Raw genomic sequence first — 56100 nt, 5'->3', positions numbered from 1 at the left:
TCAACTAGATACGATAAGTTAGAAAGGAATTATGCCAGTATGGTATCACTGGCATTTATGTTAATGTGGCTGCCAATGTATTGTTAATTGATTTATGTACAGCAAAGATCAACAGCCCCTAGGTTATAACATTGATCAAACTATCCTTGAGAAAGAAAAAAGCAATGATAGAGTCTTAATGCCAACGAATAATGTCATGACTTTTTTAGAAGTGCTTAACAACCAATAATTTGTTACTAGTCTACGTTGAGTAATGAATTAGTAATATCTACTATGGATATTATACAACAAAATCAAAGGGGCTAACTTGCTAATGTTGACAAAAAAGTTAATAGCTTAACAAAGATGCCCCAATTTAGCTATTACATATAGCTGGCTTTTTACTGAACATCGACGCTTTGGGGCTCGCTTTCCGCTAGGGCTACATTCTTTGATTGCACCCTCCCATCAAGGATTAAAGACTAAAAATAAAAACTAAGGCGTGGTGCAAAGTCCTGAGTAATGGTAACTTGGGTTATCGCGATCCACAGCACCGCCCATCAACCACACATAGAATCCAAGGTTTCCTGCCGTATCACTTGTCCAGTACCTGAGTGCGAAATCTATACCAGCGTAATCGTATATTTGATCCCACTCGGTGAAAAATCCAGCACCTATTTGACGCTGATAAAAATTATCGCTGCCTGCTGGCGTAGCGCCGATAGCATCTTGACAATACTCGCCAGAGTTTAAACCAGAACAAACTGCGTTAGTCAGGTCTTTGACTTGTGCAAGACGATAACCGAGGCTACGACACCACGCTACTTGATTAGATGCGGTATCACTTTTATCCCCCCGGTTGATGAACCACTTCTGTAATACAAAACCATATTTTACAACTGCATTACCATCACTATCTCTACCGACTAATTCAAATTCTTTAGGCAAATTTGGCTTACTAATTCGACTTGGATTGACATTGTCCTTTTGTGCTCTTGCTTCAGGACCGGTTAAAGTGACTCGTGTTACTACTTCTGGACGGTTAGGAATCCAACTATCGTTTGCTGTTATCCTTGCCACTGTGGCGGTTATTCCCTCATGTGTGACGGGCTTCCATGTCAATTGACTTGGATCAACGCCCCTTATGTCTAAATCAAAATATAATCCATCAGCCCCTGTGGTCGGGAAGTTACTGCCATATAGTAAGGGATTGATTGATTGCGGGATAAAACCTTTATCTGAATCCCATATGGAATCAGGTCCTTTAAAGCTACCTGTGCCATGTTGCAGATTCGGCCTAGCATAGCAAACTGTAGCTGGTAAATTTGGATTGATATAATATGTTGCCGTGCCATAGTCAAAAATGCTGTGGCTTGGTACTCCGTACTGTGTACTTAAACTGCCAGCCATGTTATTTAGCACCATTTTATAAGGCGCTTTGCAAATATCTAAAGCATCACTGCGATCAATTATTTGGTCATTTTTATCGGTAATGCTAACCGATAAACTACCTGTTGCGATAACCCCATTTGTGCCTAACCCATCGCCATCATCATCGCCCCAATAGTGATAACGCGTTACTAAATCACTTAACAATATGAAATTTGTTGATGCTGGTATCATCATGTTAACATTGGCAAGGGTATCCCCTGCATTAGGTAACTTGATTGGGCTTATAGGAGTTGAGGGATTGTTTGATGGTGTGATTTGAGTACCATCCGATAGCCAGATACTAAGCAAATCTTCCGTTGTTGTCACTCTAGTTCTACCCCCATCAAATGTAAAATACGGCGCTGAGCCTTGAATTGTATCGGTGGTTTTGGCAGATAATGCCTGTAAGTTGAATGAATATGACAATAACAATAACGGTGACAACTGCCCAATGAATTTTAATAATAATTTCGATGATAAAAATGAGGTGAGTACGCCCCTCCGTCTAACTTGTTTATTTGGTAAATTTTGGATATAGGGCAGTTGGTGTTTAACCTGTCTCTCCATAACATTTCACCTATCAATTATTTCTCTGTTTTATTTATCTTTTTTACAATTACTCGCTTTTAAAATAAGCTGAATTAATTTTTCCTTTTTGTAAGTATAGCGTTTTAAAAAAAATTGACCATCATTTTGATTAAAAAATTTGCTAATATTGCTTATGAACAACTTTGAAGAATGCTATTTTTTTAGCAAAAAGCCTGAAATTATTGTTAAAAAAAAATTCCAGTTAACTATGGGGTTTGGGGTAAAATTATTTTGGATTCGTCTATTTTTAGCTATTTGAGAAATTAATATTGCGATTCCATTTCACTTTTTTTGAAATTTCTAGTCATTATAAAGGCTATATTGGAGCGGGAAACGAGGTTCGAACTCGCGACCCCGACCTTGGCAAGGTCGTGCTCTACCAACTGAGCTATTCCCGCTTATTGAGGCTCTTCGAAAGAAGTGGTGAGCATTATACAAAAATTTTTGTATCTAGCAACTCTTTTTATTGTTATTTTTTATCTTTCCAACTAAGTGATTCAAAAACACCAAATAAGAACAAACGTAAGACTTTAAATTTGTCTTGTTGTTTTTCTTGATTTGTCATGGTTGAGTGTAACATCCACGCTTGTAAACCATGGGTAACGATAAATGCAATTAAACCAATATTAGCCACTACATTGGCAGGGTGTGGATAAGGATAGATAAGGTTAAATACTAAAAATAACCATACCAATGAATACAAGACTTTTCCTATAAATATGAACATTAATTGCCTTCTCGGATAAATAAATAACAGTGAACTTGTCCGGCCGTTTTTTCGCGATGCAAATGCCAGTGAGTTGGAATATAAGCTGTTAGATTATGATCTATTTCTGTTTCAATATAAATATAAGCCGACGGCTTTAGCCAGTTATTATTCTCAAGCTCGCTAACCGTTTTTACCACCAATGCTTGATGGAATGGTGGGTCGATAAATACAATATCAAATTGTTTTATAGCAGGCTTGTTTAGCCATTGTAAAGTATCAGTATGATAAATGTCGATTATGTCGCTAGCAATAAGCTGTTTATTTTTGTTGAGTAGTTGCACAACTTGTTTATCTTTTTCAAGTAAGGTAACACTTTGTGCTCCTCGTGATGCGGCTTCAAAACCTAACGAACCACTCCCTGAAAAACAGTCTAAACAATTGCTATCGTGTATAATTGGCATTAACCAGTTATACAGGGTTTCTTTGATACGATCTGTTGTTGGGCGCAATCCTTGTTTGTCAAGTACCGACAATTTACGCCCACGCCATTTTCCACCAATAATTCTTATTGAACCATTCATCTTAAATCCTTATATCAGAATAGCTCAGAAGTATTACCTTCTGAATCTGTCACTTTTGTGCCCACTTCTTGGGTTGCATAAGTTGTTGGCTCGGTACCTTTTATAAAGTACTCTGACATGGTGCTAGAGCCGGATTGAGGTAATAACCCCGTTTTTTGATCGATAGTCACCGAAATCACATTTTCAGGTTTGACATCTTCTCTTACCGGTACATCTTTTAGGGCAATTTTCATATAATCCACCCATACTGGATTTGCAGTGACCGCCCCTGCTTCGGCTCGGAAAGTTCGACCTAAATCACGACGGTGATCATCAAATCCCATCCACACAGTTGTGACAATATTACCACCAAATCCAGAAAACCAAACATCTTTAGATGAGTTAGTAGTCCCTGTTTTTCCTCCGACATCTTTTCTGCCCAATGCTTTTACGCGCCATGCCGTACCCTGCCAATTTGAACCACCAAATACAATTGAACGAAGACCATCTTTCATAATAAACGCAATGCCACTATTTACCGTATGCGGTGCATATTTTGGTGTGACATCAATTGTTTTATTATCAAGATTTATATCAGGTAATACGATATCATCATCAGCTTTAAGATTAGCTTGTTCAGGTTCTTCATTATCGGATTCATTTGATTCATTTTCAACATTATCAAGTGATACCGGTGTTGAACCAGCAATGACATCATCATCAGCACAATTGTGACAAGCAATCAGCGGTTGGTGTTGATAAATGGTACCAGTACCACTATTGTATTCTATCTTTTCAATTAAGTATGGTGTAATTAAGTAACCTCCGTTAGTGATAACAGAATACGCTCTTGCCACTTGCAGGGGAGTAAACGAAGCCGAACCTAACGCTAACGATTCGTTATGTGAAATATTCTCTTTTGGGAATCCAAAACGTTCTAAATAATCTGCCGCATAATCTATACCAACGGCACGCAAAGCTCTTACCATCATTACATTTTTAGACATTCCCAGCCCGATTCTTAAGCGTAGTGGTCCTGCATAGGTCGGTGGTGAGTTTTTAGGACGCCATGTTGCACTCCCTGTAGAACGGACGATGGGTGCATCATTGAGCAGTGTTGCCATCGTTAAGCCTTGTTCTAAGGTTGAAGTATAAATAAATGGTTTAATGTTTGAACCTAATTGGCGCAGCGCTTGCGTTGCTCGGTTAAATTTACTCAAATTAAAATCATAACCGCCTACAATTGCTTTGATTGCCCCATTATCTGAATCAAGTGATACCAGTGCGGCATTTACAGCTGGAATTTGTGCTAATTCCCAATTATTTCCCGTTTTTTTAACCCAAATAAGTTGTCCTGATTTAAGAGTATCAGATACTTTTTTAGGAAACGCGCCTTGTCTTGTATCGCTAATAAATGGACGCGCCCATTTCATGTTTGGGTATGTAATAATAATACTGCTTTTATCAGATAATACCGCTGTTGCTTCTTTGTCTGCTGAAGTCATAACAACAGCTGGGCACATGCCGTTATAACACATATATTTATCAAGGGTTTGCTTGATTTGCTCAAGATCCCATGGGGTTTCATTCGGTTGCCATAATACTTTTTCAGCACCACGATAACCATGCCTGATATCATAATCAATAATATGCTTTTGTACTGTTTCTGTTGCAGCTATTTGATCTGTTTTCGAAATAGTTGTATAGACTTTATAGCCATCTGTATAGGCATTTTCGCCAAATTTATCGTACATAAATTGACGTGCCATTTCGGCGACATAAGGCGCTGAAAACTCGATTTGTGGTGAATGATAGCTGGCGCTAAGCGGCTTTTTAATCGCTTCATTATATTCAGCTTGAGTGATATAGGATTGGTCTAACATACGTCCTAATACCCAATTACGTCTAGTTAATGCACGATCTGGATGAGAAATTGGATTGTAAGCTGATGGTGCATTTGGTAAACCAGCTAATAAAGCGGCTTCATCAATGGTTAACTGATCGGGAGTTTTACCAAAAAAAGTATAAGATGCAGCGGCAACACCGTATGCTCTAGAACCGAAGTTAATCATGTTAAGATATAATGCCATGATTTCTTCTTTCGATAGTTCTTTTTCCATACGGATAGCCAAAATAATTTCTTTGGCTTTACGCGATATGCTTTTTTCAGGTGTTAAGAAAAAGTTCTTAGCGACTTGTTGAGTGATGGTACTACCACCTTGAGAAAATCCTTTCTGTTTTAAACCGATATACATTGCCCGAACAATACCAATAGGGTCAATGCCAAAATGTTCATGAAAACGCGCATCTTCTGTTGCAATGACGGCATTAACAACCATTGGTGGAATTTCGTCATATTTCAATGGGGTTCGACGCCGTTCACCAAAAATGGCAATTAACTCACCATCTTTACTTAATACTTGCATTGGCGTCTGTAATCGAACATCTTTTAATGTAGTAACATCCGGCAGATCTTTAGAATAATGAGCATAACCAGCAATGCCAACAATTAAGCCACAAAGAAATAAACCAATGAATAATGTTAGAAGAATTTTTAACACTCTAATTAATATCACAAATTTTTCCTATCTAAATTTTAAGGCAAAAATAATGGCTTCAGAGTTATCTCTGCGCCAAATTTAGTTAACCTATCTTTTGGTAAGGACTTCACATTGACATTAAAAGACAATGCTAATGATTGATCACTTATCCATTAAATCACACCCAAATTGTGTGTATTATCTCCCATATTTAACTTTATTTTAAGCAATTTTTAACAAAATCATGAAATAATTATATTTTCACTCATTAGAGTAAGCATTATGTGGAGCATAAAACTTAGCATATCGAAGTTGCAATTACTGATTTCAACTCTTTTTTATTCCATGCTAATGATGCTTTGTCTAGTCTTGTTTGCTAACACATCCTTAAATTCTTATACCTTTATTATTATAATATTATTAATAATAGAATGGTGGCGTAGTATCTGTTATTTCAACACCATTAAAAACGAATTTGCGCTATTTCACTATATCAATCAAATATATTGGCACAAACAACGCTGGTACTTAATGTATAAACCGCTGATATTGCGTTATGTTATTATCTTGAATTTAAAATCTCGACATGACGGTAAACGCTGTACGCTTTTGTTAATGGCTGATAATCTACAACCTAATGACTGGCGAACATTACGTTTTTACTTAAAACAAATTGAATTCACTTAACGCAACCACCTACTTTATTGAAAATTTTGTCAAAAAAGTGGTTAAACTAATGCGTTTTTTTAATCCAATACTGATAGGGTTGGAATTCTATTTGCGATGACAGTAATTCGTGATCCATATGGCGGCAAAAGCTAGGGACATCGCGAGTTGTAGCAAAATCATCAGCAATAACATAAAGAACTTGCCCTATGGCAAGTTCTCGAATGGTTTTTCTTATTAGCATAATCGGTTCAGGGCAACGCAATCCAAGCGTATTGAGTTCTTTGTCGATAATTATATTCATTTTTAGATATATTTGATAATTATAAAAATAGTTTACTTAAGTAATGAGGCACGGCGTCTTGTGCATTTGAGCCGATTACCTCTAATTCTGGTAATAATTCCTTTAACTCTGAGCTACCGTTTTGCATTATACAGCCTTTACCAGCCACTTTTAGCATTTCGTAGTCATTCATACCATCACCAAAAGCAATACTCTCTTTTAAACTGTAACCTAATTTTTCAACCACTTTTTTTAATGCACTTCCTTTAGACACATTTTCGGCCATCACTTCTAGGCAATTTAAAGTAGAAAAAGCAACGCTAATTTTATTGCCAAATTTTGCATCTAGTCGATTTTTTAGCTGAACCAAATGCGGATAAAGTGCATTGTCCGTGGTAGTAAAATAAATTTTAGCAATATCGTTAGTATCAAAATCAAGTGGGTTAAATAATTGATAAGTAAACTGGGTGTCTCGATAAAATTCTAATGAATATGTATCTTCTTTGTTAATTAACCACTCATCACCACGATATAAATGAGTATAAACTAAAGGATCTTCCATACTCATTTTAGCTATTTCGCTCGCAAGTGATGGTTCAATACTTTGACTAAAAACTAAATGACCTTGGCTATCATGTACTCTTGCGCCATTTGACGTTATCATAAAAGCATCAATTTCCATATTTTCTCGCATTTGAGCAACATCAATGTGGTGTCTACCCGTTGCAAAAACAAAATGAATGCCCTTGTTACGAAGCGCTTGAAGAACCTGTTTTGTGTAAGGCGATAAGCTATGTTCAGGAGTTAATAAAGTACCGTCTAAATCAGAAGCAACAACATGCATAATATTCTCTACTTTTATAATAAATGGTAATAATGACGACTAAAATAATATACTTTAAAACAAGCATTACTTATCAAAGCAAAGGCTAAAACAAGCTAGGATATGATACAACTCTGTTGACATTTACTCAACCAATTGTGGCGTAATAAAAATAACTAACTCACGTTTTTGTTGTTTTTTGCTGTTGTGTTTAAATAAATTGCCAATAATTGGCACATTGCCTACACTAGGAACGTTTCGTTGACCGTTGGTGGTAACTTGTTGAAATATCCCTCCTAATACAACTGTTTCGCCATTTTTTATTTGAACTTGTGTTTTGATTTCTTGCGTATCAATTGCTAGAGCTTCACCACCATCGCTACGTTTTATTGAACGACCAGCCGTATTTTGCGTAATGTGTAAATCTAAAATCATCTGATTATCAGATAATATTTTAGGTGTAACTTCTAATCCCAACACAGCGGGTTTAAATTCAATAGATGTGGCACCATTACCACCACTTGCAACCTCGTAAGGAATTTCAGTACCTTGTTTTATCGAAGCCATATTCTGATTAGCTGCAAGTAAATTCGGGCTAGCAATAATTTCGAGCTGATTTTCAGATTCAAGCGCAGATAACTCTAAATTGAGTAAACTACCCGATAATTTAGCCAAATTAAAACCAGCAGTTGTAGTCGGATAACGAGTACCAAGCCCTATATCAAACTTATCTAATAATTGCGATGATTTCCCTGAATATCCCCATTTAATCCCCAACTCAGCCATACTTTCATCACTCATGGTAACAATGTGCGCTGAAATATGCACTTGAGGCATAGGTTTATCAAGTGTTTTAACTAATCTTTCGATATGAGTAAATTGTTTAGGTAAATCGGTAATGATCAGTGAATTTGTCCGTTTATCAAGCGCAACTTTACCTCGTTGTGATAATAATCCTTGTTGTTGAATCGTTTCGATTAAGGTCGTTGGATCGGCATGATTAACAGCTATAGATATCAAATTAAGCGGTTGCTTTAGTTCTTTTTCTTTTTGTTCTAATTGTTGTTTATACAATAAAACTTCAGGATCTATCGCTTTAGAAACGAACAAAATATTATCGTCAATTTCCGCTTGTAAATTTGCTGAGTCTAATATGATCTTTAGCGCTTTGTGCCAATCAACATTGTTAAGCTTGATAGTTTGTTTTATTGACAAATCATCTGACATAACTAAATTCATCTGCTGACTATCGGCTAATGCTTGTAAGATAATTGCAATATCCGTTTGATAAAATGTCATTGAGATATTTTTTTGCTGTTCGATATTTGAAGATTGATTTATATTTGCATAAGCAGCATTTATGCCAGTTGTTACAAATACAAAAACTATCACAACTAACAAACTTATTTTGGCACTAATTAATCTGCCAATATTTTGATTGAACCACTGATACGCTTGATTTGTGGAATTTTTATTATTCATTTAATGACATTGTCCATGACACAGTATTATGGCAATAATCAGGTAAATCGGCTTGCCACATAATTTTATCATTTTGTAAAGATTGCACAGACCAAGGAAATAAAACATTCGGCATCACATTATCGGTTATTGCTAGCCACTGATTATTTGATGCTAACCAAATCTGCTGATACTGTTGTTCAATTTGTTTCATAAGTCCCTTAAAATGCCAAACTTGAATTTGTTCAAGCAGTAACGCTGTTTGCTCACTGCAAGAAACTGAATAATTTTGTTGAAAAGGATCTCGATCTAAAAGCATACTAGCCTTTAGCTCAAAACAGATAACACACAATAATCCGAAGTACTTATATATACAACGCATCACTCTATGCCCTTTTTAAACAATAAAGTAAACATGATCTGTAACTGCTGTTCTTGTTTGCTGATTTTTAGATTTTGAAAATCAAGAAAATAAAAATCATTTGTCAATGATGAAATTAAATTAATAAAATCGCCAAATTGCCCCTCTAACTCGATATTCCAATTAATCATATTATCCGCTTGATAATGTTTAAAGGAACGTAATGCAAGATGATTTTTCTCGAAAACCTGTGCCAGCTCTTTTTCCGATATCACGCTATATAAAGTATTTTTACTTGCCTGATAACGATTTACTTTTGCCTGTAGCAACTTAGTTTCAGTAATTTTTTGCTGATATAAATTAGCTTTTAGCATGGCTTGTTGCTGGATATCTTTAATAAAAAAGAGATAAACGATAGCAAAAAACGCCAAGCAACATAAAATACAAACCCCATATTGTTGCCAAATTGGACGATAAAAAAAATCACTGTTCATTAAGTTTTATTTCCATTTCAAAAAATAGATTATTTTTATTGGTTGAGATAGTTTTTACTTGGCTATGACTTATATCCTTTAGCATTAACAAACTTTGATTAAAATTAGTCAGCTCAACATAACTAAAACTTTGCCCCTCGATCCTTACTTTTTGTGGTTCATAATAAAAAGATTCAAGCCAAATTACGGAAGGCAGCTGCTTTGAAAGTAATATTAAAGATTGCTGAATTTGTTTTTGGCTTAATGATGGATTAGGCAAATAATTAGATAATTCTTCGGTTAGCGCTTGTGCTATCCCTTGCTGTTGTAACAATTTTTCATCATAATTTTGTCGATCATTTTGTGCTTGGATCCACAAATAACAGAGTACACAACTGATTATGCCAATAAAACCTACAATCGCACCGATCATTTGTCGTTGCTGCTTGGTGTGTTTTTCTTGCCGCCAAGGTAAAAAGTTAACTTTAGTATTTTCAAATCGGCAACCTGCAAATATTAATAGTAGTGCATACTTTTTAAAAAGGTTAATCCAATTTTCAATATAATGACGTTCAACTATTATCACCGTAACTTGTTTTGTTTGCTCATTTAAAACAAAATCAAAAAACACACTTTTAGCTGGCAATTGAAATAATTTATATATGTTTGCTTCAACATACAAAACCAATTCACTGACATTTAGCTTTACATCTGGCAGGGTTAGTTGTTGTACTTGAATCAAATTGCTATCCAAATTAAGCTCAAACTCAGCACGCCCAGAAATTTTTTTTCGTAACCCATCAATAAAAACATCGACATCAGTGACATTTTGGTAATTGAATGTTATTAAAGATTTGCTAGCTGTTGATGTGTTGTTTTGCTTAGCTGTACTTACTATTTTATAACGTAAAGTTGTCGGTTCTACATACATAATGACGCGTTCTTTATTAAAGATCATGATGGAATATCTTCTTCCTTCTGATAACAATGTCACTTCATCATAATCACCTTATTCTAAATAAAAATAGACAAAAGTTATTTTTGAGAACTAATACCCAAAAAATGTTTAAAATTAAATCGAACGAGGTAATTTTTAGAGAAATTTAAAAAAAAAGGTTGACTGAAATAAGACGTGCCTTATAATGCACATCCACACGGTAAGGGTGATTAGCTCAGTTGGGAGAGCACCTCCCTTACAAGGAGGGGGTCACTGGTTCGAACCCGGTATCACCCACCAATCTTTACCGTGAAGTTTCAGCACTGAAACAGTGGGGTGATTAGCTCAGTTGGGAGAGCACCTCCCTTACAAGGAGGGGGTCACTGGTTCGAACCCGGTATCACCCACCATTTCTAGATGGGTCGTTAGCTCAGTCGGTAGAGCAGCGGACTTTTAATCCGTTGGTCGAGCGTTCGAATCGCTCACGACCCACCACTTTAACAGCACATACCTTAATCAATGTAAATTATTCAACCTAACCCCCAAAAAGCGATGAGAGCGCTAGCGTTCGACAAATTCGTCTGAAACGAATTTGAACAATACGCAGTGTTGGCTCTGAAAGGATGAGGCACACGATGGTCAGATAATCAAGCTCACAACAGTCTATTCTATAACACCAATATTGAATCACTAAACAACGCAATTAATTACGCTATACTAAACAAATAAATGCGATAAAATGATTAAGTTATTTATTTTTTAAGGAAATCGTATGCTAAAGTTTCTTGCAAAACTATCACTAGTTTTATGTTTTAGTATTGCAGCTAATGCTGATCAACAAACATTGTTTGATTTTAATCAGGAATATCAAAAAGCAACCGAACAAAATGATGCTGAAGCACAATATCATTTGGGTCTTATGTATACTGATAGTTCATATACTAAAAAACGTCAATTTAAAGGCATTGAAGATGGCTTTGAACAACAATCAAAAGCACAACCTGATTATATTAAGGCAAAAGAGTGGTTTGAAAAAGCGGCCAATCAAGGCCATATTGCTGCTCAACACAGTTTAGCTTTATTGTACTATAACGGACAAGGAACAAAGCAAAACTATTTAAAAGGCATTGAGTGGGATACAAAAGCGGCTAAAAAAGGAGATGCTGTTGCGCAATATACGTTAGCAACGCTCTATTACCATGGGACTGGCGTCAAACAGAACTATTTTAAAGCCAAACAATGGTTTGCTAAGGCTGCTGAACAAAACTATTCTGATGCAAAAGATCATTTAGCTGTTGTAACAAAAAAGGTTAATGCTATTGTAGCCAAACAACAAGCCAAGAAAAAGCAAGCTAATAATAATGATTGCGGTTGTGATTAATATTAAATAAATGACGGAATGCTATTTTATTCTATTATCATCATTAAAATCACGATAATAAAATAGTTCAATTGATCAAATAAGTTAAAGCATAATCCAATAGATGTAATGATTTCTTATTCTATTGCAAAACAAAAGCCTGCTATTTAACGCTCTTCATCGATATTGGGTAAGGCAATTGGCCGAGTATCAAATAATCTTTTCAATCAAAATCAAAGATAAAATAATATCCACACCCCCCAAGCTTTGCTTTCAGCAAGCTTGTCAAAATAACTGCAAAGAGGCTTGCAAACATGTCAAAAACATTCTTTAATTAAAACATAATGTGTTCACCTCAAACAAAGGCAATGACATGAAAAGATTACTATTATTAATATTTTTGTTTATATCGATAAATACGCCCATTTTTGCAACACAAAATACAAAATATAACTTTGATGCTGAATATAAAAAAGCGACTGAACAAAATAGTGCCGAAGCGCAAAACCACTTAGGTTATATGTACCAGTATGGCCAAAACGTTAAACAAGATTATGCTAAAGCTATTGAGTGGTACCAAAAGTCGGCTAATCAAAATTACGCCGATGCACAAGTGAATTTAGGCTACATGTATAATTATGGTATCGGTGTGAAGAAAGATCTACTTAAAGCAAAGCAACTTTATGAAAAAGCAGCTTCAAGTGGTTATGCTTTAGGCCTATTCAGTCTAGGGGCACTTTACGAATTTGCAGAAAAAAAACATTATCGCAAAGGAATTGAACAAAATTCAGATAATAATACTATTAGTCAAAACTATGTTAAGGCGAAAGATTTTTACGAAAAAGCGGTGCAATTAGGTAACAAAGAAGCTCAAAATAATCTGGGTGGTTTTTATTATAGTGGAATTGTTGTTAAAAAGAGCTATACCAAAGCTAGACAACTATATGAACAAGCAGCCAAGCAAGGAAACATGTATGCACTGCATAATTTAGCAAATATGTATTACAATGGATTAGGCGGATTAAAAAAAGATTTTGCCAAAGGTGTAGAATTAGATACTCAATCTGCACAAAGCGGAAATCCTGAAGCACAATATAGCTTAGGTTGGTTATATTATAATGGTTCGTGGTTTGAAAAAGATTATACCAAAGCTAGGGTATGGTTTCAGCTTGCCGCTGAGCAAAACCATGCCAATTCCCAATACAATCTAGGTATTATCTATCAACAAGGATTAGGGGTCGCAAAAGATATTTATACAGCAAAACATTACTTTCAACAAGCTTGCCAAAATAACTACCAAGAGGCTTGCAAACATGTCAAAAATATTCTTTAGTAAAACAATTAAAGCTGGGAAGTTTTCAAGATGGGGGGATGGATGATGGGCTATAAGCCTTGATAGCCATTACCTCTGTAAAAAACACTATGAGTAAAGTGGTGAACTTACCTTTCAGGAAATAAATCATAAAAAACAATAAAGCAAGATGAGTAGCCCCCATTTTAAACAAGTAGTTTTAAAAAATAACGCTTTGCACATAAATCATGATGAAATAGAAAGTCAATACTCAATTTCCTTATGCGCATAAGATAGCTATCCAAGGCGACTTTAACGGAAGTATACGCCTAAAAAACAGATTAATTGCGCCAGATATGCACACAATAAAAACACTTGGTAAACTGTGTTCGGCGCAAAATGACCAGTCATAGAAAAGCAACTAGAGACTTTATTTTACTCATCGGACACACGTTGCTAACATGAAACCCGATGAATAATGAGTAATTGTCAGGTTAAGTCTGAGCTAAAATATATAATTAATGCGTTAAACCATAACCAAGTGGATAGAGTGCTTTCATTTCGTTTGGTAAATCTGACGCTTGCTGTTGCACGCTATCCATTGAATCGGGTAATGAAAATGGCATTTTAGCTAAATAAGGCTTGTTATCAAGTAATCGATCAAATAGCACCTCATCATTGACCCCAAAATTAGCAATAATCGCACTAGCATATTGTTTTAAAACCGTAAGAACAGCCGGTCTATCTAAATAAACGGTAACTACGACGGGATGCTTTTTACTTGCTTGTGCGATAAATTCAATATTTTTATCATTAGATGGAAATGCTAATGATCCTTCATGATGTTCTAAACCAAAAAAGTAACCTTTATGGTTTTGTTCATAAGGCGCATTTATTCGAACGACAACGACATCAGCTTGATCTAAATCATCAACAATATTAACTTTATTCTTTAAAAGACTTTTAGTACCTGGCAAAAAACCATGTAGATAGATTTTATTAGTAGGATTTAATGGTAACGTTTTTTGTGTATTTTCAAGTAATACCAGCGAATTATATTGAGCTTGATTCGCCACTTTTTGAAAATCTTTATTGCCAACAAAACTTGTTTTGCTTAGATCAACATATGGTGTTTCAAATTGCCCTAAAGAAAACTTTTGCATCAAAATAGCCAATACTGCGTTATCGATGTCTTTTTCCGCAATTTTTTTGTTTTTAACAGCGGTTACAATAATTGAGCTATCACTAACACCACCAAATTGTTGAACTCCTGCTTGAATAGCTTTAATAAAACGTTGCTCTTTGGTCAGATCTTCAACCCCCCATGGCATTCCTTCTACTTTGGGTTTAACACCTAAAGGTGTGCCATTGACACAAACTTCATTACAATCACTCGTAATATTCCAATCACTCATGATAACACCTTTAAATTTATAGGTGTCACGTAATAAATCTTTTAATAAAAACGAATTAAATCCACCACCAACAGCATCAAGTTTATGATTATTTATTTGAGCATTTTTCAATATTGAATAAGTCGGCATGACACCAGCAACATCTGCTTCAAAAGCGCCAGTAAATGGAATAATATGCTCTTTCAAACTATCTTTTTGTGTAAAAAGTGCATATTTACCATAAGCGCTATGACTATCAAAACCATTTTCGGCAGCGCCATATCCCACCCAATGTTTAACAACGGCGGCGATACTTTGTGAATTTAAACCATCTTTACCTTGCATTCCTGAGATATAACCTCTAACCATCTTTTTACTTAGTTCAGGATTTTCACCAAATGTACCTTCAAAGCGAGCCCAACGAGGTTCAGTACCCAAATCTGCCATTGGTGATAATGCTTGTGTTATCCCTAATGATCTATACTCTTGTCGAATTATATTGCCATATTCATTAATATCTTTTTCGTGACCAATAGCCGCCATTCCTAAAGTGCCAGGCCACTGGCTAAAACCACTTTTTATGCCTAATTCATTGCCATAATAAAACGTATTTCTAGGATCAACGCTGATCGTTAATGGGATGGATAAACGAGAGGATTCAGCTATTTGTTGTAATTGATTATTTTGCTCTGCAAAATCCTTAGGATTAACCTCTAATCGGGTAATAAAGCTATTAACCTTATCATTCAAAATTAAAGCGGTCAGTTTTTCAAAATCGTACTTATCACCACGCCCAATATCATTATTTAAACTCGGCGCATTACCATGCATCATTATCCCTGCTTTTTCTTCTAATGACATTCTTGAAAGCAGATCCTGCGCACGTTGTTGTGGTGATAAACGCCAATCCTCATAAGGAGTTAGTTGTCCATCTTTATCCATATCCTTAAATTCAAGGTTATCAACAATAATTTTTTTTAATTGATGACTTTCAAGTTTGACTTGGTCAATAGCAAATAACGGGCTTGTTGTTAGAACAGCACTAATTAATAGCGCTGGTTTTAAAATCTTACTTTTCATCTTTTTATCCTTAAGTCACCTATGACACATTTATTATTAATATTAAATTCTTAAAATAGTTGATTTGTTGCTATAGCGAATTAACGCCTCGCCTTTTTTGCCTTTATACAAAACAAAAAAAAACCTAAACACTTTGTTAACCAAAATGTTTAGGTTTTGCCTGTATCGTCAATTGACGATACAGTAACAATCCAAATTTATTCCATGTAAACTAACATTAATAAGATAAAGAAGATATGCTATCTTTTAATTTGTTGATGTAATTGTGATAAAAGTCACATTCTTAATTGATATGTTATTTAATAACTAATGATAAATTAATGTTTTTTATCGCAATACACTTCAGCGCGAATTAAAAATCAGTCGAAACATACACTATCTTTTATCAGTAACATACATGACTAACTTACAACTTTTTGTTTAATTTTTATAAATCACATAAATAATTAATCGGTAAGCGATATAGAACATTACAGTACCAACAATGCAATCCAATATAATCCACATTCTTTTTTGTCTAAATAACGGTGTGAGTAATCTTGCCCCATAACCAATACTAAAAAACCAGATGAATGAAACGCAAACCGCACCAATCAAAAAAGCGAGTTTTTGTTCACTGGTTAACGTGCCAGCAATTCCTCCCACTATAACAACAGTATCTAAATAGACATGAGGATTGAGCAGTGTGATCGCCAAAGTTGCTAGTACAACTTTTAATAAGTTGTTATTGTTAGGAACTTGTGATTCGATTTGCATACTACTTGTGCCTTTAATTGCACTTTTAAACGCACAAAAACCATACCAAACTAAAAAAACCGCCCCTAATATCGCGAGTATATTAGTAATTAAAGGATTGCTACCAATAAAGGTACCTACCCCAAAAATACCCACGGACATCAAAGCAAAATCACAGATAAAACAAATTGCCGACACACAAAAGATATGATTTTTTAATAACCCTTGCTTGAGCACAAATAAATTTTGAGCACCAATAGCAATAATTAGACTGGCTGAAATTAAAGCGCCACGTAATATTTCTGATAGCATTTTGTTATAATACAAAAATAAAATAGTAAAACATTAATAATTAATCAATGATATCATAAGCTTTCAATAAATTAATTGAATTTATTTCTTTCTAACCATCGTAATTGCGCTCGATCTTTGTTTAAATAGAGCATAATCACACCTATCGCTAACCAAATAATGCCGACCATTTTTGCATCATTATCAATATGAAATAATACAGGTAATAGCACAACAATACCAATAATAGGCATAAAAATATCTAAAATCCATGAAAGCCAGCCTTTGCTGCCTTTTTTGAACTTAAAATAACCGATGACAGATAAATGTAACATAATAAATGCAGTTAATGCGCCAATATCAACAAATGACACTAACGTTGGTAACCCTTTTGCATTATTCGCAGCAATAACTACTAAACATAAATTAAATAAAGCAGCAAATAAAATAGCCATTGTCGGCACACCGTTTTTTTTACCCACTTTAGCAAAAACTGGAGGTAAACGCTTATCACGCCCCATACTAAATAAAAGGCGACTTGCTGCGGCTTGTCCAACCATTGCAGCAAATGATGCACCAATGGCTTTCATTAAACTTAGTGCCCATCCTAACCATAAGTTAATTTGTTGATTAACAATATTATAGTAAGCTTTACCTTGTAGTTCGGGATGACTACGCAAATAGTCTGAGCTATAAGGATTAAGTAAAGCTCCAACATAAATTTGTACCACAAATAAACAACCGGCTAAAATTAAACAGCTCATAATCGCTTTACTGACTAAATTATGGTGGCCGCTATTTTCTTCAGAAAAAGTAGCAATAGCATCAAATCCTAAATAAGATAGTACAGCAATAGACACTGCATTAAATAGATTGCTCCAACTGAATAAATTACCTCCAACAAAAGGTTGCAACCAATCTTTGCTATTCTCACTGGTTATTATTATCCACATACCAGTAGCTAACACAGCAAGCAGGACAATAATTTCAAATATTAGTATGATCAACGTGATTTTGGCCGATTTTTTGGCACCCATTAAATTCAGCGTGGTAGTTAACATAACAGCCACACAAGTCCATACCCATATTGGTACTTCGGGGACCAAGGCATTGAACGATATGCCACTAAATAAGTAAGCAACAGCCGGAATAAACATATAATCAAGTAGTAACAACCAGCCGACTAAAAATCCAGCATTAGGATGGATACCAATAGAGCAATAAGCGTAAACGGCGCCCGCATGCGGCAGTGCATTTGCCATTCTAGCATAAGAAAATGCAGTAAATGCCATCACCAAAGTGGCTACTATATAAACTAAAGCAACCGCACCATCACTTATCGCATCTAAAACGCCAAATAATCCAATAGGTGCTGCTGGACCAATAAAAAGCAATCCCAGTATAACCAAATCTCGGAACCGCATATTTTTACTTAACTGTTGCATAATCGTTTTCGTATCATAATCATCAATAAAGTAGAATGTTAAATGATTCATAAAAAACGTACTAAGATCAGCTTGTTATTAAGTTATAATTATTTGTTATAAGAAGATATTTAGTGATGCTCTCTCACTTCATAGGTATACGACATTTTTGCGGTCTTACCTAACATGATAGAGGCACTACAATATTTTTCTGAAGCAAGTTTCACCGCTTTTTCAACTGCCTCGCTATCGACATTAATACCAGTAATCACTATATGAAAATTAATTGATGTATAAACTTTAGGAGAAGATTCGGCTTGAGTTTTATCAATCTCTATCCAAAGATCTCGAACATCTTTTTTATTATTTTTTAAAATAGCGATAATATCGTAAGCCATACAACCTGCTGCACCATGTAACAAAAGTTCCATAGGACGAGCGCCACGATTGCGACCGCCATGTTCAATACCGCCATCCATCACTAATGAATGCCCACTTGCAGTTTCGCCCAAAAAACCAAAATCATCAATCCACTTTAAACGATCTTTCATTATTCGCTCCTTTCAATTTATCTTTAAACTTTTCATTCATTACAATTTACGCAATAACATAAGCTTTTTTAAGCATTCTGTCATCTTTTGACCTATTACTTTGTGATTAAACTTGATAATAATTTTGATTTATTTGTAAATAGATTCATTAGGTTATTGTAAGTATCTCAGGTAGAATAACCAAATTATTTGCAACAAACATCTTTGTAAATATAATTAGAATCAATTATCTAGCCTTAATTTTCATTTAACGAACAAATAGCCAAGTTGTTCTCTTTACCACTATTTTAAGGATTGAATATGATTTTTGAGTTTGTCATCTTTCTTAGTATTGGCGCAGCTGCAGGATTATTGGCCGGTATGTTTGGTGTTGGTGGTGGCGCATTAATCGTACCTTCTTTAATTTTTACCTTCAATTACTTTAAGCAAGGCGATCCTTGGGTTAACCATATTGCTATTGCAACATCATTAGCCACCATCATTGGCACGAGTTTATCTTCAAGCTACATTTATAATAAAAACAATAATATTCAATGGGATATTCTTAAAAGAATGATTTTAGGTTGCATCATTGGCACTTTGGGTGGTTCGTATATAACACCTTATATTCCGGGTAATTGGTTAAAATGGATATTTATTATTTTTCTTATCTATGTGAGTTTTAAATTTATTTTACAGACAGAGCGAAATTCAAAAAATCAGGTTAGTAAAACAGTTTCCTTAAGTAATACTATTTTTGTATTTGCTGGTATTTTCATTGGCACTTTTTCTGCCCTTGTAGGCGTTGGTGGCGGCGTTTTAGTTGTGCCATTTTTGCAACGATGTGGGATTGATATGCGTAAAGCCATTGGAACCTCTGCCGCTTTCACTGTACCAGTTGCCATTGGTGGTGCCATTGGCTATATCATCGCCGGTTGGAATAATCCACAATTACCAAACTACTGTTTAGGTTTTATTTATTTACCTGCAGCCTTAGTGATTATGCTAGCAAGTATCCCCATGGCCAAAGTGGGCGTGCAAATTGCGCAGAAATTATCAATTAAAAAATTAATCAGATTTTTTGGTCTATTTTTATTATTGCTTGCAATCAAATTAATCATGTCTTAAACATTGTTGGATATAAAAAAGGCCACAAAAGTGACCTCATAAATCTTGATACCAAGTATCAATGACTATCTTGCCTCTTTAACGGCCAGTCCTAATTGCCAAACAGCCATTGCATAATGCGAACTATGGTTATAACGAGTGATAGTATAAAAGTTCGGTAATCCATACCAGAATTGGTAACGATCGCCCACATCCAGACGCAATAGACTCACCTGAGTATGCCCATCTAATGAACTTTGTGGTTTTAACCCAGCGTTAGCTAGTGTTTCAATTGAGTATTTAGTGCTAAAACCAGTATCAAGTGATAGAGCTTGACCATCAGCCATTACTGCCACCTTTTTACCACGTTGCCAACCATATGATTTAAAGTAGTTAGCTACACTACCAATGGCATCAACCGGATCCCATAAATCAATATGCCCATCGTGATTAAAATCAACAGCGTGACGTCTAAATGCCGACGGCATAAATTGACCATATCCCATTGCCCCAGCAAACGATCCATTTAAATCAAATGGATCTACACCTTCATCAAGACACATAACTAAAAAATCTTCTAATTCGTTAGAAAAATATTGCGCCCGTCTTGGATAGTCAAAGGCAAGTGTCGACAGAGCATCAATCACTTTAGTTTTACCCATTACCCTACCCCAGCCTGTTTCAACACCAATAATGCCTACAATAATTTCTGGCGGTACACCATATTCATTATAAGCACGTTGTAATTCTTTTTCGTATTGGTTCCAAAAATCGACCCCACGAGGAAGATTGCTCGGTGTAATAAATTTATTTTTATATCGAATCCAAGCGCCATTCGGCATCGTTGATGAGCCGGCTTTTGGTGCTTGTTTATCCATTAAATTAATAACCCAATCAAGTTTATTGGTTTGCGCAAGCACATTGCGAAGCTGTTGACGATTAAAACCATGTTTACTGGCCATTCTATCGATAAATTTTTCTTTATCTACCGCTAACGGAGGACTGGCGATTTTAGATTGATTGTGATCTTTTTCAAGATAAACACCACCTTTAACATTGGTATGTCCGCGGTGTTCTTTCATGGGTGATGTTGAAGATCTACGACTACTACAAGCTGCAAGCAATAAAATTATGCTAATAAAAATGATAATACGCTGCATAAAAAATCCATATCTTAAGTAATTAAAAAATCGACAACATCATAAGATATTTCTTGTTATTTAACAATATTTGGACATGATTGACCTTCCGCAACCTGCTTAATATTGTTTAAAGTGGTATCAGAAATATTCAATAATGCTTCCTGTGTTAAAAACGCTTGATGACCAGTAAAAATAACATTATGACAAGAAGACAAACGACGGAATACATCATCTAAAATAACATCGTTAGATTTGTCTTCAAAGAATAGATCACGCTCATTTTCATAAACATCCATCCCCAAAGCGCCTATTTTTGATTGTTTTAATGCATCAATAGCCGCTGTTGCGTCAAGTAATGCCCCTCGGCTGGTATTGATAATCATCACACCGTCTTTCATCTTTTGGAAAGACTCTTTATTCAGTAAGTGATAATTTTCAGGCGTCATTGGGCAATGTAACGTAATAACATCTGATTTTGCATATAACTCATCTAGCTCAACATATTGAGCTCCTAACTCAACTGCAATATCTGTAGGATAAGGATCGTAAGCAAGGATATGCATACCAAAACCTTTCAAGATACGAATAACTGCTTGACCAATTTTGCCAGTACCAATAACACCAGCGATACGATTATGCATATTAAATCCAGTTAATCCCTCTAACGAAAAATTAGCATCACGAGTGCGCTGATAGGCCTTATGCGTCCTTCTATTTAGCGTCATCATCAAAGCCACTGCATGTTCAGCAACAGCTTCAGGCGAATAAGCAGGGACACGAACAACAGTAATGCCCAATTTTTCAGCTTCGGCTAAATCAACATTATCAAACCCAGCGCAGCGAAGTGCTAAAATTTTAATGCCATAGCCTGCTAATTTTTGTAGCACTTTTTTATCTACTTCATCATTAACAAATGCACAAACCGCATTATACCCTTGGGCAGTAACAACTGTTTTATGACTTAATTTATGCTCATAATATTCGATATCAAAACCAAATTTTTTATTCGCGATGTCTAAATGTTCTTTGTCGTAATGCTTACTGCTAAAAACAGCAACTTTAATTGAACTTTTCATCCTACTGAACCCCTCTTAATGGTAATTAGTTAATTTTTTAACTGGTTATTGGCGTTAATTTTATACTGAAACACATAGTTTCCTGAAACTTTTTAACAAAGCCTAACTAAAATAATAAATTTTTAGCTTTTAACATATTTGCAATATAACTTTTCTTATGTTGAAAATATGACTGTAGATAAACGGTTTATATTAGCTTGCAGAATTATTTTTAATATGTTGTATGGTATGATAACACTTTGCTAAAAAACTAACCAATAAAGTTAAATAATGAATAATGTGCAAAATTCACTTTTAAAAACGATTTTTACTACTAAAATGCTAATCTGTATTTTTACCGGGTTCGCCTCTGGGCTGCCTTTTTATTTATTATTACAACTATTACCTGCTTGGTTAGAAAGTGATGGTGTAAATATCAAAACGATTGGTGCTTTTTCATTAACACAAACGCCCTATATTTTGAAATTTATCTGGTCTCCCTTTATGGATAACATTTCGCTTTTTAATTTAGGGAGGCGACGTGGTTGGATGTTGGTTTCTCAGGTTATACTCATATTTTCAATTGCGATATTGGGATTTTTTTCTCCCTCGTTAAATATTTGGTTAATCGCTGCCATTTGCTTCATTATTGCGCTATTTTCAGCCACGCAAGATGTCGCTCTTGATGCATTTAGACGGGAATTATTGCTTGATAAAGAATTAGGACTTGGTAATAGCATTCACACTAACGCCTATCGCGTTGCAGGTTTAGTACCGGGATCATTATCACTGATATTATCAAATACCCTACCGTGGAATAGTGTTTTTATAGTGACCGCACTATTTATGTTACCTGCTATTATTATGACTCTACTAGTAAAAGAACCAATTAACCTATCACCCAAAAAGCACCATATTGAAGATATCATCATTAAACCATTTAATGAATTTATTACTCGAAATGGACTTAAAACAGCCATATTAATTTTAGCATTTATTTTTTTATATAAATTAGGCGATAGTATGGCAACCTCTTTAGCCACGCCTTTTTATTTGCAAATGGGTTATAGCCGGCCGGACATTGGTTGGATTGCTAAAAACGCCTCGTTATGGCCAAGCGTATTTGGTGCATTAATGGGGGGGATTTTGATGATCAAAATAGGCATAAACCGCGCACTATGGTATTTTGGCATTGTACAAGTTATTTCAATTTTAGGTTTTGCTTGGCTTTCAATAGAAGGCCCTTTTACTGTCATTGGGACATCCCAAAAAACGTTATTAGCCATAGTAATTGGTTTTGAATCACTTGGCGTTGGTCTTGGCTCAGCCGCTTTTGTTGCGTTTATTGCAAAAACAACCAATCCCCTTTATACCGCAACCCAATTTGCTTTATTTACAAGTATTGCATCTGTCCCAAGAACATTAATTAATGCTACAACAGGTATTATGGTTGAATATTTGGGATGGACAACATTTTTTAGTTTATGTACGATTCTTGCTATTCCAGGTATGCTATTATTATTTAAAGTTGCCCCATGGAATATCAAATCTTAGGAGAAAATATGGATAAGTTAACCCAAGCATTCGACTTTAGACATGCATGTAAAAAATTTGATGATACAAAAAAAATTACAAATGATGATATTCAATACATTTTAGAAGCAGGTCGGCAATCTCCTTCATCATTTGGCATGGAGCCATGGCATTTTGTGGTTGTTGACAGTAGCAAAATAAAAGCAGAATTACGTAATGTTTGCTACAATCAAGAACAAGTTACCAGTTGTTCACATTTTGTGATTGTGCTTTATCGAAAAGCGAATAATTTTGCATTACAGAGCGATTATTTACGACGAGCAATTGCGCGCACTTTACCCGATCCAAATAATCAAACGTCTATTGATATTGCCTGCCAAGCATTTATCAATTTTTGCGAACAGGGGCTTGCTGATGGGTTAACTATCAATCACTGGTCAGAAATGCAAGACTACATCGCTTGTGCCAATATGATGACTGCAGCGGCATTTCGCGGTATTGATTCATGTGCTATTGGTGGATTCGATCACGATAAAGTGATAAAAATACTAGAAAAACATATTCCACAAATTGGTGAAGAATCATTTGGGGTAGGGCTTTGTTTAGCTTTTGGTTATCGAATCAATGAACCAGTAGCGCATATACGTTGGCCACTTGCTGATTTAACGACATATCTCACTGATAATCACTAAACAAATTTAACAATTTGCTACCTTCAATCGCCACATGGCGAATGAAGGTGGATATAAATAAAAAACAGGCCAAGTTATTATTCAATTGATTGATAGAGCGCTTCGGCATCAGCAGAAGCTGAGTCCATAATAAAAGCAATTCCAGATAAAATATTACCAATCTGAGGATCGCTGACATTTTGTTGTACCGAATTTAAAATCTCTTGCGCCCAATTAATTTTTGTAAGTACTGCTTCTACACTTTCTTTTGAAGGATTATTCATAGCATCTCCCCCGCTTTGTTAGGATGTCAAATAAATCGATAAGCAAAAATACATTATCAGATAATAGAAAAAGGAATTTAAGAATAAGAAAGGAACGTATTTTATACGCTACAAAGCAAAAACAAAAACCAATATCGTTTTAAAAAACACAACTAATTTTAAAATAAATGAAAAGGAAAAGATAACCCGATTATTTAACCTTAATAAAGTATATTGCCATTACCTATTGCTACAATAACCAATTTTTTTGCACGATAAAGATTGATAATGTTAGACTTACTGCCATAAATTGCGCTATTTTTGTCTAAAGTTGCCAAAATTTAAAATAAATAAGGATTTAAAATGAAAACCAAACATGCACGTTTATTAATACTCGGTTCTGGTCCAGCAGGTTATACCGCAGCTGTTTATGCCGCACGCGCTAACCTTTCGCCTGTGTTAATTACTGGAATGCAACAAGGTGGACAACTGACAACAACAACGGATCTTGAAAACTGGCCAGCAGGTGCACCTGATTTAACCGGACCAGAATTAATGGTCAAAATGAAAGAACATGCCGAAAGATTTAATACTGAAATTATTTTAGATCAGATCGATCGCGTTGATTTTCGTTCTAAGCCTTATAAACTTTTTGGTAGTGAGACTGAATATAGTTGTGATGCCCTTATTATTGCAACTGGCGCATCAGCACAATACCTTGGTTTACCGTCAGAAGAAGCATTCAAAAGCAAAGGCGTATCTGCGTGTGCAACCTGCGATGGTTTTTTCTATCGCAATCAAAAAGTTGCCGTAGTGGGTGGTGGTAATACTGCGGTTGAAGAAACGCTGTATTTAGCCAATATAGCTAGCGAAGTCCATTTAATTCACCGTCGAGATAGCTTTAGAGCTGAAAAAATATTAATGGATCGCTTGGATCAAAAAATTAAGGAAGGTAAAGTTATTTTACATACGCATCGCATTATCGACGAAGTACTAGGCGATAATATGGGCGTGACTGGCGTTAGGATCCGCAGTACACAAGATCCCAATATAACCGAACAATTATCGGTTTTAGGCGTATTTATCGCAATTGGTCACAAACCAAATACCACCATATTTGAAGGTCAACTTGAACTAAATGGGGGCTATATAAAAGTACAATCAGGCACACAAGGCAACGCCACTCAAACCAGTGTCGAGGGAATTTTTGCTGCTGGTGATGTGATGGATCATATCTATCGTCAAGCAATCACGTCAGCCGGTACGGGCTGTATGGCAGCTTTAGATGCTGAACACTATTTGGATAACTTAAAATAAGCAGTAAAAATCTTTATGTCATTAGATAAAAAACGCCAGACCTATCTACTTGGCTGGTTAAAACAGCATGCCAAAAGGCATAAGGCTAATTTGCGAGCTTCAATTTTAACTGGCTTTATTTTAACGGTATTAATCATTATCCAAGCGGGATTGCTTGCAATAATTTTGCAAAGAATCATTATTGAACAACAACATTTTGTGGATATTTTGCCCTTTTTTGGTGCATTAATTGCGGTACTACTCGGTCGAGCGGGTTTAATCTATCTACGCGAAAAGATCAACTTTGCTATAGGCAAAAAAGTTCGGCAGCAAATTCGGCAGCATGTAATTGATCAACTTGAGCTACATGGGCCTGCTTATCTAAATCAAAGCACGATCGGTGCATGGAGCACGTTGCTCATTGAACAAGTTGATAAATTGCATGACTTTTTTGCCCGTTATCTACCCCAAATGCGCTTGGCAAGCATGGCCCCGATTTTAATCTGTATTGCTATTTTCCCATTTAACTGGGCTGCTGCTGCAATTTTGCTGTGCACAGCACCTCTGATTCCTATCTTTATGATTTTAGTCGGTATGGGGGCTGCTGATATCAACCGCCGTCATTTTAAAGCTCTCGCTTATTTAAGCGGTCACTTTTTAGATCGTTTAAAAGGACTCAATACCATTCGACTATTTAACCAAGGCGAAAAGCAGACCAATGAAATAGTTCGCGCCTCTGAAGAGTTTCGTGTTAAAACCATGCAAGTACTCAAAATAGCTTTTTTATCTTCAGCGGTATTGGAGTTTTTTACTTCTATTTCAATCGCCATTGTGGCCGTTTATTTTGGCTTTTCGTATTTAGGCGAATTTAATTTTGGCGCATACAATGGCACAGTCACCTTATTTGCTGGTTTTTTTGCGCTAATATTAGCCCCTGAGTATTTTCAACCATTACGCGATTTAGGCACTTACTATCATGCCAAAGCCGAAGCAATTGCAGCGGCTGATAATATCGAAACGTTTTTAAGTAAAAAAATACCGCAAGAACAATCCAACGCTAATATTGCAAACACCAAATTGACTGAACCATTACAAACTATTGAAGCCAATAATTTAATTGTTTTATCTAGCGAACAACAACCGATTGTCGGTCCGCTATCGTTTAGCCTGCAAGCACCATTTAAATTGGCTTTAATAGGTACAAGTGGCGAAGGTAAAACCTCGTTAATACAAGTACTACTTGGCTTTTTACCTTATCAAGGCTCACTAAAAATTAATGGTATTGAATTTGCTCAATTAGATATTAATGACTGGCAACAACACGTTAGCTGGATTGGTCAAAATCCTTATCTGTTAAATAGCTCTATTCGCGATAATATTTTACTCGGCAAGCAAAATGCCACTGAAAAAGAACTTGATGAAGTGATAACCAAAACCCAATTAACCGATGTTATTGCAAAATTACCACAGGGTCTTGAAACCCAAGTTGGTGAAGATGCAGTACGTTTGTCGGTTGGGCAAGCACAGCGGATCGCTTTAGCAAGAGCAATGCTTAAACCTTGCCAATTACTAATTCTTGATGAACCAACTGCGAGCTTAGATAAACAAACGGTACAAAATTTGGATAAGCAACATATAGCGCCCAATAGCATCACCATTACTCATCAAACAGATGATATGCAAAATTTTGCACAGATCTGGCAATTGGCTAATGGCAAGCTACATTGTGATATTAAGGAGAATTTATGCTAGCCATATTGCGCCCCTATATAGCCCTTTATAAACACTATTTTTGGCAAATTTTATTTGGCTTATCGCTATCGATCCTAACACTGCTTGCTAGCGTATTTTTATTATCCCTATCAGGTTGGTTTTTAGCCTCTACCGCTTTTGTTGGCGTTGCTGGTTTATATACATTTAATTATATGTTGCCTGCGGCAGGTGTGCGAGCGGCAGCCATTACTCGAACCGCTTCACGTTATATGGAGCGTTTGGTGGATCACAATACCACATTTAAGATTTTAGCTTACTTAAGAACACTTGCTTTTCGTAAAATTTTACCACTAAGTACCCAGCAATTAGCTCATTACCAACGAGCAGACTTGCTTAATCGCTTTATTGTCGATATTGATGCACTTGATCACTTATACCTAAAACTCTTTTCGCCCATTGTAACCGCATTAGTTACCATTGGCTTTTTATTTGTAGGGTTAGCAAGTATAAACTTACCCATTGCGTTAATCATTACCATTATCCTTACAACCACCTTACTTGTGGTACCTGTTATCTTTTATCAAGCTGGAAAACAGCTAGGTAAAACACTGGCTAAACAACAAAGTGAATACCGATTATTATTAATTAATTACCTACAAGGACAAGCTGAACTTATCTTATTTAATGCACAACCACGCTATCGCGCGAAACTTGATGAACTTGAATCAAATTGGCTTTATAATCAACAGAGGCAATCGACATTAATGGCACTATCAAGTGCATTGGTCTTGCTCATTGCAGGCTTTTTAACATTGCTGGTTCTGTGGCTAATTACCCAATACACCCTATCTCCTCTAGTGGCTTTATTTGTATTTGTTAGTCTTGCAAGTGCCGAAATACTCATGCCAATTCCTAGTGCATTTATATTTTTAGGGCAAGTACTCACTTCTGCCACACGCACAACAGCTATTTTTAATCAAACACCCGATATTCAATTTGTTACTAAAGGCAAAGTGATAGATTTAAATTCGGCAAAATTACAATTTGAGCAAATTAATTTCAGCTATCCCAATCAACCTTTTGCAGTATTAACAGATTTTTCGTTGACAATAGAACAAGGTGAACATATTGCTGTGGTTGGTAAAACAGGTTGCGGTAAATCGACCTTATTAAGTCTGGTTAATCGCACATGGGAACCTAACTCAGGTCATATCTATATCAACGGTATTGAACTTAATCAACTTGACGAAAAAACACTACGGCAAGCTATCGCCATGGTGCCTCAAGTGATCACTATCTTTAGTGACACCTTAAGACAAAACTTGCTAATAGGCAATCAACAAGCAACCGAGCAACAGCTAATCGACGTATTACACCAAGTTGAACTCGACAAATTAATCACCACCGAGCAAGGTTTAGACTTGTTAGTTGGACAAGGTGGTCGCGCTTTATCGGGCGGTGAAATTCGCCGAATTGGCATAGCAAGGGCACTACTGCATAATTCACCGTTAATTTTAATGGATGAACCCACAGAAAGCCTTGATCAACAAACAGAACAACAAATTATTCGATTGATCAAACAAACTTGCAAAAATAAAACACTAATCATGGTTACGCATCGTTTGACAGATAATCCGCTGTTCGATCGGATTATTTCACTTTAAGAACATTCAACGTTATTGATGACTTTAACCGAGAAGTATTAGGTATTGATATTACGTTCAGTTCACCTGTGGTTAAAATCACTCTTTATCTGGACTTGCTAGCTGAATATCATGGTTATCCTTTAAAAATACGGGTCGATAATGGACCTGAATTTACTGGAGGCGTTTTTTCCAACTGGGCAAAATCACACAGTATCACCCTTGATTATATTGAGCCCAGTAGTTTTAGCCAAGTATAATAACCTGATGTACTGACTCCAAACAACGGACATATCTTGGTAATGGGATTAGGCTGTTAGAAGATTTTTCATATAGGCGTACTTCACCAACTTGGATTGTTGATGAAGTACACATGCGCCTTTTTAGTATGTCATTAGCCATTTTCAGTTCTTTCATTTCTTTTTCTAACGCCATAATCCGCTGTTGCTCAGCCGTTAACTTGCGACAGCTGGTTTTATTAGGATCTAGTTGCCTAATCCACTTATCTAGGGTTGATTTGCCTACTCCTAGGTGGTTGCAAGTTCGCTGATAGAAAGGGTGCATGAGATAACGCATAATAACTCTCGTAAATTTATTTAGAAATTGATTTAGGAATCCAGCAAATTGCTAAAATGCAGACAATTAAAGTTAATATACTTGCTGCTAGGATTGCAATGTGCATTCCATCAACAAAAGCAAACTTTGCCTGATTGATTAGTTCAATCGATAAATTCGGATAATCAAGAGTTTCATTTAATGTTCCAGCAATATTTGGCCCAGCAATCCTAAAGTAAAATGCAGCTAAAGAACCCAAGATAGTAATTCCCAATGCATTTCCTATTTCGTTACTTGTTTCTGCTAATGAAGCTGCTGCTCCGGCGTTAGCAGGAGGTACTGCTGAAATAGCTATCTCTGCGACTAGGCTAAAAGATAGTCCATATCCAACACCAGCTATAATAGATGAAATTATTACTGCAATAACTCCGTGTTCTGTATTTGCAAACAATAGAATAGCTACTCCCAAGCTAAGGAAAAAATGAGTCATGACTAGAGAACTCTTTTTACCAATACGATCAGCTATTTTATTTGTTACGATACAAGTAATGATTAATACAAACGCACCAGGTAGAGCAAATAATGCAGCTGTAAAAACGTCAAATCCTAGAACAGATTGAAGATAAATACCCGTTAAATAGCCCGAAGCAGACCATACGACCAAGGATAATAATCCTGTAGCAATCGCGATTGAAAAAACACGATCTTTAAATAAAGATACATTCAACAGTGGATATTTAATATGATTTTGTCTTCTGACAAACCAAATTAAACTTATGATACCAATCAAACCAATTGTGATTTGTAAAGTAGATATACCATAGGCTGCGGCGTTTTTTATGGAATAAGTGAATAATAAAATTCCTGCAAATGATAAAACTAAACTTAATATGTCTATCTTTCCATAGTTTACTTGCTTAACTTCTTTTAGAAAAATAGGAGAAAAGATCAAAAATAAAATAATTACTGGGATATTAATAAAAAATACAACTCCCCAGTCAAATTTACTTAGAAGAAGTCCACCTATTATTGGTCCAATGGCAAATCCCCCAGCAAATGTAGCAGCAAATATTCCAATTGCTTGTGCAAGCTGCTTTGGGTTCAAAAATAAGTTACTTAGAATAGCAAGCCCTGATGGCAGTAATGTAGCTCCTCCTAGCCCCATAATCGCTCGACTAATAATTAACATTTCTGGACTTGATGAAAATGCTGCACAAATTGAACCAACACCAAAAGTTATTGAGCCAAATATAATTAATCGTAGTCTTCCATAATGATCTCCTATGTTTCCAAATACGACTAATAAAGAGCCAACAATAAATCCATAAATATCTAATATCCATAATGACTGATCGGCTGTAGGTAAAATTGAAGATGTAATCTTTGGCATAGCCAAATATAGTACAGAACCATCCATTGAAACCAAAAGTACTAACGCTAATATAGTTATTAACCCAAACCATGCTTTTTTATCTGCTTTCGAGTTAACACTTGAACTATCTTGATTTTTTTCTGTCATAATTAATTATCCTAAGCTGATAAAGTATTTTTTGTAAAAGTTAATTCTTGATTATCAATAAGAATATTGAGTAAGCTTTTTTTAAATATAGATAGAGCTTTTTTGATACTATAGTCTTTGATAGTAGCGAAATATGTTCTCTTTAAAACAAAACTAGCTCCGATCTCTTTAATTTGTTTAAATGGGATTAATGCTAATACATCATGTAGTTTATTTTGTTTATAATTGAAAGAATCAAACGAAATATCGTCAAGTGTGTCGTAAGTTGCAAAATTGCCAGTAAATACGTCGACTGTGTTGTTGTCTAATTTCGGTCTATAAACAATAGCAAATGGAGTGCGATGATCTGAAAGAATTGATTCTAAATTCTCGTTCATATTATTTAGTTTCATTTTCAAAAAAATTTAGAAAAAATGTTGCATATCATGAATTAATAATACTGCTCGAGAGCAATCAATTTTCCAATTTGGTATATTTGAGAATAACTCATCTTTTTTGGGGAATGAGTAATTAATTTTAAATGGTATATATTCCATATCAACGGTCCTTTTAATTATGTTAAAAACCCAAATTGTTATACATAAAGCCATACAAGTAAGATAATTACAATTAAAGTGGCATTTTGTGAAATCTATCACTAAGTGACAATTGTCTATTTATGTAATTTGTCATCAAGTGACGCGTTGAGTATATGAAAAGTATTGCTGCTTGACAAGAATAATTAGTAAAATACTTAGATTTTCTTACATATCTAATATAGCTTTATACTGTTAGAGTCTGTAACTAAAAGGTATGACATATAAGAATGAAGTACTCAATTTAAATTTTAGTGGAGCATTAATACGTGATAAAAACAAACGACTCTCTTCGAGAAAGAAAAAAAATAAAAATGCGAGAAGAGCTAGTTGAAGCCGCATTCAAGTTATTTGTACAAAAAGGATTTGATAATACCACCATAAATGATATCGCAGATCTTGCTGATGTATCATCTAGGACGTTTTTTCGTTATTTTTCCTGTAAAGAGGATGTGGTTCTAGATTATCAGCTAGTCGAATATGATGAAATTATCACATCTTTGGAGTTTAGACCCGCAACTGAATCCATATTACTTGCATTACGAAAATCATCGGTAAATGTAACCAAATGCTGTGAAGAGGGAGCTTACGGAATAGATCCAAATAGATTTAAAACACTAAGAGATCTAATTCGGAATCATCCGTCGATTCGTGCAAAAAATAATGAAATATTACAATCCAAAAAACAACTCCTTACCGAATTAATTGCAAAAAAATTAGGGGTAAACCATTTGCATGATATGAGACCGATGATATTATCGACTCTATTAGAGTTTGTATATAGTGCTGCCTATGATATATGGAAAGATAAAAAGGACTCTGCACCATTTTATGATGTATTAGATGAAACCTTTGTTCTTATAGAAAATGGAATGAACTATCCCTGCATATATTAAATAAATAATGAAGGCACTGCCACTACGATTCATGAAAATGAATAGCTCTATACAAATTTTTCTGCATTTGAAGAAACTTTTATTGTAACTATCCCCTAAAATAGTACAGCAAAAAAGTAGAAAATTCTCCATAATATAAGCTAGGTAAATGCTGACCAATGGATTTTATGAGTGACAGCAGTCGCAATCAACGCCGGTTTAGAACTTTCAATGTCATCGATTACTTTAATCGTGAGGCGCTAGGCATTGATATTGCGGTCAGCTTGCCAGCTAGCAGAATTACCCGTTATCTGGATAAACTGCCTGAATATCATGGTTATCCACTCAAAATACGAGTAGATAATGTGTACAATACCCTTACTCAAAAACCCTATGTTTTTAAGGGTTTTTGAGTTGACTTATTAGATTAACTAATTAACTATTTATTCTTAGCTTTATACTCATCATAATATTCTTCTGCCAATTTGCGCATTGATAAACCAATTGCGGCATATTGGTACTCATTTAAATTAGCTAACGAAGCTCGAGCTGATGGATGCTGTACGGCAAAGCCTTTACCTGGTAATAATACAACCCCTGCTTCATCAGCAATTCTAAATAACATTTCAGATGGATTTTTATTTTTTAGGATCCATTTTGCAAAATTATCGTCATATAATTCTCGACAAATATGTTCAAGATCCACTAGCGTATAGTAATCTACACTATTTTCATCGGTTTGATGTTTAAGACCTAAATGTTGATAAAGTGATGCTGCACGGCGTCGGATTAGTGATTTTAATGCAGATTTATAACTTTGATCGCTATCCATCATTTCGCATAATGCAAATAAAACCATTTGTACTTGTTGTGGTGTTGAAAGACCGGCAGTATGATTTAATGCAACCGCACGGCTGTCAGCCACTAGTCGGTCAATAAATTTTAGGTTTTCTGGATCAGTAACAATTGAGCTATAGCGTTTATTTAAGATCTGTTTAGTTTTGTTTGGTAATGCTTTAATTGTTTTGTCGATAACATTATCGCGAGCTGTGGCAATGACACCTAAACGCCAACCAGTCGCACCAAAATATTTAGAAAATGAATAAACTAAAATGGTATTTTGTGGGCATATTGCAAATAAAGATTGAAAATCATCCGCAAATGTACCATAAACGTCATCGGTCAGAATAATCAAATCAGGGCGTTTTTTAACAATATCAGCAATAATTTTTAGACTTTTATCATCAATTTTAACTGATGGCGGGTTAGATGGATTAACAACGAAAAAGGCTTTAATTGATGGATCTTCTAATTTACGCAATTCTGACTCAGGGTACTGCCAATTTGCATTAGGATCAGAATTGATTAACACCTCAACTAGTTGATAGTCATTGAGTTCGGGAATCTCAAGATAAGGCGTAAATATTGGCGCACCAATAGCAATTTTATCGCCTTTTTGGATTAAACCGTTTTCTTTCATTGAATTAAAAATATAAGCCATGGCAGCTGTGCCACCTTCAACGGCAAATAAATCGATGTTATCACGATCCAGATATTGAGCGCCCATTTGTTGTAAAATATAGGCTTTAACCACATCTTCACTAAAATGTAGCATTCTGTCAGGTACTGGGTAATTGCATCCCAAAATACCTTCTACCATCTCTTGTAAAAAAGCATTTTCGTCCAGCCCAAGTTGGTCACGAATATAAGAAAAAGCTTTACCTAAAAAGGCAACCCCAGGAGTGTTATAGTTTTGACAAATAAAATGTTCAAAGCGTCCTGTTAATCCATCTTTGATTGGCATACCCCCAACGCCTTCATTTAAATATGAAAATGACATTTCGGATTCTTGAGTTGCAAACACACCTAATTGAAAAAAGGCTTGTCGAGGCCAAGTCGCAAGGAAGTTAGGATTGCCTCTTCCTGCATTTAACATTACGCGATCAGTATGACTTTGTGCCAGTTTAATTAAGTTATCTTTCAATTCAAAAGGACTTAAATTAGCATATTGACTGTATTGTGTATTGTTTTTCATACATTTGTATCCTTAATTTGATATATCAATTAAACAAAAGCAACAACTAATGGACCTAATAAAGTTAGGAAGACATTAGCTAAAGCATAAGTAATAGCAAAAGAATTAGTTGGTGTTGAGTTGCCAGCTTTATTAAGCACTTCACCAAAAGCAGGATTAGCGCTACGTGCTCCAGCTAACGCACCAGCAAATACTGCTGCATTTTTATAGCCAAGCACATATTTACCAAAATAGATGGCAAGCAGCATCGGTAATAAGGTCACAACCACACCAATTAGAAATAGGGATAAACCTTGTTCTTTAATAGTATTAATCGCTTGAAGACCTGAACTGAGACCCACAACAGCAACAAAACCTGCTAAGCCAAAGTCTTTTAAAAGTTGCACTGCACCAGTTGGAATATTACCAATAGTTTGATGAACAGAGCGATACCAACCAAATAATAAACCAGATAAAAGCGCACCACCGCCTGCACCTAAAGTAATTGGAATATTGCTAACACGAATCACAACTAAGCCAATAATAAGACCGACAACAAGCCCTAACCCATGGAATATCCAGTCAGTTTTTTCACTTTTAGTAATTGGCGCACCGATTTTATCAACCACTCGACGAAGATCACCATCAGCACCATAAATGGTAATAACATCACCTAGTTTTAAATAGATATCATTATTAAGGGGAAGAGATTGACCATCACGATGAATAGCCACAAGATAGATACCATGTTTTAATTTCATGACTTCGTCAGAAGTGAGCACTTGTGTAAGATTTTGTCCTACATACTTGTTGTTACGCATTTCAACATCTAGCTTGTTCATCACAACGTCCATACCTGATGCTGAATTAACTTCGGTACCAAGTAGATCATGCGCTTTAATCATTGCATCACGGTGACCAACAACTAGAATGATATCTTTCGACTTTAATACTGTTTCTGGTGTTGCTTCAATAATGTTATTGCCACGCTTGATACGCTCAATGCTAATACCATTAACAGTTTGCTCCACATGCGCAACGGTTTGATTGATTTTGTTTGAAACACGATATAAACGACCACTAATATCTGATAAAGCTAGATTTTGATCAGCCCCCAATAAAAGTGATCCATGAAGCTGTTCAGCTTGTGCTTTAATTGCATCATCGGCGATATCTTTCCCCATGATTTTTGGCAAAATATTAACGCACACAATAATGGCACCTAGTGAACCAAATATATAAGTTACCGCATAGCCAATGGTGACATTTGCTTGCATTTTTCTTAACTCTTCGACACTTAATCCAAGTTGACTTAAAGCATCAGAAGCCGTACCCATAATAGCAGATTGGGTTAAACCACCTGCCGCTAAACCAGCAGCAAGACCTTTATCTAAATTGAATATTTTAGCTAATACCACAACAGTTATAAAACTAGCAACTGCAATAAATAATGCTAAGAATATTTCGCGTAATGTTTTAACGCCCAGTGAGCGGAAAAACTGAGGACCACTTTCATAACCTACTGCATAAATAAACAGTGCGAAAAGAATCGCTTTAACGCCTGCGTCAATAGTCACACCAAAAACACTTAACGCAACGGCAACGAGTAATGAACCGGCGACACCACCAAGTTGGAATTTTCCCATCCGAATGCCACCAATTAAATACCCTAAACTCAACGATAAAAATAATAAAATTTCAGGGGAGTGTTTAAGTCCATCTAAAATCCAGTTTGAAAGCCATTGAAACATAATAATTGTCCTCAAGCATAGTGATTTATGAATCATAAAAAAGATATGTAATAGAATGGAGCCATATTCATCAATTTGTATGAATATTGCTTTATATTAAATCGCAATTAGATTAATAGATATTCAGTTTTAACAATTAATGCTATCGTTAGAAGATAATATAGGATGATAAGTAATATTCATTAAAAAAATACTAAATTGATTAATAAATTGTTTTGGAAAAAAAATTGAGGCGTCGCCATAATATTGATATAAGATTGCGCGTAAATTATAGATTTAAAAAGGGCTATTACAGCCCATTTCCTTGTCTGAAAAATAATTTTTCGACACTCTTTACGACATTTTTTGAAATTTTTTCTGATAATTTTTGTCTACGTTGATAACTAACAGCGATAATTTTATGCGATTCTAAGTGAGATAAAATAAAATCATCACTGGTACTAATTTCGTCAACTAAGCCTTTATCTTTGGCTTGCGTTGCAAACCAGTGCTCACCAGTGGCAACTTGTTCGATATCCACGTTTGGACGATACTCTTTAACAAAATCTTTAAATAAAATATGAGTTTCTTCTAATTCCTGTTTAAATTTTTGGCGACCTTCTTCAGTGTTTTCTCCAAACATGGTTAACGTACGTTTATACGCACCTGCTGTTTGTAACTCAATATCCACATCATGTTTTTTAAGTAAGCGGTTAAAGTTAGGAATTTGTGCAACCACACCAATTGAGCCCACAATGGCAAATGGTGCAGCGACAATTTTTGAAGCTGTACATGCCATCATATAACCACCACTGGCAGCAACTTTATCAACCACAGCGGTAAAAGGAATATCACGCTGTCTAAACCGTAATAGTTGCGATGCTGCAAGTCCATAACCGTGGACGACACCACCAGGGCTTTCCAGTTTAACGACAACTTTATCTTCTGGTTTAATAACAGCCAATACTGCTGTAATTTCTTGACGTAACTCTTCAACCTCATGCGCATCCATACTGCCGTTAAAAGACAATACAAACAATTTTGGTTTTACTTGCTGGTCTGTATGACTCTCTGCTGGCTTGGTTGTATTTACTGGCGTTGAGTGTTCGTCAGATTTTTCTTGCTTTTTAACTTGTTTCTTTTTTTGTTTAGCCGCTAACTTTGCCTGCTTTTTCTCAAGTTTTTTCTGTTTTTTAAGATCTTTCATAAACAGCTTAGCTTCTAGCTCGTCCATACTTGACATTAACATGTCATCTTTAACTTGCTCATATTCTTGACTAATATCTTTAACCGATAAACGCCCTGCCACCGTTGCTGACTTACGGCGTTGACTTAGCATAAAAATTAACACAGCTAAAATTGCAATAACGACTGTTGCGGTTTCAGCTAAAAAAAGTGAATACTCAGAAAACCAATTCATTTAACTATTATCCTTTGTTTGTATGTATTTAGTAATTATAACAAGATAATTATAAATTGTGCCGAAAATCAATAAAGATAAAATAGTCGCTTTATTCGGCAATTTAAATTATTTATACTGATAGTCCAATTTATTGTTAGATGAGAACTAATATGCCTTTACGCCCAATTACTGAAATCGCTAAACAATGCAACATCCCAGAAGAATTTGTTCTGCCTTATGGCAAACATGTGGCAAAAATCGATCTATCCATTCTTAAAGCCAACCAAAACAAACCTAACGGCAAATTAGTGTTAGTTACCGCTATTACGCCAACCCCACTTGGTGAGGGTAAAACGGTGAATACTATCGGACTAAGTGAAGGCTTAAATTATATTGGGAAAAAAGCCATTGCTTGTATCCGTCAGCCAAGTTTAGGTCCTGTATTTGGTGTAAAAGGTGGTGCTGCTGGCGGTGGTCAGGCTGAAGTATTACCTATGGAAACTTTAAATCTGCATTTAACTGGTGATATTCACGCTATTACTGCCGCCCATGATTTGGCATCAGCCGCATTAGATTCACGGCTTTATCATGAAGAACGCTTGGGCGATGAATTTACCGCACAAACGGGCTTGCCTCGTCTCAATATCGATGTAAATCGCATTGTGTGGAAACGCGTGATAGATCATAACGATCGTGCGCTTCGCAAAATTACTGTTGGTGTCGGTGGTGGCGTTAATGGCATTACACGCCAAGATGGATTTGAAATTACCGCAGCGTCAGAACTTATGGCAATTTTAGCATTAGCCTCAGATTTACACGATATGCGTGCACGCATTGGGCGTATTATTCTTGCTTATAATACTCAAGGTGAAGCGATTACCGCAGAACAACTTGAAGTTGCGGGCGCTATGACAGTGTTACTAAAAAATGCAATTAATCCAAACCTGATGCAAACAGTTGAAAATACGCCGGTACTTATTCATGCGGGACCTTTTGCTAATATTGCCCATGGCAACTCCTCTGTCATTGCAGATCGCATTGCTTTGCAACTTGCCGATTATGTCGTAACTGAAGCTGGTTTTGGATCAGATATGGGCATGGAAAAATTCTTTAATATTAAATATCGCCAAGCAGGAATAAAAGCCTCATGTGTAGTGCTGGTTGCAACGGTTCGTAGCTTAAAATCTAACAGCGGTAAATATAATATCAAACCAGGACAAGCGATTCCAAAAGAAATCTCAGAATCTAATGTGGAGCTGCTTGAAATTGGTGCGGCTAATTTAGCGTGGCATATCAACAATGCTAAAAGTTATGGGCTACAAGTAATTGTTGCCATTAATCGCTTTCCACACGATAGTGAAGAAGAACTCGCATTTTTACAAAAATATGCAGTTGAACATGGGGCATTTGCTTGCGAAGTGAGTGAAGTTTTCACTCAAGGCGGTAAAGGCGCTGAAAAACTGGCAGAGCATGTTATCAAAGCGTGTGATATGCCAAGTGAGATCAAATTACCTTACCCTGACAACATGTCACTTGCTGATAAAATCCAAACTATGGTAAAAAAATACGGCGCCAACAAAGCTAATTTATCAGCACAAGCACTGGAAAATATCAAAGAGATAGAAGCTTTAAAACTCGATCATTTGCCGCTTTGTATCGCTAAAACCCCTATGTCAATTAGCGCTGATGCCAATCTAAAAAATGTACCTACCGATTTTGATGTCGACATTAGTCACTTAGCTATATCTGCTGGTGCTGGTTTTATTCGTGTTTATGCTGGTAATGTAATGACTATGCCAGGGCTAGGCACTAATCCAGCTTATAGACAAATTGATATTGACAAAGATGGTAATATTGTAGGTTTAAGTTAATGCAAGAAGTGATTATGCAAACTCAACAACAATATAAAGCATTTATTGACGAAGAAAACTGTATTGGCTGCGGCAAGTGCATCCGTGTTTGCCCAACCGATGCCATTGTCGGTAGCAAACAAGTATTGCACACAATACTGCCACAATTATGTACCTCATGTAGTAATTGTATCAATACCTGCCCAACAGACTGTATTACATTAAGTACGTTAGGTAGCGTATTGAGCGAATCAGAAGAGTTAATGCTAACTCAGAAAAAGCAACAGCGATTAGGCCATAATCAGTTAGTGCCACCAACGATCTTGTTTCCACGCACCATGCCGACGACAAACAAAATCAGCACTCCCACCGATCGTAAACAGTCAATAGCCGACGCCATTGCAAGAGTAAAAGCCAAAAAAAACCTCGCTAAATAGCGGGGTTCGACAATCTGAGCCAACTTTGTTGACTAGTTTCTAGTTTCTAGTTTCTAGTTTCTAGTTTCAATAATGATAACGACACGATAGAATAATAATGCAATTATTTTCAATTTTATAAACTAACCTATGTTCACTATCAATCCTTCTTGACCAATAGCCAGATAAATTAAACTTTAGGCTTTCGGGCTTACCTAGGCCAGAAAATGGTGTTCTGCTAATATCTTTAAGAAGTTCATTGATGCGTTTAATCATTTTTTTATCAGTTTTCTGCCAATATAGATAATCACTCCAAGACTCATCAGAAAATAATTTATTCATCGTTCAACTCATGCTCTTGCAATTTTCCACTATTAATTTGTTCTAATGAACGCAACAAATGAGCTGCATTTGCAGGCGAACGATATAAGCGTGCTGTTTCTTCTAAAGATGCATACTCTTCATATGACATTAAGACACAATTATTCCCGTTCTGACGAGTAATAATAGTTGGCATTCTGTCATTTACAACTTCATCCATTTTAGCTGATAAATTTGCTCTTGCCGCTGAATAACTAATATGCCTCATAATATTTCCTTATTGAAAACTTAATTAACCTGCTAACATTGTACAAAATACTTGTACAACATCAACTGTTATTTTTCCTTAAATTATAGAAAAATTGATAAAACTAATAAACTAGTCGCAGGGAAAAACGATAGCTTTTCGCGTTCTCATCAAGCACATTGAAAACGATATCGTTTTATTATCACAATAGACAAAAATAAACCCCGAATTGTATCGAGGTTTATTATTAAGTCGAGCTAACTAAATAGCGAGGTTTTCATATTACGGTAGCACTAATACTACATTAGTCTTTATTACCACTTCTAAACGCACGTTTACGATCATTTTCAGTTAAATGACGTTTACGTAAACGGATAGATAATGGTGTAACTTCCACTAATTCGTCATCGTCAATAAACTCTAATGCTTGTTCTAATGACATTTTAATTGGAGGTGAAAGTGTTGTTGCCTCGTCAGTACCTGATGCTCGCATATTTGTTAATTTTTTACCGGTTAAACAGTTAACGGTTAAGTCGTTTGAGCGAGTATGAATACCAATGATTTGACCTTCATAAACTTCAGCACCATGACCTAGGAATAACTTACCACGGTCTTGTAAGCCATATAGCGCATAAGCCAATGCTTTACCAGTACCGTTTGAAATCATTACGCCATTATTACGTTGACCAATTTCGCCTGGGCGAACGTCATCATAATGACTAAAGGTAGAATAAAGCAAACCGGTACCTGAGGTCATGGTCATAAATTCAGTTCTAAAACCAATAAGACCACGACTTGGAATGATATAGTCTAAACGTACGCGACCTTTACCATCTGGTAGCATGTTTGTTAAGTCACCTTTACGTAAACCAAGTGCTTCCATCACTGAACCTTGATGTTGTTCTTCAATATCAAGCGTAACTTGTTCAAATGGCTCTTGTTTTTTACCGTCAATTTCTCTAAAGATAACTTTAGGACGAGAAACCCCTAACTCATAACCTTCACGGCGCATATTTTCGATGAGTACAGACAAATGCAATTCACCACGACCTGAGACTCTAAAAGCATCTGGATCTGGCGTTTCTTCGACACGAAGTGCAACATTATGGACAAGCTCTTTATTTAAACGTTCAAGAATTTGGCGAGAAGTCACATACTTCCCTTCTTTACCTGCAAACGGTGAGCTATTGACATTAAAGAACATAGTTACAGTTGGTTCATCAACGGTTAACGCAGGTAATGCTTCAACGCAGCTATTATCACAAATCGTATCAGAGATGCCTAGTTCACCAAGCCCCGTTAATGCAATAATATCGCCAGCTTCGGCAACTTCAGCCTCATAGCGTTGTAGTCCTAAATGACCAAGAACTTGACCTACTTTGCCAGTCCGTTTATTGCCTTCACTATCAACAATAGTCACTTGTTGATTTGGTTTAACGCGACCGCGTTTAATACGACCAATACCAATAACACCAACATAATTATTATAATCAAGTTGAGAAATTTGCATTTGGAATGGACCGTCTAAATCAACCTTTGGTGGTTCAACATATTTAACGATCGCTTCAAATAATGGCGTCATATCTTCAGCCATATTTTCATGATCTAAACCTGCGATCCCCATTAATGCTGAAGCATAAACGATAGGGAAATCTAACTGTTCATCAGTTGCCCCTAAATTAACGAACAGATCAAATACTTGATCAACAACCCAGTCAGGACGTGCACCGGGACGATCGACTTTATTGATAACCACAATTGGTTTTAAACCATAAGCAAATGCTTTTTGCGTTACAAAACGTGTTTGTGGCATTGGTCCATCCATTGCATCAACGAGCAATAGTACAGAATCAACCATCGACATAACACGTTCAACTTCACCACCAAAATCAGCATGTCCTGGGGTGTCAACGATATTAATTCGGTAACCATTCCAATCAATAGCGGTATTTTTAGCTAAAATGGTAATACCACGCTCTTTTTCAAGCGCATTAGAGTCCATGATACGTTCGTTATCGTCACCACGTAGATTATCTAACGTACCCGACTGTTTTAATAACTTGTCAACCAAAGTCGTTTTACCATGGTCAACGTGGGCAATAATGGCAATATTTCTTAAATTTTCAATCACAATTAAAATTCCAATTAGGAGACACATTCTATAGGCGCGGTATTGTACACCTTTTTAATATAAATGTTGATCTATATCACAAAGTTTATTTAAAAGAACTTGAAAAGTTGATAAGTTTAGAAAAATATCGATTTGTTTGTGAAAAAGTTTCAGGAAACTATGCGTTTAAGTATAAAACTGATCGGCAAACTCATCTACCTTTGCCCAATCCGTATATTCAATCATCGGTTTTGTCACATCAGTATCGCCCTTTCCTAACCACATAATCAAACGGATCATATTGCGATCAAACCAATTATATTGTGGATAATAAAGCGCACCGGCAAAAACCGCAGTAATGGTTGGTTTCCATGCTATTTTGGCTAAGAATTTTTTGGTGTATAAATTTGTTTCTGGCGTATTTTTATTGGGTTTTCTCGCCACCATATTTACCCCAAAAAATCCAGACTTCATATTATTTAATTGGTTATAATGCTTATCAATAAATGCTTTCATCACTTTGCTATAAAATCCATAACGAATTGAACAACCTAATAATGCAGCTTGGTATTGAGTTAGATCAATTTTAGTATCGGGTAGCAGTTCAATAACATCGCAATCACATTTACCATTAAGTTGTGTTTTTATGCGTTGCATAATCTTCAGTGTCTGCTTTTCATGTGTGGTATAGAGTAATAAAACTTTCATCACGGAATTCATAACATTGCCTCCTTTTTTGTTAAACCCATTGGTAAATATCAACATTACTTTTTTTATGATAAAAATTAAAAGATTGGGGATGATTTCGTTAAAAACTTTGATTATAGTATTAGGCTAATTTAACCAGACTGGAACTGATTATGGTCATTTCACCTCCAAAACTGAGTGCTATTATTTTGGCGGCAGGAAAAGGTACACGGATGTATTCCAACCTACCTAAAGTTTTACATAAAATCGGCGCCAAGCCGATGTTACAACATGTTATTGATACAGTTCAACAACTTAATACTAATCGCATCAATATTGTTTATGGTCATGGCAAAGAACAACTTGAAAACACGCTCAAAGATCAACATGTGCAACTGGTTTATCAAGCTGAACAGCTCGGCACTGGTCATGCTGTTCAACAAGCTATCCCTTATATTCAAGATGATGAAGATATCTTAATTTTATATGGTGATACCCCCCTTATATCGGTTCAAACGCTGCAAACTTTAATTGCTAACAAACCAAAGCAAGGCATCGCATTATTGACCGTAATACTTGATAACCCAACTGGATATGGACGTATTGAACGCCACAATGGCAAAGTCGTTGCCATTGTGGAACAAAAAGATGCCACACCTGAGCAACAAAAAATCGATGAAATTAACACGGGTATCATGCTTGTTACTGGCAAATTGTTGAAAAATTGGCTAGCTCGTTTAACCAACAATAATGCGCAACAAGAGTTTTACTTAACCGACATTATTGCTTTTGCGCACCAAGATGGTTATGAAATATTAACCTCGCACCCAGTGCAACCATTTGAAGTTGAAGGTGTCAATAATCGTCTGCAATTAGCTACATTAGAACGACAATATCAACACCAACAAGCTCAACATTTATTACTTGCTGGCGTCACACTGCTTGATCCAAAGCGCTTTGACTTACGCGGCACACTCACACATGGTAAAGATGTTACCATTGACTGTAACGTGATTATTGAAGGCAATGTAAAATTAGGCAATAACGTTTTTATAGGTGCAGGCTGCATCTTAAAAAACTGTACAATTGATGATAATTCAAATATCAGCCCGTATAGCATTATTGAAGATTCAACTATCGCTAAACAGTGTACTATCGGTCCGTTTGCTCGCCTACGACCAGGCTCACAGCTTGACGAACAAGCCCATGTCGGCAATTTTGTCGAATTAAAAAAAGCACATCTAGGTAAAGCAACCAAAGCTGGACACTTAAGCTACCTTGGCGACAGCGAAATCGGCAGTAATGTCAACATCGGTGCTGGCACTATCACCTGTAATTATGATGGCGCTAATAAATTTAAAACCATTATTGAAGACGATGTATTTGTCGGCTCTGACACACAATTGATTGCACCAGTAAAAGTGGGTAAAGGCGCTACCATTGCAGCAGGTACAACCGTTACAAACAATGTGAACGACAACGAATTGGTCGTAAGTCGAGTTAAACAAAAACAACTTGCTGGTTGGAAACGACCTACAAAGTTAACTAACGAGGAATAAATTATGTGTGGTATTGTGGGTGCTATCGCCAAACGTGATGTTGCTGAAATATTATTAGAAGGTCTAAAACGATTAGAATACCGTGGTTATGACTCAGCAGGACTGGCAATTATCTCACCACACGGCGAACTACAACGCGTTCGCCGTGTTGGCAAAGTGCAAGCCCTAACAGACGCCATTGCAAAACATCCACTTAAAGGAGTTACCGGCATTGCACATACTCGATGGGCAACCCATGGTGAACCCGTTGAACATAACGCCCACCCACATATATCTGGCTTTATTGCTGTCGTGCATAATGGAATTATTGAAAATTTTGAACCATTGCGTGAAAAGCTGATCGCCAAAGGCTACCAATTCCGTTCAGAAACCGACACTGAAGTTATTGCCCACTTAATTCATGACATTATATCAACCGAAGATTGTTCCTTATTTGACGCCGTGCAAAAAGCTATCCCACAGCTACGAGGCGCTTATGGCACAGTCATTATGGACACGCGCAACCCAGATATATTAGTTGCAACGCGCTCTGGCAGCCCTTTAGTTATTGGTTGTGGCGTAGGCGAAAACTTTATTGCATCAGATCAGTTAGCACTATTACCTGTCACCCGCCAATTTATCTATTTGGAAGAAGGCGATACCGCGCTTATCACTCACCACACAGTGACTATCATAGACAAAAATCATCATGAAGTAATGCGCCCATGTATAGAATCTGATGCAAAATACGATGCGGGTAGCAAAGCAGGCTATAGCCACTACATGCAAAAAGAGATCTACGAACAACCTAATGCGATCAAAAATACCCTTGAAGGGCGTATGGCACATGGTAAGGTGGATTTATCGGAACTTGGTGAGAATGCAGAAAATATACTAAAGCAGGTTGAGCATGTGCAAATTGTTGCCTGTGGCACCGCTTATAATGCCGGTATGGTGGCACGCTACTGGTTTGAAGCCTTAGCGGGTATACCGTGCGATGTCGAAATTGCTTCAGAATTTCGTTACCGTAATCCCGCTCGTCGCAAAAACAGTCTATTTATAACCCTTTCACAATCAGGCGAAACAGCTGACACACTCGCAGCCTTGCGATTGGCGAAAGAAAACCACTACTTAAGCACCCTTGCTGTCTGTAATGTGGCTGCATCCACACTCGTACGTGAAGCCGATTTAGTTTTATTAACCAGAGCAGGAGTTGAAATTGGTGTTGCATCAACTAAAGCCTTTACCACACAATTGACCGTATTATTGCTACTAGTTGCAAAATTAGGGCGTTTAAATAATATGGCACAAAGTACCGAGCAAGCGATTGTCCACGCCCTACAAACCTTGCCAAACCGCATTGAACAAGTGCTTATCTCTGAACCACAAATTAAAAAATTAGCTGAGCAATTTGTTGATAAACATCATGCGTTATTTTTAGGGCGGGGCAATGAATACCCAATTGCGATGGAAGCCTCACTAAAACTCAAAGAAATCTCTTACATTCATGCTGAAGCCTATGCCGCTGGCGAACTCAAACATGGTCCATTAGCATTAATTGATGCAGACATGCCAGTAATTGTGATGGCTCCCACCAACGAAATGCTAGAAAAACTAAAAGCCAATATAGAAGAAGTGCGAGCGCGTGGCGGTCAACTGTATGTTTTTGCCGAGCAAGATGCGGGGTTTGTCAGTGATGACACCATGCACATCATTAATCTACCCCATATAGAAGAACTTACCGCACCAATTTATTACACCGTACCCACACAACTACTCGCGTATCATGTTGCTTTAATCAAAGGCACTGATGTCGATCAACCTCGTAATTTAGCAAAATCGGTTACCGTGGAATAAATTTCACTACATTAAATGTGAGGACTGACATCGTAATCAAAACTCGTAATCAAAAGTAAAGTTCTCACATAACATCTACAAAAAACTAAATTTTTACGGTGATATGTTTTTCAGTGATTTTTTATCATGGCGCAAGTATTTGTTAACGCGTTTGGCGAAGATCACTTATTTTGTAAAAAAGTTTCAGGAAAATATGTGTTTTAGTCTATTGGACTTAATGCTGCGCTTTTTAAACCTAAAAATGTGATCTTAATCACAAAAATAAAAAATGGATTGCTTTTAACAATGTGATGTTCATCACACTTATCAATTTTTTTTGATGAATCGAATAACAAAATCCCTCTACAATAACTGCATAATGATAATACCAATCAATAAGGAAAGATGAATATTATGACAACCTCAAACATCAAATTAAAAGTCCAAAATTTTGGACGATTCTTAAGTAATATGGTTATGCCAAATATTGGTGCGTTTATTGCTTGGGGATTTATTACCGCTATTTTTATTCCAACAGGCTGGTTCCCTAATGAAACTATTGCCAAGCTAGTTGGACCTATGATTACTTATCTATTACCACTCTTGATTGGTTATACTGGCGGTAAATTAGTTCACGGTGAACGTGGTGCCGTGGTTGGTGCAATCACAACAATGGGCGTCATTGTTGGTTCAGATATTCCGATGTTCTTAGGAGCGATGATCGTCGGTCCACTTGCTGGCTGGGTAATAAAGCAGTTTGATAAAGCCATAGACGGTAAAGTCAAAAGCGGTTTTGAAATGTTAGTCAATAATTTCTCAGCAGGCATTATCGGTATGCTACTTGCATTGCTTGCTTTTTTCGCAATTGGTCCAGCTGTCGTTATTACATCCGGTAAATTAACTATTGCCGTTAATTTCTTAGTTGAGAATAATTTATTACCTTTAACGTCGATCATTATTGAACCCGCTAAGATTCTTTTTTTAAATAATGCCATTAACCACGGTATATTCTCACCATTAGGCATTCAACAAGCAGCTGAATATTCTCAATCTATTTTCTTTTTAATCGAAGCCAACCCTGGTCCTGGCTTAGGTTTATTACTCGCTTATATGTTCTTTGGTAAAGGATCGGCAAAAAGCTCAGCCAGCGGTGCTGCGATCATTCACTTCTTTGGTGGGATCCATGAAATTTACTTCCCTTACGTATTAATGAATCCACGTCTTATTATTGCCGTTATTTTAGGGGGAATGACAGGTGTATTTACTTTAACACTATTTGGAGCAGGGTTAAGCTCACCTGCATCACCAGGTTCAATCATTGCAGTTCTTGCCGTCACACCAAAATCATCCATGCTTGGCGTAATTTTTTCTGTTATTGCTGCAACCATGGTTACTTTTATCGTTTCCGCTATTTTATTAAAAATAACCAAAGAGACAGACAAAAGTCTTGAAGATGCAAAATCAAATATTTCTGCAATGAAAAATGAATCAAAAGGTATTGCAAATAGTATGTTTGATCTGGCTAAAGTAAAAAAAATTATTGTGGCTTGTGATGCAGGAATGGGATCAAGTGCGATGGGAGCAGGTGTATTACGCAAAAAAATACAAGATACAGATTTAGATATTTTGGTCACTAATTTAGCAATTAATAATCTACCCAATGATGTTGACATAGTTATCACGCATAAAGACTTAACCGATCAAGCCAAGCAACATGCCCCAGATGCATATCATATTTCATTAACCAATTTTTTAGACAGTCAATTATATAGCCAACTGGTGGCGGATCTTTTAAGTTCTCAAGCGAATAGTCAGGCAGCTGAAACGACACCTGTCAGTAATCAATCCACTGATAATACGCCTCTATTTAAATTATCAGAACAAAACATCTTTTTAGGGCTAACCGCTAAAAACAAAGAAGAAGCAATTCGTTTTGCTGGGCAAAAATTGGTCGATAATGGTTATGTTACACCGGCCTACATTGAAGCAATGCTAGATCGTGAAAAATTAACGTCAACTTATTTAGGAGAATCGATAGCCGTTCCACATGGTACGATTGAATCAAAAGACAAAGTTATTAAAACTGGCATCGTATTTTGCCAATACCCAGCTGGTGTTCAATTTGGCGAAGACGAAGACGACCAAGCGAAAATTGTAATAGGTATTGCTGCACGTAACAATGAACACCTTGATGTCATTGCAAAACTGACTAATGCCCTTGATGATCAAGACATTATTGCCAAACTTGTTAACACAACAAGTATTGAAGAGGTACTCGCTATTTTAAGTTAGTATCACCTTTATCGTTCCCACTTAACAAGTGGGAAACCATTACCATTTTTAAAAATAAATTTAATTAAGGATTATTATAATGCAAGCATTACATTTTGGCGCAGGTAATATTGGGCGTGGTTTTATTGGAAAATTACTATCAGACGCAGGCATTCATGTCACATTCGCCGATGTCAACCAACAAATCATTGATGCAATCGCCACTCGTCACCAATACCCAGTAAATGTTGTTGGTGAACAATCGACTACCGAAATAGTCAAAAATGTCGATGGAATTAACAGCACATCTAATGAAGTTATTGATTATATTGCTAAGGTTGATTTAGTCACCACCGCTGTTGGTCCTCAAGTTTTAGCACGTATTGCCCCAAGTATTGCACAAGGTATTGTTGAGCGTCATAAACAAGGCAATACCAAACCACTTAATATTATCGCTTGTGAAAATATGGTTCGTGGTACCAGCCAATTTAAACAAGAAATATTCAATGCATTGCCACAACAACTTCATCATTGGGTGAATAACCATATTGGTTTTGTTGATTCAGCAGTGGATCGTATTGTACCGCCTGCAACGTCAAAAACAGGTGATATTTTAGAAGTCACTGTAGAAACTTTTTCAGAATGGATTGTCGATGAGACACAATTTGTTGGTATTATTCCGACAATTAAAGGTATGCAACCTGTTGATAACTTAATGGCTTTTGTTGAACGTAAGCTATTTACCTTAAATACGGGGCATGCAATTACGGCTTATTTAGGTTTCTATTATGGTTTTGAGACCATTCGTGATGCAATTTTAAACGAAAAAATTCGTTTAATTGTTCGTGGGGCTATGGAAGAAAGTGGTTTAGTACTTATCAAACGTTACAATTTTGATGAACAAAAACATATGGCCTATATCGAAAAAATCTTAAACCGTTTTGAAAATCCTTATTTGCATGATGATACTTCACGTGTTGGTCGTCAACCAATGCGTAAATTAGGCGCTGGTGATCGTTTAATTAAGCCATTGCTAGGTACTTTTGAGTATCAATTTAAAAATACTAACTTACTAATCGGTATCGCAGCTGCTCTCAACTATCGTAATAGTGATGATGAGCAAGCGGTTGAACTGGCAAAACTCATTACTGAAAAAGGTGTTATACAAGCTTTTTGTCAAATCGCAGGTATTGATGTTAACAATTCTATTGTTAAGCAAATTGAAGAAATTTATACTACAATGCAAAATCATCAATTTACCCATAACACCTAATGCCAGAATCGATATTACAAGAAGATACGATATTAGAAAAACTTAACCAGCAAGCTGACATTCACAGCTTGCTAAATGTTGCAATAAAATTAATCAATGATAATGTCAACAAATTAATTCTTAAAGTCTTTCGAAAAGAACCACACGCTATTAAATTTGTCATTCCGTCATTAGTCGGTAAAAATGGACCACTCAATGATACATCTGTTTGCTTAAAACTACTTTATGCGTTGGGAATTATTTCTCGTGAGGATTACGAAGATATAGAGCTACTGATTGCTATTTTAGACGAGCTAGAGCAAGATGACAGGCAATATACTTATTTAGATGATGAAATTTTAGGGCCTATTAGCTTATTACATGATATGGTGTTTCCACCAAGCTGGGAATCACAACACGAAAAAGCCAAACAATCTGGCATTGTCGACACTTTAAAATCCTCTATGTACCAAAACCGCTATCAACAAATGATACGCTCAGCATTAATTATTGCTATTACCGAACTGACGTTGCGCATCATAAACAAAGAACATATCAACTACTTTCCATAATGACCAACTCTTTTGCTAAATGTTCAGTTATTTCGACTCAAAATAAATTAAACATAGCTATTGCTGCATCCGATATACAAAACACATATAGTTTTTTGTTACTGATCTTTGGTTAATACCTTTTATTATTTCTTGTTTTTTCTTGCTTTTTTATTAAAGATATATTTGAGCTGGTTGCTAGCATACGCGATATCTCAACTTAAATCATTAATTTTTTTTATTTTATAACCTTCACTGCAAATAACAATCGTGTCTTCTGATACCACACATGTAAAAATAATTCAGGATTCTATACTGTTAAAAGAAAAAAATTTGTTTTTAAATGATTTATTGGTTGGATATGCAAAAGAAAAAGCAACAAAAATGGAGTTTGTAAAAGGTCAAAGTTTCAACTCAACAACGGAGTTACAACGCGTTTTTTCGGCTTATACCTACTGGTATAATAATAAATGATTACATTCTTCGTTAAGCTACTTACCTCCCGTCGAATTAAAAAAACATTTACCCCTTAATTTTTTTGTTTGAAAATGTGTTGCCATTCCAGGTTTAGGTTGTAATATAATTAGGTTTATTAATGAAACACAACAAATTATCAGGGATATGTATTTGTGTTTTCATTCCATCAGAATTAGTCGGTTAATTCTATTGAATTATTGCAGTTGACATATGAGGAAAAAACATTTTATTTAGTTTCAATATAATTTCCTACTTCACCTGTAATAGGATCTACACTAAATCGATAAGTAATTAATGATTTATCAAATAAAAAGTAAATAATGTTGTCATAAAAATAAAGACTGTGAATATAGTTGATTTTATCTCCTTTTTGTTCATAAACTAATTTTTTCACATCCCATTTTATTGTTCCAATATTTTCTATAATATAAGCATTATTTGTTTTTTCATCATAAATAGATTCAATAACAGCAATACAACAAAAAGGCTCTAATATGATGCTTCTTATGCCATATTTATTTACAATTTTATGGGATTTTCCTTCATATATCCATCCAATTGTTGTTGGTACAATATCAGATTCATGCCAAATTTCATCGGGCTTTATATCATTGACATTTTTTTTAGCTATTTCATAAAATTGTTGTATTTTTTTCATATCAATATTCCTTTATTAGTTAATTACTTTGGGTTTTCCTACAGAAGTAATTAATTTATTAATTTCATCACGGGTTAGTAATATTTGTAACTGAGAACCTCCTCCCGGATAAATAAGTTGCCCGATCGGGTCATATTGATAGCGGTTAACTCGTCCATTGTCTTGAAAATGCTCACATTCACGCCCCGAGTTATCATAAAGCATGCCGATTAACGACTGCGTTATGCCTCGTAATTGCCCGTCTTGATTATATTTATAGCTCGTTTTTTTGCCTTCGGGGCTAATGGTTTGTTTGCGGTCGCCATACTCGTTATAGTAGTATTGCCAGCGGCGGTTGCCCTGAATCACTTCACTAACACACTCGCCCCATTAGCTATCTTACGCTAAATAATCAGGGGGCTATCATTATAAACATAGTGCTCGGTATGGTTTAAAGCAGTGATATTTGTTCAAGATCTTTTAATATCCGTGGAGCTATATTTTCTTTTAATGCGTGTGACGGTAACTTTCCATTATATTTATAGCTGTCATCAACGGTAAATGAAGCAATATCCATTTTGGATAAAATATTTTTGCAATAATCTTTTATAGTACTATCAGAAAAATTTGTATATTTTATAAAATCAATTATAGTTTCTATCATCAATAACCTAGAAAAATCATCTAATTTTTCATTGTTACGCAAGAAATTAAAGGCAAATGTGATATCATCAGTCGAAAAATAATTTTTATTACATCTGATTAAATCTAAATATAAAAAAAAGTCTCCTATCATTTTTTCATTATTTGATGTAGATAATAACTTTTCTTTATTTTTTAATAGTAATTCTTTATACCAATCAGTTAATATATTCTGAGGAACATTATAATTTTTAAATGTTTTATATAAATAATCTTGCTCCATAAAAAAAGGATTTCCCTGATATTTAAAAAATATTTCTTTTGCTTGCTGATATATATCGTCTTTCATTATATTAATTTCCTGTGCTTTTAATGGCTCGCCAATACTTTTCTTCTTTTACAAAATAGTAATTAAGTTTTATCAAAAAGTTTACTTCTTGCGAAAAATAGCCGGTGGCAGTATAAGGATTATGGGATAGTAATATTGTTTTATTTAAAGCAACTTGCTGCTCAAGAAAAGCTTCATTAATTTTCCACATGTTTTCTTCACCAAGTTTTGCTGCTATTTCTGACCAATTATTTAATTCAAAATATGTAGCATCCTCTCGTATAGCTTCTTTAACATATTAAATACCCTTTTCATTATATTTACCTAACATAATTTGATCAAATTCACCATTTTTTGTGGCTTGTATTGCTAAATCGGAATAAATATCTGGAACTGAGCTTTCAATTGCTATGGATTTTGTTTTTTCTAGTAGTTTTTCGTTGGCTTTTGAAGCCGTATTAACCAACCCTAACGGATCAACCCAATTTATCGGATCACTACCGGCATATTGGTAACTATTTAAGCCACCCAGTATACCAAGCGGATCTTGGGTAATATACCTGCCCGTAAATGGATCATAATAGCGGTTTAGGTTGTAGTTAAGTCCTATTAACCACAGGCAAAGCACCTGCACCACAACCCAGCGAACGGTTTTATACCATTGGCTGGATCGGCTACACTAATTAGTACCAGTTTTATAAGGTCATTGTTATGATAAACTAAAAATAAGAGAAGGTAACAACAATGGCAATCGATTCATCACGAAGAGCAAAACGTAGCTTTACTAACGAGTTCAAAAAACAAATGGTCATGCTATATCAAAATGGTAAAAAACGTGCGGATATCGTCGCAGAGTATGACCTCACCAAATCAGCATTAGATAACTGGATAATGCAGTACCAAACTACCGGCTCATTCATCGCAAAAGATAATCGTCGAACTGAAGAGAACGAACTTATCGCGCTACGCAAAGAGAATAAACGCTTGTTAATGGAGAATGATATTGTAACTATCCCCTAAAATAGTACAGCAAAAAAGTAGAAAATTCTCTATGATAAAAGTAAAGGGGGATTTAATTATGAAAAAAATGACTGAACATCAAATCGTCGCTATTTTAAAAGAAGCTGAAGCGGGTATTCCTGTCAAGGAGCTCTGTCGTAAATATGGCATGGGTAATTCAACTTTCTATAAATGGCGGGAAAAATACGGCGGAATGGAAACTTCGGATATCAAACGCTTAAAGGAGCTTGAGGCTGAAAACCGTAAGCTTAAACAGATTTTTGCCGAACTGAGCTTAAAATCCCAGCTTCAGGAAGAAATCATAAAAAAGCTTTAGTGCCCACAAAGGCACGTAAAACGTGGGCACAGCAACTACAACAAAATCATTTAGTTACTATTGCTATGAGTTGTGCCATTGTTGGCTTAAGCCGTTGTGCTTACTATTATCAACCTAAGTTAATGGATGATTCGGTGATTATATCGGTACTCAGTGCGATAACTGACAAGCATTTACGCTGGGGCTTTCCCAAATGTTTTCATCGTATCAGAAAGCTCGGCTATAAATGGAATCATAAACGGGTGTATCGGGTGTATTGCCAATTAAAGCTTACTCAGGGTAAAGCGTAAACAGCGCATTCCTCCGCGAAGCCCAGAAAAACTATCAGCACCCAGTACACAAGGTGAATGTTGGTCAATGGATTTTATGAGTGATAGTAGCCGTAATCAACGTCGCTTTAGGACCTTCAATGTCATCGATGACTTTAATCGTGAGGCGTTAGGTATTGATATTGCGGTCAGTTTGCCGGCAGGCAGGATCACTCGTTATCTGGATAAACTGACTGAATATCATGGTTATCCATTCAAAATACGAGTAGATAATGAACCAGAATTTACTGGAAATACGTTCACTTATTGAGCAAAATCACATGGTATAACCATAGATTATATTGAGCCCGGTAGCCCATATCAAAATGGCTATATTGAACGATTTAATCGCACCTATCGCACAGAGGTATTAGATTTATATTTATTTAATAATCTGGAACAAGTAAGAAAGGTAACCGAAGAATGGCTAACCAGTTATAACACCGAAAGACCTCATGAAGCACTAAATAATATGACGCCGATTGAGTATAAAACACTAAAACAGGCAGCTTAATTTTCTACGTGAGTTGTGTACTAAGTTTGGGGTATTTACATTAGCAATGCATTTCTTACAATACCAACGAGGAATATAAAATGAATCATAATTTAACATGGTTAAATACAATAGAAAAAGAAATAGAAGAACAAGGTGGAAGTGATTTATATTACTTAATCGAAACGATGTACAAAGAACATAAAATGAATCTTTTACAATTTATTTACGATGCATCACGAGGTATTGGATGTGATGTACACGAAGGTTTAGGATATGCGTTAGATGAAGATTATGAAGACCCACAAGATTTCAAAAGTGTTGATTTTTATGTTGGAGAAATGGATAGTTCAGAGCTTTCCGCACAAAAATTTGTTGAACTTATGCAGATAATATCTGATAGCTATATTAAAGCGCATCCTAAAGACAAAGATTCAATCGAATTTTATATGAATAAATTAAGAGAACGTTATTCAAAGTAAATAGTGAAATCTCCATATTACTAGTGGGGAGCATATTTTATTTATTAAATTAACAAGAGAAATTTAGCAATTAACTTATCTTGTTTGACTTTCGTCGCATTAAATCTGGCAATATTAGTATCATTATAACCCTGATGCACAACTTGCTGAAATCACTAGGCATCAGCCACGCTGTTACTGGTATTATAATGCTGATCAGCTACATACGGTGACTTATCCTGAGGCCAAACCGGCAATAAACGCACTGAAACCCAAGCGCTGGCACCCGCGCCTTTTCACGCCAATATTGCCAAAGGCAACCGCCTGACC

Annotated in this window: 53 protein-coding genes, 4 tRNA genes and 3 pseudogenes; 27 read left to right on the top strand and 33 right to left on the bottom strand. The window is 35.8% G+C overall.

Going from position 1 to position 56100, the window contains the following annotated elements; genetic code table 11:
* Window positions 1-87 (top strand): annotated as a pseudogene (locus tag GQ593_RS09470) (IS5/IS1182 family transposase); the annotation flags it as partial.
* Window positions 88-474: 387 nt separating this feature from the next.
* Here the strand turns inward: GQ593_RS09470 and GQ593_RS09465 are convergent.
* The 5 genes from GQ593_RS09465 to GQ593_RS09445 all read right to left on the bottom strand — a co-directional run bounded on the left by GQ593_RS09465 (window position 475) and on the right by GQ593_RS09445 (window position 5834).
* Window positions 475-1977, bottom strand: a complete 1503-nt coding sequence (locus GQ593_RS09465; RefSeq protein WP_160431798.1) for a hypothetical protein — start codon at window positions 1975-1977, stop codon at window positions 475-477.
* Between the two features lie 343 nt (window positions 1978-2320).
* Window positions 2321-2396, bottom strand: a tRNA-Gly gene (locus GQ593_RS09460).
* Between the two features lie 71 nt (window positions 2397-2467).
* Window positions 2468-2725 carry a DUF1145 domain-containing protein gene (locus GQ593_RS09455; protein WP_160431797.1) on the bottom strand — a complete coding sequence of 86 codons (258 nt, stop codon included), beginning with the start codon at window positions 2723-2725 and terminating at the stop codon, window positions 2468-2470.
* Window positions 2725-3288 carry a 16S rRNA (guanine(966)-N(2))-methyltransferase RsmD gene (rsmD, locus tag GQ593_RS09450; RefSeq protein ID WP_160431796.1) on the bottom strand — a complete coding sequence of 188 codons (564 nt, stop codon included), beginning with the start codon at window positions 3286-3288 and terminating at the stop codon, window positions 2725-2727. Before rsmD ends, GQ593_RS09455 begins: the two co-directional genes overlap by 1 nt.
* A 14-nt stretch (window positions 3289-3302) precedes the next feature.
* Window positions 3303-5834: a PBP1A family penicillin-binding protein gene (locus tag GQ593_RS09445; protein WP_442903605.1), complete on the bottom strand. Its 2532-nt coding sequence runs from the start codon at window positions 5832-5834 to the stop codon at window positions 3303-3305.
* A gap of 255 nt (window positions 5835-6089) precedes the next feature.
* Between GQ593_RS09445 and GQ593_RS14265 the strand changes: the two genes are divergently transcribed.
* Window positions 6090-6494 (top strand): protein YgfX, encoded by a 405-nt coding sequence (locus GQ593_RS14265; protein WP_160431795.1) that lies wholly within the window; start codon window positions 6090-6092, stop codon window positions 6492-6494.
* A 46-nt stretch (window positions 6495-6540) separates the two neighbouring features.
* Here the strand turns inward: GQ593_RS14265 and tusA are convergent, their stop codons facing one another.
* The 6 genes from tusA to GQ593_RS09410 all read right to left on the bottom strand — a co-directional run bounded on the left by tusA (window position 6541) and on the right by GQ593_RS09410 (window position 10868).
* A complete protein-coding gene (gene tusA / locus GQ593_RS09435; RefSeq protein ID WP_160431794.1) occupies window positions 6541-6777 on the bottom strand; it encodes a sulfurtransferase TusA in 237 nt (78 codons plus the stop codon).
* Window positions 6778-6796: 19 nt separating this feature from the next.
* Complete coding sequence (locus tag GQ593_RS09430; RefSeq protein ID WP_065638731.1) at window positions 6797-7603, bottom strand: Cof-type HAD-IIB family hydrolase; 807 nt, start codon at window positions 7601-7603, stop codon at window positions 6797-6799.
* A 120-nt stretch (window positions 7604-7723) separates the two neighbouring features.
* Window positions 7724-9061: a type IV pilus secretin PilQ gene (gene pilQ, locus GQ593_RS09425; RefSeq protein ID WP_160431793.1), complete on the bottom strand. Its 1338-nt coding sequence runs from the start codon at window positions 9059-9061 to the stop codon at window positions 7724-7726.
* Window positions 9054-9359 carry a hypothetical protein gene (locus tag GQ593_RS09420; protein ID WP_160431792.1) on the bottom strand — a complete coding sequence of 102 codons (306 nt, stop codon included), beginning with the start codon at window positions 9357-9359 and terminating at the stop codon, window positions 9054-9056. The genes pilQ and GQ593_RS09420 overlap by 8 nt, the downstream gene beginning before the upstream one ends.
* Before the next feature lie 62 nt (window positions 9360-9421).
* Complete coding sequence (locus GQ593_RS09415) at window positions 9422-9895, bottom strand: hypothetical protein (protein WP_160431791.1); 474 nt, start codon at window positions 9893-9895, stop codon at window positions 9422-9424.
* A complete protein-coding gene (locus GQ593_RS09410; protein WP_160431790.1) occupies window positions 9885-10868 on the bottom strand; it encodes a PilN domain-containing protein in 984 nt (327 codons plus the stop codon). The genes GQ593_RS09415 and GQ593_RS09410 overlap by 11 nt, the downstream gene beginning before the upstream one ends.
* Before the next feature lie 167 nt (window positions 10869-11035).
* Here GQ593_RS09410 and GQ593_RS09405 point away from each other — a divergent pair.
* The 5 genes from GQ593_RS09405 (at window position 11036) to GQ593_RS09385 (ending at window position 13504) form a co-directional block, all read left to right on the top strand.
* A tRNA-Val gene (locus GQ593_RS09405) sits at window positions 11036-11111 on the top strand.
* Window positions 11112-11145: 34 nt separating this feature from the next.
* Window positions 11146-11221 (top strand) — tRNA-Val (locus GQ593_RS09400).
* 9 nt (window positions 11222-11230) lie between these two features.
* Window positions 11231-11306, top strand: a tRNA-Lys gene (locus GQ593_RS09395).
* Between the two features lie 277 nt (window positions 11307-11583).
* Window positions 11584-12192 carry a tetratricopeptide repeat protein gene (locus GQ593_RS09390; RefSeq protein ID WP_160431789.1) on the top strand — a complete coding sequence of 203 codons (609 nt, stop codon included), beginning with the start codon at window positions 11584-11586 and terminating at the stop codon, window positions 12190-12192.
* A gap of 352 nt (window positions 12193-12544) precedes the next feature.
* On the top strand, window positions 12545-13504 hold the full coding sequence (locus GQ593_RS09385) for a tetratricopeptide repeat protein (protein ID WP_160431788.1): 960 nt from the start codon (window positions 12545-12547) through the stop codon (window positions 13502-13504).
* A gap of 476 nt (window positions 13505-13980) precedes the next feature.
* Here GQ593_RS09385 and GQ593_RS09380 read toward each other — a convergent pair whose 3' ends face one another.
* From GQ593_RS09380 to GQ593_RS09365, 4 genes are all read right to left on the bottom strand, one after another.
* Complete coding sequence (locus GQ593_RS09380) at window positions 13981-15936, bottom strand: glycoside hydrolase family 3 protein (protein WP_160431787.1); 1956 nt, start codon at window positions 15934-15936, stop codon at window positions 13981-13983.
* Window positions 15937-16356: 420 nt separating this feature from the next.
* Window positions 16357-16983 (bottom strand): LysE/ArgO family amino acid transporter, encoded by a 627-nt coding sequence (locus GQ593_RS09375; protein ID WP_160431786.1) that lies wholly within the window; start codon window positions 16981-16983, stop codon window positions 16357-16359.
* Window positions 16984-17054: 71 nt separating this feature from the next.
* Window positions 17055-18458, bottom strand: a complete 1404-nt coding sequence (locus tag GQ593_RS09370) for an APC family permease (protein ID WP_237397728.1) — start codon at window positions 18456-18458, stop codon at window positions 17055-17057.
* A gap of 59 nt (window positions 18459-18517) precedes the next feature.
* Window positions 18518-18937, bottom strand: coding sequence for an OsmC family protein (locus GQ593_RS09365; protein WP_160431785.1), 420 nt, complete (start codon window positions 18935-18937; stop codon window positions 18518-18520).
* Between the two features lie 300 nt (window positions 18938-19237).
* Between GQ593_RS09365 and GQ593_RS09360 the strand changes: the two genes are divergently transcribed.
* Window positions 19238-20044, top strand: a complete 807-nt coding sequence (locus GQ593_RS09360) for a sulfite exporter TauE/SafE family protein (protein ID WP_160431784.1) — start codon at window positions 19238-19240, stop codon at window positions 20042-20044.
* A gap of 65 nt (window positions 20045-20109) precedes the next feature.
* Here the strand turns inward: GQ593_RS09360 and mltB are convergent, their stop codons facing one another.
* Together mltB and GQ593_RS09350 are read right to left on the bottom strand one after the other, a co-directional pair.
* On the bottom strand, window positions 20110-21183 hold the full coding sequence (mltB, locus tag GQ593_RS09355; protein WP_160431783.1) for a lytic murein transglycosylase B: 1074 nt from the start codon (window positions 21181-21183) through the stop codon (window positions 20110-20112).
* A gap of 56 nt (window positions 21184-21239) precedes the next feature.
* Window positions 21240-22229: a 2-hydroxyacid dehydrogenase gene (locus GQ593_RS09350; protein WP_160431803.1), complete on the bottom strand. Its 990-nt coding sequence runs from the start codon at window positions 22227-22229 to the stop codon at window positions 21240-21242.
* A 282-nt stretch (window positions 22230-22511) separates the two neighbouring features.
* On the opposite strand from GQ593_RS09350, the gene GQ593_RS09345 reads away from it, so the two are divergent.
* Together GQ593_RS09345 and GQ593_RS09340 are read left to right on the top strand one after the other, a co-directional pair.
* Complete coding sequence (locus tag GQ593_RS09345; RefSeq protein ID WP_160431782.1) at window positions 22512-23774, top strand: AmpG family muropeptide MFS transporter; 1263 nt, start codon at window positions 22512-22514, stop codon at window positions 23772-23774.
* Between the two features lie 8 nt (window positions 23775-23782).
* Window positions 23783-24445, top strand: a complete 663-nt coding sequence (locus GQ593_RS09340; protein ID WP_160431781.1) for an NAD(P)H-dependent oxidoreductase — start codon at window positions 23783-23785, stop codon at window positions 24443-24445.
* 77 nt (window positions 24446-24522) lie between these two features.
* On the opposite strand, the gene GQ593_RS09335 is transcribed toward GQ593_RS09340, so the two are convergent.
* Window positions 24523-24708, bottom strand: a complete 186-nt coding sequence (locus tag GQ593_RS09335; protein ID WP_065585956.1) for a hypothetical protein — start codon at window positions 24706-24708, stop codon at window positions 24523-24525.
* A 342-nt stretch (window positions 24709-25050) separates the two neighbouring features.
* On the opposite strand from GQ593_RS09335, the gene trxB reads away from it, so the two are divergent.
* From trxB to GQ593_RS14260, 4 genes are read left to right on the top strand one after another with little or no spacing between them, the layout of a single operon-like run.
* Window positions 25051-26004, top strand: coding sequence for a thioredoxin-disulfide reductase (gene trxB, locus GQ593_RS09330; RefSeq protein WP_160431780.1), 954 nt, complete (start codon window positions 25051-25053; stop codon window positions 26002-26004).
* A gap of 15 nt (window positions 26005-26019) precedes the next feature.
* Window positions 26020-27735, top strand: coding sequence for a heme ABC transporter permease/ATP-binding protein CydD (gene cydD / locus GQ593_RS09325; RefSeq protein WP_160431779.1), 1716 nt, complete (start codon window positions 26020-26022; stop codon window positions 27733-27735).
* Window positions 27729-29360 carry a heme ABC transporter ATP-binding protein/permease CydC gene (cydC, locus tag GQ593_RS09320; RefSeq protein WP_160431778.1) on the top strand — a complete coding sequence of 544 codons (1632 nt, stop codon included), beginning with the start codon at window positions 27729-27731 and terminating at the stop codon, window positions 29358-29360. The genes cydD and cydC overlap by 7 nt, the downstream gene beginning before the upstream one ends.
* 14 nt (window positions 29361-29374) lie before the next feature.
* Window positions 29375-29599, top strand: coding sequence for a DDE-type integrase/transposase/recombinase (locus GQ593_RS14260; protein ID WP_160431802.1), 225 nt, complete (start codon window positions 29375-29377; stop codon window positions 29597-29599).
* Between the two features lie 98 nt (window positions 29600-29697).
* Here the strand turns inward: GQ593_RS14260 and GQ593_RS13845 are convergent.
* The 3 genes and pseudogenes from GQ593_RS13845 to GQ593_RS09300 form a co-directional block, all read right to left on the bottom strand.
* Window positions 29698-29873, bottom strand: a pseudogene (locus GQ593_RS13845) (transposase); the annotation flags it as partial.
* Window positions 29874-29931: 58 nt separating this feature from the next.
* Window positions 29932-31413, bottom strand: coding sequence for an MFS transporter (locus tag GQ593_RS09305; RefSeq protein WP_160431776.1), 1482 nt, complete (start codon window positions 31411-31413; stop codon window positions 29932-29934).
* An 11-nt stretch (window positions 31414-31424) separates the two neighbouring features.
* On the bottom strand, window positions 31425-31790 hold the full coding sequence (locus GQ593_RS09300) for a hypothetical protein (protein ID WP_160431775.1): 366 nt from the start codon (window positions 31788-31790) through the stop codon (window positions 31425-31427).
* Between the two features lie 467 nt (window positions 31791-32257).
* On the opposite strand from GQ593_RS09300, the gene GQ593_RS09295 reads away from it, so the two are divergent.
* Window positions 32258-32884 carry a TetR family transcriptional regulator gene (locus GQ593_RS09295; protein ID WP_202115442.1) on the top strand — a complete coding sequence of 209 codons (627 nt, stop codon included), beginning with the start codon at window positions 32258-32260 and terminating at the stop codon, window positions 32882-32884.
* Window positions 32885-33051: 167 nt separating this feature from the next.
* Entirely contained in the window at window positions 33052-33276 is a 225-nt protein-coding gene (locus tag GQ593_RS09290) for a hypothetical protein (protein WP_160431774.1), read from the top strand.
* Window positions 33277-33302: 26 nt separating this feature from the next.
* On the opposite strand, the gene GQ593_RS09285 is transcribed toward GQ593_RS09290, so the two are convergent.
* From GQ593_RS09285 to sohB, 3 genes are all read right to left on the bottom strand, one after another.
* Window positions 33303-34898 carry a bifunctional aspartate transaminase/aspartate 4-decarboxylase gene (locus GQ593_RS09285; protein WP_160431773.1) on the bottom strand — a complete coding sequence of 532 codons (1596 nt, stop codon included), beginning with the start codon at window positions 34896-34898 and terminating at the stop codon, window positions 33303-33305.
* A 29-nt stretch (window positions 34899-34927) separates the two neighbouring features.
* Window positions 34928-36628 carry an aspartate-alanine antiporter gene (aspT, locus tag GQ593_RS09280; RefSeq protein ID WP_160431772.1) on the bottom strand — a complete coding sequence of 567 codons (1701 nt, stop codon included), beginning with the start codon at window positions 36626-36628 and terminating at the stop codon, window positions 34928-34930.
* Window positions 36629-36917: 289 nt separating this feature from the next.
* Window positions 36918-38027, bottom strand: a complete 1110-nt coding sequence (gene sohB, locus GQ593_RS09275) for a protease SohB (RefSeq protein ID WP_160431771.1) — start codon at window positions 38025-38027, stop codon at window positions 36918-36920.
* A gap of 140 nt (window positions 38028-38167) precedes the next feature.
* Here sohB and GQ593_RS09270 point away from each other — a divergent pair, with 140 nt between their 5' ends.
* Together GQ593_RS09270 and GQ593_RS09265 are read left to right on the top strand one after the other, a co-directional pair.
* Window positions 38168-39880 (top strand): formate--tetrahydrofolate ligase, encoded by a 1713-nt coding sequence (locus GQ593_RS09270; protein ID WP_160431770.1) that lies wholly within the window; start codon window positions 38168-38170, stop codon window positions 39878-39880.
* On the top strand, window positions 39880-40296 hold the full coding sequence (locus tag GQ593_RS09265; RefSeq protein WP_085248224.1) for an RnfABCDGE type electron transport complex subunit B: 417 nt from the start codon (window positions 39880-39882) through the stop codon (window positions 40294-40296). Before GQ593_RS09270 ends, GQ593_RS09265 begins: the two co-directional genes overlap by 1 nt.
* A gap of 66 nt (window positions 40297-40362) precedes the next feature.
* On the opposite strand, the gene GQ593_RS09260 is transcribed toward GQ593_RS09265, so the two are convergent.
* The 4 genes from GQ593_RS09260 to hemG form a co-directional block, all read right to left on the bottom strand.
* Window positions 40363-40617, bottom strand: a complete 255-nt coding sequence (locus GQ593_RS09260) for a Txe/YoeB family addiction module toxin (RefSeq protein WP_085248226.1) — start codon at window positions 40615-40617, stop codon at window positions 40363-40365.
* A complete protein-coding gene (locus GQ593_RS09255) occupies window positions 40610-40864 on the bottom strand; it encodes a type II toxin-antitoxin system prevent-host-death family antitoxin (RefSeq protein ID WP_160431769.1) in 255 nt (84 codons plus the stop codon). The genes GQ593_RS09260 and GQ593_RS09255 overlap by 8 nt, the downstream gene beginning before the upstream one ends.
* Before the next feature lie 283 nt (window positions 40865-41147).
* Window positions 41148-42974 (bottom strand): ribosome-dependent GTPase TypA, encoded by a 1827-nt coding sequence (gene typA / locus GQ593_RS09250; RefSeq protein WP_091346614.1) that lies wholly within the window; start codon window positions 42972-42974, stop codon window positions 41148-41150.
* A 165-nt stretch (window positions 42975-43139) separates the two neighbouring features.
* On the bottom strand, window positions 43140-43661 hold the full coding sequence (gene hemG, locus GQ593_RS09245; protein WP_160431800.1) for a menaquinone-dependent protoporphyrinogen IX dehydrogenase: 522 nt from the start codon (window positions 43659-43661) through the stop codon (window positions 43140-43142).
* A gap of 152 nt (window positions 43662-43813) precedes the next feature.
* Here hemG and glmU point away from each other — a divergent pair, with 152 nt between their 5' ends.
* From glmU to GQ593_RS14255, 6 genes are all read left to right on the top strand, one after another.
* On the top strand, window positions 43814-45199 hold the full coding sequence (gene glmU, locus GQ593_RS09240) for a bifunctional UDP-N-acetylglucosamine diphosphorylase/glucosamine-1-phosphate N-acetyltransferase GlmU (RefSeq protein WP_202115439.1): 1386 nt from the start codon (window positions 43814-43816) through the stop codon (window positions 45197-45199).
* A 3-nt stretch (window positions 45200-45202) separates the two neighbouring features.
* Window positions 45203-47035 (top strand): glutamine--fructose-6-phosphate transaminase (isomerizing), encoded by a 1833-nt coding sequence (glmS, locus tag GQ593_RS09235; RefSeq protein WP_160431768.1) that lies wholly within the window; start codon window positions 45203-45205, stop codon window positions 47033-47035.
* Between the two features lie 393 nt (window positions 47036-47428).
* Window positions 47429-49306: a PTS mannitol transporter subunit IICBA gene (locus tag GQ593_RS09230; RefSeq protein ID WP_160431767.1), complete on the top strand. Its 1878-nt coding sequence runs from the start codon at window positions 47429-47431 to the stop codon at window positions 49304-49306.
* A 79-nt stretch (window positions 49307-49385) separates the two neighbouring features.
* A complete protein-coding gene (locus GQ593_RS09225) occupies window positions 49386-50558 on the top strand; it encodes a mannitol-1-phosphate 5-dehydrogenase (protein WP_160431766.1) in 1173 nt (390 codons plus the stop codon).
* On the top strand, window positions 50558-51109 hold the full coding sequence (locus tag GQ593_RS09220; protein ID WP_160431765.1) for an MltR family transcriptional regulator: 552 nt from the start codon (window positions 50558-50560) through the stop codon (window positions 51107-51109). Before GQ593_RS09225 ends, GQ593_RS09220 begins: the two co-directional genes overlap by 1 nt.
* Before the next feature lie 363 nt (window positions 51110-51472).
* The gene (locus tag GQ593_RS14255) at window positions 51473-51562 is read left to right on the top strand and encodes an IS3 family transposase (RefSeq protein ID WP_442903604.1); all 90 of its coding nucleotides are present in this window, start codon (window positions 51473-51475) and stop codon (window positions 51560-51562) included.
* 229 nt (window positions 51563-51791) lie between these two features.
* On the opposite strand, the gene GQ593_RS09210 is transcribed toward GQ593_RS14255, so the two are convergent.
* From GQ593_RS09210 to GQ593_RS09190, 5 genes are all read right to left on the bottom strand, one after another.
* Window positions 51792-52223 (bottom strand): hypothetical protein, encoded by a 432-nt coding sequence (locus GQ593_RS09210; protein ID WP_160431763.1) that lies wholly within the window; start codon window positions 52221-52223, stop codon window positions 51792-51794.
* Between the two features lie 15 nt (window positions 52224-52238).
* The gene (locus GQ593_RS09205; protein WP_160431762.1) at window positions 52239-52571 is read right to left on the bottom strand and encodes a hypothetical protein; all 333 of its coding nucleotides are present in this window, start codon (window positions 52569-52571) and stop codon (window positions 52239-52241) included.
* A gap of 82 nt (window positions 52572-52653) precedes the next feature.
* Entirely contained in the window at window positions 52654-53193 is a 540-nt protein-coding gene (locus GQ593_RS09200; RefSeq protein ID WP_160431761.1) for a hypothetical protein, read from the bottom strand.
* A 4-nt stretch (window positions 53194-53197) separates the two neighbouring features.
* Window positions 53198-53383, bottom strand: a complete 186-nt coding sequence (locus GQ593_RS09195; RefSeq protein ID WP_160431760.1) for a hypothetical protein — start codon at window positions 53381-53383, stop codon at window positions 53198-53200.
* An 87-nt stretch (window positions 53384-53470) separates the two neighbouring features.
* Window positions 53471-53800 (bottom strand): RHS repeat-associated core domain-containing protein, encoded by a 330-nt coding sequence (locus GQ593_RS09190; protein WP_337189719.1) that lies wholly within the window; start codon window positions 53798-53800, stop codon window positions 53471-53473.
* Window positions 53801-53916: 116 nt separating this feature from the next.
* On the opposite strand from GQ593_RS09190, the gene GQ593_RS09185 reads away from it, so the two are divergent.
* The 3 genes and pseudogenes from GQ593_RS09185 (at window position 53917) to GQ593_RS09175 (ending at window position 55791) form a co-directional block, all read left to right on the top strand.
* Window positions 53917-54192, top strand: coding sequence for a transposase (locus tag GQ593_RS09185; RefSeq protein WP_160431758.1), 276 nt, complete (start codon window positions 53917-53919; stop codon window positions 54190-54192).
* Window positions 54193-54250: 58 nt separating this feature from the next.
* Window positions 54251-55330 (top strand): annotated as a pseudogene (locus tag GQ593_RS09180) (IS3 family transposase).
* An 80-nt stretch (window positions 55331-55410) separates the two neighbouring features.
* Window positions 55411-55791 carry a hypothetical protein gene (locus GQ593_RS09175; protein WP_160431757.1) on the top strand — a complete coding sequence of 127 codons (381 nt, stop codon included), beginning with the start codon at window positions 55411-55413 and terminating at the stop codon, window positions 55789-55791.
* Window positions 55792-56100: the final 309 nt, after the last annotated feature.

The organism is Gilliamella sp. Pas-s25, from assembly GCF_009795885.1.
In the GTDB taxonomy this organism is placed as follows: domain Bacteria; phylum Pseudomonadota; class Gammaproteobacteria; order Enterobacterales; family Orbaceae; genus Gilliamella.
This window is presented reverse-complemented; position numbering and strand designations above follow the sequence as displayed.

What these genes read in the sequence shown, in the direction of transcription:
- GQ593_RS09465 (WP_160431798.1), bottom strand. Translation starts at nt 1,977, where the DNA reads ATGGAGAGACAGGTTAAACACCAACTGCCCTATATCCAAAATTTACCA.
- GQ593_RS09455 (WP_160431797.1), bottom strand. Translation starts at nt 2,725, where the DNA reads ATGTTCATATTTATAGGAAAAGTCTTGTATTCATTGGTATGGTTATTT.
- rsmD (WP_160431796.1), bottom strand. Translation starts at nt 3,288, where the DNA reads ATGAATGGTTCAATAAGAATTATTGGTGGAAAATGGCGTGGGCGTAAA.
- GQ593_RS14265 (WP_160431795.1), top strand. Translation starts at nt 6,090, where the DNA reads ATGTGGAGCATAAAACTTAGCATATCGAAGTTGCAATTACTGATTTCA.
- tusA (WP_160431794.1), bottom strand. Translation starts at nt 6,777, where the DNA reads ATGAATATAATTATCGACAAAGAACTCAATACGCTTGGATTGCGTTGC.
- pilQ (WP_160431793.1), bottom strand. Translation starts at nt 9,061, where the DNA reads ATGAATAATAAAAATTCCACAAATCAAGCGTATCAGTGGTTCAATCAA.
- GQ593_RS09420 (WP_160431792.1), bottom strand. Translation starts at nt 9,359, where the DNA reads ATGCTTTTAGATCGAGATCCTTTTCAACAAAATTATTCAGTTTCTTGC.
- GQ593_RS09415 (WP_160431791.1), bottom strand. Translation starts at nt 9,895, where the DNA reads ATGAACAGTGATTTTTTTTATCGTCCAATTTGGCAACAATATGGGGTT.
- GQ593_RS09390 (WP_160431789.1), top strand. Translation starts at nt 11,584, where the DNA reads ATGCTAAAGTTTCTTGCAAAACTATCACTAGTTTTATGTTTTAGTATT.
- GQ593_RS09385 (WP_160431788.1), top strand. Translation starts at nt 12,545, where the DNA reads ATGAAAAGATTACTATTATTAATATTTTTGTTTATATCGATAAATACG.
- GQ593_RS09380 (WP_160431787.1), bottom strand. Translation starts at nt 15,936, where the DNA reads ATGAAAAGTAAGATTTTAAAACCAGCGCTATTAATTAGTGCTGTTCTA.
- GQ593_RS09375 (WP_160431786.1), bottom strand. Translation starts at nt 16,983, where the DNA reads ATGCTATCAGAAATATTACGTGGCGCTTTAATTTCAGCCAGTCTAATT.
- GQ593_RS09370 (WP_237397728.1), bottom strand. Translation starts at nt 18,458, where the DNA reads ATGAATCATTTAACATTCTACTTTATTGATGATTATGATACGAAAACG.
- GQ593_RS09365 (WP_160431785.1), bottom strand. Translation starts at nt 18,937, where the DNA reads ATGAAAGATCGTTTAAAGTGGATTGATGATTTTGGTTTTTTGGGCGAA.
- GQ593_RS09360 (WP_160431784.1), top strand. Translation starts at nt 19,238, where the DNA reads ATGATTTTTGAGTTTGTCATCTTTCTTAGTATTGGCGCAGCTGCAGGA.
- mltB (WP_160431783.1), bottom strand. Translation starts at nt 21,183, where the DNA reads ATGCAGCGTATTATCATTTTTATTAGCATAATTTTATTGCTTGCAGCT.
- GQ593_RS09345 (WP_160431782.1), top strand. Translation starts at nt 22,512, where the DNA reads ATGAATAATGTGCAAAATTCACTTTTAAAAACGATTTTTACTACTAAA.
- GQ593_RS09340 (WP_160431781.1), top strand. Translation starts at nt 23,783, where the DNA reads ATGGATAAGTTAACCCAAGCATTCGACTTTAGACATGCATGTAAAAAA.
- GQ593_RS09335 (WP_065585956.1), bottom strand. Translation starts at nt 24,708, where the DNA reads ATGAATAATCCTTCAAAAGAAAGTGTAGAAGCAGTACTTACAAAAATT.
- trxB (WP_160431780.1), top strand. Translation starts at nt 25,051, where the DNA reads ATGAAAACCAAACATGCACGTTTATTAATACTCGGTTCTGGTCCAGCA.
- cydD (WP_160431779.1), top strand. Translation starts at nt 26,020, where the DNA reads ATGTCATTAGATAAAAAACGCCAGACCTATCTACTTGGCTGGTTAAAA.
- cydC (WP_160431778.1), top strand. Translation starts at nt 27,729, where the DNA reads ATGCTAGCCATATTGCGCCCCTATATAGCCCTTTATAAACACTATTTT.
- GQ593_RS09305 (WP_160431776.1), bottom strand. Translation starts at nt 31,413, where the DNA reads ATGACAGAAAAAAATCAAGATAGTTCAAGTGTTAACTCGAAAGCAGAT.
- GQ593_RS09300 (WP_160431775.1), bottom strand. Translation starts at nt 31,790, where the DNA reads ATGAACGAGAATTTAGAATCAATTCTTTCAGATCATCGCACTCCATTT.
- GQ593_RS09290 (WP_160431774.1), top strand. Translation starts at nt 33,052, where the DNA reads ATGAGTGACAGCAGTCGCAATCAACGCCGGTTTAGAACTTTCAATGTC.
- GQ593_RS09285 (WP_160431773.1), bottom strand. Translation starts at nt 34,898, where the DNA reads ATGAAAAACAATACACAATACAGTCAATATGCTAATTTAAGTCCTTTT.
- aspT (WP_160431772.1), bottom strand. Translation starts at nt 36,628, where the DNA reads ATGTTTCAATGGCTTTCAAACTGGATTTTAGATGGACTTAAACACTCC.
- sohB (WP_160431771.1), bottom strand. Translation starts at nt 38,027, where the DNA reads ATGAATTGGTTTTCTGAGTATTCACTTTTTTTAGCTGAAACCGCAACA.
- GQ593_RS09270 (WP_160431770.1), top strand. Translation starts at nt 38,168, where the DNA reads ATGAGAACTAATATGCCTTTACGCCCAATTACTGAAATCGCTAAACAA.
- GQ593_RS09265 (WP_085248224.1), top strand. Translation starts at nt 39,880, where the DNA reads ATGCAAGAAGTGATTATGCAAACTCAACAACAATATAAAGCATTTATT.
- GQ593_RS09260 (WP_085248226.1), bottom strand. Translation starts at nt 40,617, where the DNA reads ATGAATAAATTATTTTCTGATGAGTCTTGGAGTGATTATCTATATTGG.
- GQ593_RS09255 (WP_160431769.1), bottom strand. Translation starts at nt 40,864, where the DNA reads ATGAGGCATATTAGTTATTCAGCGGCAAGAGCAAATTTATCAGCTAAA.
- hemG (WP_160431800.1), bottom strand. Translation starts at nt 43,661, where the DNA reads ATGAAAGTTTTATTACTCTATACCACACATGAAAAGCAGACACTGAAG.
- glmU (WP_202115439.1), top strand. Translation starts at nt 43,814, where the DNA reads ATGGTCATTTCACCTCCAAAACTGAGTGCTATTATTTTGGCGGCAGGA.
- glmS (WP_160431768.1), top strand. Translation starts at nt 45,203, where the DNA reads ATGTGTGGTATTGTGGGTGCTATCGCCAAACGTGATGTTGCTGAAATA.
- GQ593_RS09230 (WP_160431767.1), top strand. Translation starts at nt 47,429, where the DNA reads ATGACAACCTCAAACATCAAATTAAAAGTCCAAAATTTTGGACGATTC.
- GQ593_RS09225 (WP_160431766.1), top strand. Translation starts at nt 49,386, where the DNA reads ATGCAAGCATTACATTTTGGCGCAGGTAATATTGGGCGTGGTTTTATT.
- GQ593_RS09220 (WP_160431765.1), top strand. Translation starts at nt 50,558, where the DNA reads ATGCCAGAATCGATATTACAAGAAGATACGATATTAGAAAAACTTAAC.
- GQ593_RS14255 (WP_442903604.1), top strand. Translation starts at nt 51,473, where the DNA reads ATGGAGTTTGTAAAAGGTCAAAGTTTCAACTCAACAACGGAGTTACAA.
- GQ593_RS09210 (WP_160431763.1), bottom strand. Translation starts at nt 52,223, where the DNA reads ATGAAAAAAATACAACAATTTTATGAAATAGCTAAAAAAAATGTCAAT.
- GQ593_RS09200 (WP_160431761.1), bottom strand. Translation starts at nt 53,193, where the DNA reads ATGAAAGACGATATATATCAGCAAGCAAAAGAAATATTTTTTAAATAT.
- GQ593_RS09195 (WP_160431760.1), bottom strand. Translation starts at nt 53,383, where the DNA reads ATGTGGAAAATTAATGAAGCTTTTCTTGAGCAGCAAGTTGCTTTAAAT.
- GQ593_RS09185 (WP_160431758.1), top strand. Translation starts at nt 53,917, where the DNA reads ATGGCAATCGATTCATCACGAAGAGCAAAACGTAGCTTTACTAACGAG.
- GQ593_RS09175 (WP_160431757.1), top strand. Translation starts at nt 55,411, where the DNA reads ATGAATCATAATTTAACATGGTTAAATACAATAGAAAAAGAAATAGAA.